Source organism: Bacillus sp. FSL L8-0199, assembly GCF_038005705.1.
Lineage (GTDB): Bacteria > Bacillota > Bacilli > Bacillales > Bacillaceae_G > Bacillus_A > Bacillus_A cereus.
Genome location: NZ_JBBOTS010000001.1, coordinates 2,100,613 through 2,158,283 on the forward strand (window position 1 = coordinate 2,100,613; position 57,671 = coordinate 2,158,283).

Genomic DNA, 57,671 nt, shown 5'->3' on the forward strand with positions numbered 1-57,671 from the left:
ACTTTTTAGCTTCTTTAAAAACAAAATGCTCTTTAAATTTTCTAGATTCAACTTTTTGACCATTTCGCATCGATCGGAATGGGTGTTCTTGCCATGTAATAATAACATCAACTTCATCCGCTTTTGTAGCAACAGGTAAATTAGCGTGTTCAAATCCAGTTTTTCCACTTGCCAAACGACTTTCCTTTAGGGAAAAGAGTTCATATTTCGTTTTCTTATTTGGTTCGTTGCGGAATACTTCTACGTTTACATTATATACTTCACTATTCCCGACATTCTTTACTGAAAAATGATATGTTTGAAATTCATCTTTTTTAGCTTGAAGCATATTCTTGTTTGTTTTTTTCGGTTTATCAATATTCACTTGCCATTGATCAGAGTTTTGAGAGATTGGTAAAGATTTTGGTGAATAGGCGTACGTTTCGTTTACTACAATTAAGCAAAACAAAAGGAGAAAGAAACTAATTGCTTTTTGCATATACACACCTCGCTTTAAAATTTTTATTAATATGCGTAAATGAATTAGTTTTTATGTAAAAATTGGAAAATATTAAAGGGGTAATTTCGGATGTAATACATAAGAATATGTATTACAAAATTAACTTTTCACACTTTAGAAGAAGTTAGGAGTTAGAAAACCAGAATGTTTCAAAAAAGCTTGCGTTTTATAAGGTAAGGAGTTAGAATACTCTGTAAATATAAAAAGTGATGATCAGGAAAAGTACATGGTGCAAAGGTCTACAGAGAGCAGCCGGTTGCTGGGAAGGTTGCGATACCGCATGATGGAAAGACACCTGTGAGTGTTGCTTTGAACGTGATTATTAGTAAAAGCAAACGGTACCTACCGTTATCAGGGCTAAGATGGTCAGTATGACAATTTGGGTGGTACCGCGGAAAAAATCCGTCCCTATTTATAGGGGCGGATTTTTGTATTCTTTGAAAGGGGGTGAGTGACCGTGGATGATGACGATGACAACAATAACGTAAATAAATATAAAATTACTGGAGGGAAAAATAATGGATTCAATAATGAAGCGTTCACTCACAAAAGAATGTACAAAGCAAAACGGAAAGGTTGTATTACTTCAAGGATGGGTAAAAAAAATTCGGCATCTTGGAAATGTTAGTTTTTTATTATTACGGGACAGAACAGGAGTAATTCAATGTGTATTAGAAAATGAATTGGCTGGATATAAAGTTGATGTAGAAAGTGTCGTCCACGTAATTGGTGAAATAGTCGAGACATCGAAAACAGAATTGGGTGTTGAAGTACTTGCTCATGAAGTGAACGTAATAAACGGTGCAGAGCCACTTCCATTTGAAATAAATAAAAAGAAATTACAAGTTGGCTTAGATCAATTATTGAATGAGCGGGTACTCTCATTAAGACATGAGCGAACTGCAGCGATTTTTAAAGTGAAATCTACACTCGTTCAGAGCTTTAGTGAAGTTCTAATAGAGAACGATTTCACACGAATATTTACGCCGAAAATTGTTTCGCAAGGGGCAGAAGGAGGAGCAAATGTTTTTAAGCTTCCATACTTCCAAAAAGAAGCTTATTTAGCACAATCACCACAGTTCTATAAGCAAATGATGGTGGCAGGTGGGTTAGAACGAGTTTTTGAAATTGCACCTGTATATAGAGCGGAACATCATAATTCTTCCCGTCATTTGAATGAATATATATCGTTAGACGTAGAGCTTGGTTTTATTCATGATTTTTATGAAGTGATGCAACTAGAAACGGATGTTTTACGATACATGTTTCAACAAGTAGCGAAAAAATGTGAAATAGAACTACAACTATTACAAATAGAAGTACCTATTATTACTGAAATACCTAAAATTACATTGTTAGAAGCACAAGAAATTTTGAAAAGTAAGTATCGTAAAGAATCTCCTGTAGGGGATTTAGATACAGAAGGTGAAAAGTTACTAGGGAAATATGTGAAGGAAATATATAATAGTGAATTTGTTTTCATTACGCATTATCCGAAAGAAGCGAGACCGATGTATACGATGCCGAATAAAGAGAATCCATCTATTACTGATTCATTCGACTTATTATATAAAGGATTAGAAATAACGTCAGGGGCACAGCGAATTCATAATTATGAAATGTTACTCGCTTCGTTTAAAGAAAAAGGGTTACACCCAGATAAATTTCAATCTTATTTAAATACATTTCGATATGGTTGTCCACCACATGGAGGTTTCGGAATTGGGTTAGAAAGGGTTGTATATAAACTTTTAGAATTAACAAATGTACGAGAGGCGAGTGCTTTTCCGAGAGATTGTACTCGTCTCATACCGTAAAAAGAATCTTCGCGATTATCGCGAAGATTCTTTTTTTATAGTTCGTTTAAAAAGGTGAAAATATAGACTCTTTCTTTTTCTAATAAGCTTAGTAAAAGTCAGTTGAAATATGAACCATTTCGACAAAAAAATCAATATACCCTTGACAGTTACAAATATAACAGATATACTTCATATTAATTTCAAAAGAAAATATATTCTAAATATTAAAATGTGTTGAATAGGAGTAGTAAGGTCATGTATTTGTACAGAGAGCTATGGGTTGGTGTGACATAGTCAAATGACATCCTGAACTCGCCTAGGAGCAGTAAGGTGGAACGGAATTACATTCTTAGTAAATCTTAACGGTTAACCTTCGATATTAGGTTTGTAATCAAACGATTACTACTAAGGTGGATTCATAATGGAATCAATAAGGGTGGTACCGCGTTAAGTAAATGGCTTAGCGTCTCTTTATATAGAGATGCTAGGCCATTTTTTTATTATATGGAAGAAGAAATGGAGGGTTTATTTGAATAGGTTTATAAAATTTATTTATTTGTATAAAAAGATTTAATTAGGAGGAAAATGAGATGAAACAGACGGAGCAATGGACTTCGAAATTAGGTTTTATAATGGCGGCAGCCGGATCAGCAATTGGACTTGGTGCGATATGGAAGTTCCCTTATATCGCTGGGAAGAGTGGGGGAGGAGCGTTCTTTTTAATATTTATATTATTTACTGTTTTAATTGGACTACCGCTACTTATAGCTGAATTTATGATTGGACGCAGTACGCAGAAACAAGCAGTTGGAGCATTTAAAAGCATCGCACCAAATACAGGATGGCATTGGATTGGACGCCTTGGCGTTGGAACGTGTTTTATACTACTTTCGTTTTATAGTGTTGTAGGTGGATGGGTATTAATTTATTTATTCAGAGGAATAACTGGACAACTGATTACTCCAGGACAAAATTACGGTACATTATTTACTGAAACAATTGGGAATCCTGCTTGGGCTATTATGGGACATTTCGCTTTTATGTTCATTACGATATGGGTTGTATCAAAGGGTGTACAAAACGGAATTGAAAAAGCAAGTAAATATATGTTGCCAGCATTGTTCGTTTTATTTGTCGCTCTTATTATTCGTTCGTTAACACTTGATGATGCAATGAAAGGTGTGAAGTTTTTCTTACAACCAGATTTCTCAAAGATTACTTCGGAAAGTATTTTGTTCGCAATGGGGCAATCATTCTTTGCAATTAGTATCGGGATTTCAATTATGGTTACGTATAGTTCCTATTTAAATAAAAAAGAAAGTTTACCAAAATCAGCAATAACAATTGTTGGATTAAATTTATTTGTTTCATTATTTGCAGGTCTTGCTATTTTTCCAGCCGTATTTTCATTAGGAATGGAGCCAACAGAAGGACCTGGATTACTATTTATCGTATTACCATCTGTATTTAGTCAAATCCCATTCGGTGGATTTTTCTTAACAGTATTTCTTGCACTATTTACATTTGCGACATTAACATCAGCATTTTCTCTACTAGAAACTGTTGTTTCAGCATTAGCAAATGGTGAACAAGAAAGAAGAACGAAATTATCATGGATGATCGGCTTCTGCATTTTCTTAGTAGGTATACCATCTGCGTTATCATTTGGAGTATGGAGTGAAATTACGATTTTTGGAAAGAATATTTTTGATGCAGTAGACTTTTTATCTAGTAATATATTAATGCCACTTGGAGCACTATTTATTAGTATTTTCGTTTCATTCAAAATGGAGAAGAAGGTACTAGAAGCAGAGTTTTTTGTAGGTGGAAATTATGGAAAGAAAGTATTTACTTGTTGGGTATTTTTACTTCGATTTGTAGCACCACTTGCAATAATTATCGTCTTCTTAAATGTAATAGGGATTATTTAATATTAAATGTTATAATATTCAGTAAAAAAGGGGGCGATGATCATAAAGGAAAATTTGATAGAAGCAGGGAAATATATGAATATTAGAGGGAAAAAGCTATACGTTGAAACACATGGAAATCCTAAAAATAAGCCAGTCTTATACTTGCATGGTGGACCAGGAGAAAGTTGTTATGATTTTTCATTTCATCAAGCGGAACGTTTAAAAGATTCTCTATATGTAATTATGATAGATCAAAGAGGTGTTTGTCGCTCAGAAGAAATTACTGAAGACGAAGCTTTTGGATTAAATGATTTGATTGAAGACTGTGAGGAATTAAAAAAAGTATTACAAATTGAGAAGTGGTCTATAATTGGACACTCTTTCGGTGGATATGTAGCATTGCTTTATGCGTCGATATATCCAAGTTCAATAGAGAAAATAATATTTGAAGGACCAACTTTTGATTTTGCATTAACAAGTAGGGCTTTGTTAAAAAAGACAGGGCATTTATTAAAAAAGTATGGAAAAGAAGAAGTAGCAGAAGAGTCTCTTGCTTATTCATCTAGCAATGCTAGTTCAAAAGAGTTGTTAGAAGCTTATATAAGACTAAGCAATGAATTAGAAGAAAAAAGAATGGAGATTTACAATAATATGGAAGATAGGACAGATGAGAGTTTATACAGTGATGAAGAGTGGGAAAAATTTTCAAATCGCTCTCAAATTCATTTTGATAGATTAAAATTAGAGGGCTCATGTCATACGTCATTATTATATAAAATAAAAGAAGTACAAAATCCAATGTTATTAATTGTAGGAAAACATGATGTAGTAACGTGTGAAGAACAAATTAAAACATTTAATAAAGATGCCCGAAACGGCAAGTATATCGTATTTGAAGAGAGCGGTCATTCACCTCATTATGAGGAAGCGGATAGATTTGCAGAAACAGTCATACATTTTTTGAAATGAAGAAAAGGGTGCTTCTATAAATGAGAGGCACCCTTTCTAAATTTCTGGATATGTGATTGTGATGTTAGGCCACTTACTTTGCCAATTCTTTTTTATAACTCTGTTTTTGTACATATGTAATCGTTCTTTCGATTTAAGAAAATGAGCTGTTGGTTTCACTTGTAAGGAAAGGACATCTTCAATACCACATGGGGCTGTTAAGATAACGTTGTTTAGTTCATCAAGTGTAACTCCTAAAGCCGTTGCTGTTTCAGGGAATTTAGAAATAGCATTAACAGAAGAAGAATATGGTGGCATATTATTCACTACATGCATACGAGCTTGATTTTTTACAGACCAAGGGATAGTAGCATCAATATTCATTAATTTCGTTTCTAATGATTGTTCGTATATCTCATCTTGATGTAGACTATCATAATAAATCACATCAACATCAGGCATAGCCGTTTTCGCTTCATAGTCATGTAAAGTATCCCAAATTTTAGAACGAACAAATCCGGCACAAATCCACCAATCAGGTAGCTCTAGTGATTTTGCCATTTGTAATACATTCATCATCCATTCGTCGTTTTCTATTAAGCGAATTATATCTTTCTCTGTTTTGATCTTCATTGATAAATTCACCTTTCTAGTAAATTAATGCATCAGTTCAATAATCCATAAAATCCAGTAAGCACCTGGTACAAATAGCAGTTGTGCTAATAATGTGCCGAGAAGTCTAGAAATCATTAGCCAACCATACATTTTACTCATAGATTCAGCACCGCTTTCTGATTGTAGAGCACGTTCTGTTAAAAGAGCAATGCGTGGATCGAGTAATACAGTTAATAAAATAGTGGCGAAACCATTTACAAGGCCAGAAGCTGTACTTGCATTTGTTGCATAATCTGGATTTAAAAAAGAAGCGTAAAGGGCTGAAAGTACCCCTGCTGTATAAATAGCAGTAGCAAACATGTTAATAAGCATAATACGCTTTGGAATACCACCGATACGCAGTCTATGAATCATTTCTAACTTTGGAAAACGGACATATTTTTTTGTGTACTTTAATTTTTGAATGTTATTCGTTTTCATCATTCGAATGAAAGAACCGTCTGTTTCAAAGTTTTGAATGACATATCCAAATAATTTTGTCAAAGTTGGATAAAGAATGATCGCGATTAATGTACCGATAGAAGCCGATAATAGTACGAGTCGTATAATATGCTCTAAATTAATAGAAGAATCTAGTTTTGCTTCATCGACAATACCACCGATTAAAAAGGCTTGTAGTAAGTTTGATGTTCTTGAAATAAGTAACACCATTCCTACAACAGACAAGGCAACCGCAATCTTCTTTAAACGTACTCCAGCTAATCGAATACTATAAGAGCTTGTTTCAACTGCGTGGATCACAATTGTGAAAGCCATTATAAAAATTAACGTAATTGACATTTGTTTCACCAGTTTCTATTAAAATAATTGTAACTTTTTTACTGTATCATATCTATCGTATTTTGTAACTGAAAGTATGTGACATATGGAAATTGATTTTTCGAAAAAATAGATAATAATAGTATAATAAGGAGAAGTGGAAGAGATGTTAGCACTTATTTATACAGCAAATTAAGTGGAGGAATGAAGCATGTATAAAACATTTCTATTTGATTTAGATGGAACTTTAACGGATCCGAAAGAAGGGATTGTAAACTCGGTTTTATATGCATTAAAAAAAGTAGGAATTGAAGAAGTACATATAAGTGAGTTAGATTCATTTATAGGTCCTCCTATTCAGCAATCATTCATAGAGAGATATAATATGAGTGAAGGAGAGGTTGAACGTGCTGTTTTTTACTTCCGTGAGTATTTAAAGCAGCGTGGATTGTTTGAAAATAATGTATACGAGGGGATTCTGAAGCTCTTGCAACAATTAAAAAGTTCAGGGAATCGCATATTCGTAGCAACTTCAAAGCCCACTGTATTTGCGAAACAAGTTATAGAGCATTTTCAATTAACGAATTATTTCGAAGACATCATTGGAAGTAATTTAGATGGTACGAGAATAAAAAAAGAAGAAATAATTGCTCATATTTTACAAACACATGAAGAACTAAATAAAGAAGAAATGATAATGATTGGTGATAGAAAGCACGATATAATAGGTGCAAATCAGAATGGAATTGCTTCAATTGGTGTTTTATATGGCTATGGCTGTGAAAAAGAACTGACTGAAGTTAGTGCGACCTACATAGTGAAAGATGTTGAAGAACTGTATCATTTTTGTGTAGAGAAAAATTTAATACAGCAGTAAATATAGATTCTAGCAATCCCTTTATAACGTATGACGATGAATTCGTTTCTGTTTAAAGGGATTTTTCATATGTAATCGAATAATTATAATTAGACATTTTTAGCATAAAAATTTGTATGAATAAGAGGAGGGATGTCAGAATTAAAAGGTTAGTAGAAATTTATCAATAAAATTTAGAATATTCTGTTTAATGGAGGGGTAAAATTGGAGTTAGTTATTATATTATTAGCACTAAGTTTACTTATGTTCGTAGCATACAGAGGTTTTTCTGTTATTTTATTCGCGCCGATATTTGCATTATTTGCAGTATTTTTGACAGAACCTAGTTATGTATTACCTTTCTTTTCTAATATCTTTATGGAGAAAATGGTTGGATTTATAAAATTATATTTTCCTGTGTTTTTATTAGGAGCAATATTTGGAAAAGTAGTGGAAATGTCAGGAATTGCAGATTCTATCGCAAAAACAATTATTGAGTTAGTTGGTGAAAAACGTACTATATTAGCGATTGTATTAATGGGGGCTATTTTAACGTATAGTGGTGTTAGTGTGTATGTAGTAGTGTTTGCTGTTTATCCGTTCGCAGCTAAGTTGTTTCGACAAGCTAATATTCCAAAGCGTTTAATCCCTGGAACGATTGTTCTTGGAGCAGTAACGTTTACAATGGATGCGCTACCTGGATCACCACAAATTCAAAATGTAATACCTACAACATTTTTTAAAACGGATATTTATGCTGCACCGATACTTGGGATTGTAGGAGCAATTTTTGTTCTTACATTAGGTTTACTATATTTAGAGAGTAGACGTAAGAAGGCAAAAGCAGCAGGTGAAGGATATTTTGGTTTTAATGATGGAAATACTGAAATGGCAGCATCTTTGCAAGTAGAACAAAAAAATATGCCATTAATTAATAACATTGAAATCACAAGAGCGCAACAACTTATTGCATTTATACCACTTATTTTAGTAGGTGTAATGAATAAAGTGTTTACTATTATGATACCGAAGTGGTATCCAAGCGGTTTTGATTTTTCTGCAATTGGTATGAAAGCATTTGGAAAAGTAGAATTAAGTGCAGTAGTAGGAATTTGGTCTGTAGAATTGGCACTTATTATAGGAATCTTAACAACGTTATTATTATATTGGAAGCGAGTAGTAACAGGTTTCCAAGCTGGATTGAATACAAGTATTGGTGGAGCGCTACTTGCAACGATGAATACAGGAGCTGAGTTTGGATTCGGTGGTGTCATTGCAGCACTTCCAGGCTTCGCAATTATGAGAGATGGCATCTCTGCTACTTTCACAAATCCGTTAGTGAATGGTGCAGTAACGACGAATATTTTAGCTGGAATTACAGGCTCTGCATCAGGAGGAATGGGAATAGTATTAAGCGCAATGGGAGATAAATTCATTGCAGCGGCCAATCAATTTGATATTCCATTAGAAGTTATGCACCGTATCGTATCAATGGCATCAGGAGGAATGGATACACTACCCCATAACGGGGCTATTATTACTATTCTTACAGTAACAGGATTAACACATAAACAGTCATATAAAGATATATTTGCTATTACTATTTTGAAAACGGTTGCTGTATTTTTAGTTATCGCATTCTATACTTTAACAGGACTCTATTAAAAATTTGAAGCGTAAAGATTCATCAAATCGATAATTTATGTCATAAAATATTAATTAGGATAAGAAGGGGTGGGGGACTTGCAAGAGGTTTCTGAGTTTCGGATGCCAAAGTCGGTATTATATGGAAGGAATTCGCTTGAAAAACTGGGAGAACAATCAAAAAAGTTAGGGAAAAGAGCTTTTATAGTTACTGATACAATTATGGAGAAATTAGGATATATTGAAAAGTGTATACAACAACTAAATAAGAAAGGTATTACTGTTAGCACATATAATAAAGTGGATGCTGAGCCTACAAATGTACACGTATTAGAAGCGTTATCTCTTTGTAAAGAGGAAAAGTGCGATTTTATTATTGGTATTGGTGGTGGAAGTTGTATTGATGCTGCGAAAGCAGTAGCGGTTTTATATACAAATGGTGGAGAAGTTGAGGATTATGTCCAAAAGGATATTGAAATAGAAAACAATCCACTACCACTTATTGCAATTCCAACAACTTCTGGTACTGGTTCGGAAGTTACAAGTGTAGCAGTAATTACGAATAAAAAAACAGATGTAAAAATGATGATGAAGCATCCTAGTTTTATACCGAAAGTAGCAATTATAGATCCAGTTTTGACAAGTTCGTTACCACCAGAAATTACGGCAGCAACAGGAATAGATGCGTTATGTCATGCGATTGAAGCTTATATTTCTAAATTTTCACAACCACTTACAGATGTACTTGCTCTTTCGGCTATTGAAAGTATTATGAAATATTTACGTATAGCATATGAAGATGGACGTAATATGGAGGCAAGAGAAGCGATGATGATTGCTTCCTTACAAGCTGGAATTGCATTTTCGAATGCATCAGTTACATTAGTTCATGGAATGTCAAGGCCAGTGGGAGCATTATTTCATGTACCGCATGGAATATCAAATGCCATACTATTACCTACAGTGTTAGAGTTTACAAAAACAAGTGCAGTGAAAAGGTTAGCAAAAATTGGGCGTAGTTTAAATAAGGATTTGTATTCGAATTCTGATGAGGAAGTAGCAAACTACACGCTTGGGGAAATAAAAAAACTTTGCTTTGATCTTCGTATTCCAAATTTAAAAAAATATGGAATCGATGAAATTGAATTTGAAAATGCTATTTCTAAAATGGCATTAGATGCAATTGAAAGTGGTAGCCCAGCTAATAACCCACGTGTTCCATCATATGATGAAATCAAAGAGTTGTATCGAGAGTGTTTTAATTATAAGTATAAAGAATTTATAAAAACATCAAATTTTTAATTTCAGAATATTCTATAAAAATTTCCTTGGAAATGAAAGTAGAATTATTCTTTATTATTCCGTTAAAACAAGACTTTATATTCCAAACTTAAAGTCTTGTTTTATTGTGTATAATATACATAATAAAACGTTGTTATTAGTTTTATAAAAATAGTTTAGGTAGGTGTTTTGTTTATATGAAAACGATAGGTCTTATAGGTGGTATGAGTTGGGAATCAACTTCAGAATATTATCGAATTATTAATGAAGAAATAAAAGAGAGATTAGGAGGGCTACATTCAGCAAAATGTTTGATTAATAGTGTGGATTTTGAAGAGATTGAACGATGTCAGTCTAGCGGAGATTGGGATGGTGCTGGAGAAATTCTAGGGAATGCGGCATATTCATTACAAAAGGGAGGAGCAGACTTTATAATTATTTGTACAAATACAATGCATAAGGTAGTTGGAAAAATAAAGGCGAAAATTGATATTCCAGTCTTACATATTGCTGATGCAACTGCAAAAGAAATTAAAAGAAAAGACATTCAAAAGGTTGGTCTGCTTGGAACTAAATATACAATGGAGCAAGATTTCTATAAGTCACGTATAGAAGAAAATAATATAAAAGTAATAGTACCATCAGAAAAAAATAGAAAAGAAATAAATAAAGTAATATATACAGAATTATGTTTAGGAAAAATAGTATCTCAATCTAGAGAATATTATAAAAGAGTCATCGAAGAGTTAGTGCAAAAAGGAGCACAGGGAATCATATTAGGTTGTACAGAAATAGGATTATTAATAAAGCAAGAAAACGTATCTGTCCCGATATTTGATACAACTCATATACATGCAATTGAAGCAGTCAAGGTAGCTCTAGATAGAGTATAATTATATTATGTAAACTTGATTCGTATATCTGGAAAACATTCAGAAAATATTTTATAATGTAAGTGGTTACATTTAAGGGGGAATGCGTATGTTTTCAGTTCAACCAATCGCATTTGTACATAATGAAAGAAAGGAAATAAAAGATGATGAGTGGGGGAAAGTAAGATCCCGTATAACTTTAACTGAAATGTATGCAGAAGAAAGTATACAAGGGATTGAAGATTTTTCTCATATTGAAGTTGTTTTTTATTTTCATAAAGTAACTGACGAGCAAATTCAGTATTTTGCTAGACATCCTAGAAATAATAAGGATTATCCTGAAGTAGGTATTTTTGCACAGCGCGGGAAAAATCGTCCGAATCGCATAGGTGTAACAATTGTCAAGGTAATCAAAAGAGAAGGTAAATCAATTATTGTTGAGGGATTAGATGCTATTGATGGCACTCCTATATTGGATATAAAACCAATAATGAAAGGGTTTATGCCGACAGAAGAAATACACCAGCCTAAATGGGCAACGGATATAATGAGACAGTATTGGAAGGGGAATGGAGTAAAATGAGAATATATGAGGCAACAATTGCAGATTTAGATGGACTAGCATCAGTTTTTAATAACTATCGCATATTTTATAGACAAGATTCTGATTTAGAAGGGGCAAAAGTATTTTTACGAAATCGAATTGAGAGAAAAGAGTCCGTTATTTTCGTAGCAGTTGAAGACGGCGAATATATTGGGTTCACGCAACTATATCCATCATTTTCTTCCATTTCAATGAAAGAATTATGGATTTTAAATGATTTATTTGTACAAGCGGCGAAGCGTGGAGCCGGAACAGGTAAAAAATTATTAGAAGCTGCTAAAGAATACGCATTAGAAAATGGAGCAAAAGGTGTAAAGCTGCAAACAGAGATTGATAATTTATCAGCACAACGATTATACGCTGAAAATGGTTATTTGAGAGATAATCGTTATTTCCATTACGAATTAACGTTTTAAAAAATTAAGTTGAAAGAGACATTTTCAAGAAAAAGAATTTCTTTGTAATGAGAAATTCTTTTTTATTTTTGCCTAAATTAAAAAACATGACAAAAATAAAACGATATTTATTTATTGTTAAACAATAAATGTTGTGATAAAATTATGTTGTCATTAAATAAGTGAGGAATTGTAAATGAATCTTAAACGAAGTTCAACAACGTTCTTAAAAGTAATTATTTTTCTTGCTGGAATTTCAGTGCTTGCTTTATGCATATTTTTAGTGCCGGAAATGGCGAATTTCGCAGCAAATTTGTATCCTAATATTGCTCCGATGAAATATCTTGTTTTCATTGTGATGTATGGAGCAGCTGTGCCTTTTTACGTTGCTCTTTATCAGGCTTTCAATCTTTTACAGTACATTGATGAGAACACAGCGTTCTCGGAATTATCAGTAAAGGCGTTAAAGAATATAAAGCGCTGTGCAATTACAATCAGTGGTTTGTATGTATTAAGTTTGCCACTTTTTCATTTTATAGCGAAAAAAATGGACCCTCCTATTGGGCTAGTGGGACTCATTATCGTTTTTGCTTCGCTCGTTATCGCCGTTTTTGCTGCTATCCTCCAACGACTTCTACAAGAGGCAATTAACATAAAATCAGAAAATGATTTGACGGTCTGAGGTGGCGGATATGACAATCATTATTAATATTGACGTCATGTTAGCAAAACGAAAAATGAGTGTAACGGAGCTTTCGGAGAAGGTTGGAATTACGATGGCGAATCTTTCTATTTTGAAAAATGGGAAAGCAAAAGCGGTTCGTTTTTCAACATTAGAAGCGATATGTAAAGCTTTAGAGTGTCAGCCAGGGGATATTTTGGAGTATAAAAACGATGAGAATACTCAATAAAAACAGATAACAAATGTAAATAATAGAAGTCAATAAAGAAGGGATAGCCACTAAGCTATTCCTTCTTTACGTTAATTGCTGTTACTAATAAAAAATATAATTTGAATTGCAATGTTTGCGTATCAAAAGGGAACTTGCTACCTTTTGAGGTGATCCGTTTTGTGGAAGACAATTATTTGCCAAAAAGGCTATTTAAACTATGTTTTAAATTATTTCGAGTGAATCAAAATCTTCATTTGTATTATAGTTGATTTAAAACCCAGTTTGTTGCATCTTCAAAGTTATCTGCAATGTAGTTTGGTTCAATATGTGCCCATTTGTCTCGGTACGTATGCAAAGCATCATACCCAGCGCCTGTTCGGACTAGAATCGTAGTCGCATTTACTTTTGCCTCTGCAACAATATCAGTCCAGCGATCACCAACTACAGCACATTGTGTTAAATCAAGCCCATGTTTTTTTGCTGCTTTAAGCAGCATGCCTGTACTTGGTTTACGGCATTCACAACCATCACCGTGTTTATGAGGACATACATAAACATCATCAAAACCGAAGCCTTCTAATTCTTGTACAAAATCGGCTACAGTTGCTATTCCATCTGCGATACCAGGTTGATTTGTGAAAGAGAAAATTTTTATATTTTTAGCTTTTAGTTTTTGCAAAGATGTTTTTGTGAATGGAAATAATGTAAAAGATCCTGGATAATGTATTGTAGTGTCACCACCAATTGTACCGTCACGATCAATGAAAATTGCTTTAATGTTTGTCATAGTTATAGTCCCTTCAATTTATTCCGTATTAACGGGGAGTAAGACCCCCACTGATTAAAGTTTCACTTTATAAGTAGTTTAAAAATGTTTTACAAATCGGTAGCCATTTACTTCATAGCCTAATTTTTTGTAAAAAGGATGAGCTTCTACTCTTTTTGTTCCACTAACTAGCCATGTGCCAATGCAATTATGTTTCTTTGCTAATTGCTCGGCATAATCCATCAACACTTGTCCAATGCCTTTCCGTCGTATGTTAGAATCAACGCTAATAATTGAAATCTCTCCATAACGTGTTACATCTTCTAAATTTTCACGTATACGAAATCCAAGTAATCCAAATATGGCTTCTTCTGCCTCGTAAACATATAAAAAATCAAACGGACTCATTTGTACGAATTGTAATCGGTTGTTCATATCTTCATAGGAAATAGAGGAACCTTTTAATTCTTTCGTTAAAGAACAAAGTGCGTCTATATCATCTATCGTTGCTTCACGCATTTGAAAAGACATATTATCCACTCCAATAAAATGTAATCAAACATTTAATATTCTGTTAAAAAATGTTTTTTCCTGCTATGAAATAAATATTTTATAATGATATATAGATAGTTATATGTTATTCTTTTCCTTGATTGTATTAGAAATGGAAAGAAGGGGAATGCATGTTAAAAGTAAATATCCGCTCAGCTGGATATGAAATAGGCGAAAAAATAATTCATGATATAGCTTTTTCTATCGAAAAAGGTGAACTAGTTGCTCTTATTGGAGCAAATGGTGCTGGGAAGAGTACGACGATTAAAACGATACTCGGATTACTTGTAAATATGGACGGTGAAATATCATTCGGTGAAAAGAAAAATCCGTATGCATACGTACCAGAACATCCAACATACTATGATTACTTGACGCTCTGGGAACATATTGAATTATTAATGGCAGCTCGTGGAAGTGAAATGGGAAGTTGGGAAGAACGAGTGGAACAATTATTACATACTTTTCGAATGAATAAGCATAAACATGAGTATTTATCAAAGTTTTCAAAAGGCATGAAACAAAAATCGATGCTAATATTGGCATTTTTAACTGAGCCAGATTTTTATATCATTGACGAACCTTTTATCGGTTTAGATCCAGTAGCTACGAAAGAGTTTTTAAATTATTTATATAAAGAAAAAGAGCGCGGGGCAGGAATTTTACTTTGTACGCACGTATTAGATACTGCTGAAAAAATTTGTGAAAGATTTTTACTCATTTCACAAGGTACATTAGTCGCAGATGGACATTTAGAATCTATTCAAATATTAGCGGAAATGCCGGGTAGTTCATTATTAGACTGCTTTGATGTAATTGTAAGGCGTGAACAACATGATTAAACAACAATTTTATAAGAGATTACGCCATGAACTTGAGCGGAAATGGAAGTCTATCCGTTCGGTAACAGATTGGACAGTCGCATTATATATTATTATTCCAGCACTTATATTTATGGGAATCTATTATCGATCGCTATGGATAAATGAATTATCAACGGAAGAGACGATTTATTTCGGATTAGGATTACTCGCATTTTATTTAGTAACATATCCAAGAGGAGTTCGTTCATTTTTTGAGCAAGCGGATAGTTTATTTTTAATTTCGTATGCAACACATATGCGAAAATTAGTCCAGTATGGCATGATGTACACATTTGTTCGAATAGCGATAACGAATATAATAGTAGTCGTTATTATGTTACCGGTGTTGATGAAAAGTATCGAAGTAACAGAGATACAAGTCCTATTATTTTGGGTATTCTTTACTATATTTCGATTTATGTTGTCGTTGTTAACGAGATTTGTTCATGTACATGTGGGGAAACGATGGGTTTTATGGATTGTAAAAAATGTAGTATTTTCTATGAGCGTGTCCTTTTTTGGAATTAGTTTATTTTTTATTTATAAAAATCCGTTGTATTCAATTTTATTTATCGGTCTAGTAATTTTCTTAAGTAGTGTATTAGTAAAAGAGAAAATGAATTATAAAAAGTTCTTTTTTAAAGAAATCGAGAAAGAAAAGGAGGAAAGCATGCGCTGGACGAGCGGAATTATGCAAGTTGGTGGTCATGCGGCTAAACCGAGTAGTTCGAATAAAAAACCGTGGATGTTTCCGCGCTCTAAAAGACTTTTAGGGAAAAAAGCTGATTCTCGTATTGTCGAATCTTTTTTGAAAGAATTTTTCCGTACAAGTACTGCACGAATATTTTATATTCAAATTGTATGTATCAGTACTGCAAGTATAATTATGACTCCAAGGTGGATTGCAGCTATTGTTCTCGTATTTGCTGTAGTTGCAATTTCTCGCTATGCACGTGATTATTGGAATGAATTTACGAATAAGATGTTTCTTCGTTTATATTGTGATGAAGGGAAATTACTATTGTTAAGATGGAAGGCAGATCGTTATTTACTACTACCAGCAATACTTTTATATGGAATAGTTATACTTTCACAGTTTTATTTATTGCCAGCTGTGGTAGGCAGCGTTGTTTTTATTTTATTAATTGTATGGATTGTATTTCTACCATTAAAAAAGAGCCATTGATGGCTCTTTTTCTAGTCTGTAACACATTGATAAATAAAATATACTAAAACGAGTATGCTTGCGGCGGAATACATGACGTCTAAAGTCATTCAAGTGCCTCCTCAATATCGTGGTATTAATATTGTATGAAATCTTACAATTTCATATTCAAGTGAAAAATATGTGAACGTTAACAAAATTGTAAAGTGCAAAAATTATAATCATTTTGTATAATAGAAGAAACCACCGTTATATAAAAAATAATGAGTGAAAGGGGAGGGAACATAAATGCCAAATTGGTTTAGAAAAACCTTAGTCGCATTAATTACCGTATTTACATTTGGTTTAGTGACGCCTCCTTCCATATTGCTTGATAATGCCAAAGCTGCGGACAAGCCTACGAGCACAGCTGGGCAACAAAGTTTGGAGAGTACGTCCTATACATATGAAGAAACGAATGACAGGTTAACCACCGATACTTTTATTACTTATGCGATGCAAGAAGCAGAGAAGCAGTCGATGCAAAAGTTTGGTACTAAAATTGGTCCAGTAATTGAAGATGAATTTAAAGATGTAATATTACCAAAGATTGAAGAGGCAATTGCTGAGCTTGCTAGTGATGTACCAGAAGATTCACTACAATCATTAGCGATTTCTCAAAAACCAGCTGGTGGGAATAATGAAAAGATTTTTCATGTCTACGATACGAAATCAGGAAATGATTTATTGCGTTTCCATGTAAGAAGAGATCATCCACCGCAAGATGGTTATTATTTTAATTTCCATTATCATCGTTTTGATGATGGATACTCAGGACATCATGAGTTAGGAAATATTTATTGGAATACGAATGTACCGCCGAAATGGCTTTCTTAAAAAGAACAAGAGAAAATCTTGTTCTTTTTTATTTTTATAGAAGGGACAGACAACCATGTTGTTGAATAACATAGGTTTAGAAAAAAGAAGCAAAGGGAGTATGGGAATGCAAAAATATATTGTTTTTGACTTTGATGGCACATTAGTAGATTCACAAAATATATTTGTACCAATTTATAATCAAATTGCTGAAAAGCACGGATATAAAACGGTAAGAGAAGAAGAAATTGAGTATTTACGCAAGTTAACGATGGCGGAGAGATGTAAACAACTCGATGTACCACTGTATAAACTACCGATATTAGCGCTGGAGTTTTATAAATTGTATCAACCTGCTATAAAAGATCTTATTTTGTTCCATGGGATGAAGGAAGTATTAGATGAACTACATAAAAAAGGCTACGGAATTGCAGTCATATCATCGAACTCAGAAGAGCATATTCGGGCGTTTTTACAAAAGAATGATATAGAAAATATACAAGAAGTGTATTGTTCTAAAAATTTGTTCGGTAAAGACAAGATGATAAAAAGATTTTTAAAATCGAAAAAGATAACAGAGAAAGATATGTTATATGTCGGTGATGAACAGCGAGACGTAGCAGCGTGTAAAAAGGCTGGAGTGAACGTAATTTGGGTATCTTGGGGATATGATGTTATTGAAACAGTGAAAAAAGATGCACCAGATTACATGGTTCATAAGCCGATGGAAATTGTGCAAGTAGTACAAGGAGCGTATTCTTAATATGAATACACTGCGAGCAGGCATTCATCATATTGAATTTTGGGTAGCAAATTTAGAGGAGTCCATTTCTTTTTATAATAAGTTGTTTTCCATAATTGGGTGGAGAAAGTTAAATGAAGTAGCATATAGCACAGGAGAAAGTGAAATATACTTTAAAGAAGTAGATGAGGAAATTGTAAGGACGTTAGGGCCTAGACATATTTGTTATCAAGCTATTCATAGAGAAGTAGTTGATGAAGTAGCAGATTTTCTTTCTAGTACGAAAGTGAAGGTAATACGTGGTCCAATTGAAATGAATCATTATTCGGAAGGTTACTATACGATTGATTTTTACGATCCGAATGGATTTATTGTAGAAGTTGCCTATACACCAAATGCAGAAATGTAAGGGGAATAGATATGAAGATAATTACAGCACGGCAAAGCAATATACAAATAGTAAAAGATGCAGCGAATATTGAAGAAATTTCTAAAGGTTTTTCGCCTGATAAGAAATATATAATTACGAATGCAAATAATGAAAAATATTTATTTCGGACAGGCGATATAAAAGAGTATGAAAGAAAGAAAATAGAGTTTCAAATTTTAAATGAAATGGTAAAACGTAACGTACAGGCACAAAGGCCAATTGAAATAGGTATATTGGAAGAAGAAGGTGTATGCTATAGTATTTTTTCATATTTAGAAGGGGAAGATGCGAAGAAGCTATTGCCTACGTATTCACCAAAAGAACAATATGATATTGGTATAGAGGCAGGAAAAGATTTAGCAAAAATGCATACATTTGAAGCTCCTAAGGATATACTTCCATGGTATGAAAGAGCTATGAAAAAACATAGTAAATATGTAGAGGTATACAAAACATGCGGAATAAAAATAAAAAATGATGATAAAATCATAAAGTTTATAGAGGAAAATGAAATATATTTAAAGAGCCGCCCGAATCGATTTCAACACGATGATTTTCATTTAGAAAATATAATTGTACGGGATGGAAAATATGTAGGTGTTGTTGATTTTAATGGCTATGACTGGGGCGACCCAATTCATGATTTCGTAAAAATTGCACTGTTTGCAAGGGATATTAGTATTCCGTATTCAATTGGACAAATAGAAGGATACTTTAATAGGAAAATACCAGAGGAGTTCTGGAAATTATACACGGTGTATGTTGGCATGACAGTTTTCTCCTCAGTTGTCTGGACATTACGAGCAGCGCCGCATATGTTAGATGATATGTTAGAGCGTCTTACTATAGTTTTAGAGGATCATAATAACTTTGAGTTATCGAAGCCAATTTGGTTTCAACCAGATAAGATTGATATGAAATAGAAAAGGTAGGTGTGATTCGCACCTACCTTTATTTTTTACCATCAAGATACTTATTTAATTTTCTTAAATGTAAGCGGCTGAGTACTTAATGTAGCTGGTACATGTAACTGAAGGGATGGGAATTCACCACTTACATTCATTTCATAAGCGAATAATAAGCTCATTTTCATTTGGAATAAGTCAACTTTTGTGGAGAAGATGTCGTAATGATGATGCCCTAATTGAATATCCATTTCCATAAATTGTACATATAACGAATCATCTCGTTTGTATACTTGTAATGTTCCGTATGCAGGATGTTCAAAAGTACCAGTATAATCCTCTAACTTGTGCGAAGGTGTAGTCCCTTTAATTTGTTCAGGGAGGGATTCAGTTGCTTCTTTCATCATTTCCTTCATTTTTTTAGTATCTTCTACAGCACGTTTATGCCAATCAATGGATTCTAATTCAAGTAGTTCGTCATAAATTTGATTAGCGAGATAAGTAGGAAGTAATGTTCCTCCAGCATTCGTTAAAATGACAAGGCCTATGTTTTCTGTTGGTATGAATGAAACAAGCGCTGAAAATCCATCGATATTACCGCCATGATGAATCACTTTTTTACCACGATAAGCGCTAATAAACCAACCAAGACCGTAACTATTTAATGGAGATTCAGGGAGTGATAAAACCGGTTGGTCTGGAATTGAATTGTGTGGTGTATACATTTGTTGTAATAATTCAGAGGAGATTAATTCATGATCTCCAAATTTTCCTTCATTTAAGTGGAGAAGTACCCAATTTGCCATATCTTCAATTGTGGAATTAATACACCCAGCAGCGCCAACTGTATCGATGTTACGGAATGGAACTGCTTTTATTTCACCGTCATTTTCAATGTAAGGTAAAGCGTAATCATCTGTAGTTTGTGAATCGTTAACAGAGAAGTTTGTATGTCTCATATTTAAAGGTTCTAAAATATGTTCTGTAGTGTATTGCTCCCACGTTTGATTTGTAATGTTTTCAACAATGTAGCTAATTGTTGCATACATTAAGTTGTTATATAGAAATGCAGTCCGGAACGGTGCATCAAGTGGTAAATGTTTTATTTTTTCAACGAGATCTTTTCGAGATAAGGAAGAACTGTACCAAAGAGCCTCATGACGACTCACTCCAGTTCGATGAGAAGCTAAATCCCGTCCTGTAACTTGTGAGCTAGCAAGTAGTTCAGATAAAGTAAAGTTAGGTATATAAGACGGGACAGGAGCATCCCAATTAAACTTTTTTTGCTGTGCTAACAAGCTTAATGAAAGTGTACCAAACGCTTTCGTTGAGGAACCGATTGCGAATCGAGTATTCGGTGTAACAGCCTCTTTTGTTTCTATATTACGATAGCCGAAACCTTCTGAAAGAATAACTTCACCGTCTTTTATAACAGCGACAGCAACACCAGGAACATTTAAATCCTTCATCATTTTTTCAACCGTGGTTTGTAAAGAAGTCATAACAGGTGTTTCAATTTTAGACATATTTCTAACCTCCAAATATAAATTTTGATCTACCGCACTATACTTTCGGTAATAGAAAATGAAAACCTTTTAAAATATGGAAAGTTAATAATTTTGTAAGAATTAGCGCAAGAAATTTTATTAATTAAGATTATTAAATTTACCATTTTTCATGTTATGATAAATTCCATATACGATTGAAAGAAGGTTTTCCTACATATGAAACATGCTGAAAATGAATACTTAAATTTATGCCGCCATGTAATGGAACATGGTACGAAGAAAGAAGATCGTACAGGGACAGGAACTGTATCTGTATTTGGATATCAAATGCGTTTTGATTTGAGCAAAGGATTTCCTTTATTAACGACAAAAAGAGTACCATTTCGCCTTGTAGCAAGTGAACTACTTTGGTTTATGAAAGGTGATACAAATATTCGCTATTTATTGCAGCATAATAATAACATTTGGAATGAATGGGCGTTTAAGAGCTGGGTAGAAAGTGATGAGTATACTGGTCCTGACATGACTGATTTTGGTCTTCGTTCACAACAAGATGAAGAATTTAAAGTACAGTACGATGAGCAAATGGAATTGTTTAAAAAGAACGTTTTAGAAGATGATGAGTTCTCAAATAAATATGGTTATTTAGGAGACGTTTACGGTAAACAATGGCGTGCTTGGAAAACGACAGCTGGTGAGACACTTGATCAATTAAAAGATGTAATTGAAATGATTAAAAAAACACCAGACTCGCGTCGTTTAATCGTTTCTGCTTGGAATCCTGAAGACGTACCGAGTATGGCATTACCGCCTTGTCATACATTATTCCAATTTTATGTAGCGGACGGAAAACTTTCTTGTCAGCTATATCAAAGAAGTGGTGACATATTCCTTGGAATTCCATTTAACATCGCAAGTTATTCACTACTAACACATTTAATTGCACATGAATGTGGTCTTGAAGTAGGAGAATTTGTTCATACAATTGGAGATGCACACATTTATACAAATCATTTTGAACAAGTAGAAAAGCAATTGGCACGTGAACCACGTCCATTCCCGAAACTTACATTAAATCCAGATGTGAAATCTGTGTTTGATTTTGAAATGGAAGATTTAACGATTGAAGGATACGATCCGCATCCAGCAATTAAAGCACCGGTTGCAGTATAATTGTAGAGGAGATGAAAAAATGATTGTTTCATTTATGGTCGCGATGGACGAAAATAGAGTAATTGGTAAAGATAATAATTTACCTTGGCGTTTACCGAGTGAATTACAATACGTGAAGAAAACAACGATGGGCCACCCGCTTATTATGGGAAGAAAGAACTATGAAGCGATTGGTAGACCACTGCCTGGAAGACGTAATATTATTGTAACTCGTAATGAAGGGTATCATGTTGAAGGCTGTGAAGTTGTTCATTCTGTAGAAGAAGTATTTGAACTATGTAAAAATGAAGAAGAGATTTTTATTTTTGGCGGAGCGCAAATTTATGATCTCTTTTTACCTTATGTAGACAAGTTATATATAACAAAAATCCATTATGCATTTGAAGGAGATACATTCTTCCCAGAAATGGATATGACAAATTGGAAAGAGATTTTTGTAGAAAAAGGTTTAACGGATGAAAAAAACCCGTATACGTATTATTACCATGTATATGAGAAGCAACAATAATAAAAAAGATTGATGTGAATTCTCACATCAATCTTTTTATTTGTATTCACCAATATAAGTTTATAGATGAGATTCGATAGTGCTATAATGATAGGTAGCATGTAAAAATGCTAAAATTTTCAAAAGTACTAATATAGAAAGAGGAGGAGAATCGATTGAGAAAGATATGGGGGATTCTTTTTCTTTGCTTAACATTCATGTTAGTTGGATGTGGTAAAGAAGAAAAACCACAAGAAGCGTTTGATACATATGTAAAAGCGTGGAATAAACAAAAATTTGCAGATATGTATGATCAACTATCAAAAAATGCAAAAAAAGATATTTCAAAGAAAGAGTTTACTGAGAAATATGAAAAAATTTATTCTGGTATCGAAGTGAAAGACTTAAAGGTAGAAACAGGGGAAGTAAAAGAAGATAAAAAAGATGAAGGTCCTGTTCCTTTTAAAGTAAGCATGGATACAGTTGGTGGTAAAATCACATTTGGTCATGAAGCAAAAATGGTGAAAGAAAAAGATGGAGATAAAGAATCTTGGAAAATAGATTGGACTCCTGATTTTATTTTCCCTGGCATGACGAAAGATAGTAAAGTGCGTATGCAGACAACACAGCCAAAACGTGGTGAAATATACGATCGTAATGGAAAAGGTCTTGCAACGAATGGGAAAGCTTCTGAAATCGGATTGATTCCTGAAAAGTTAGGGGATACTGCTCCGCAGACGAAAGAAACAGTAGCGAAGTTATTAAATATGTCTGTAGAAGAAATTGATCAAAAATTAGCTGCTAAATGGGTAAAACCAGGGTATCTCGTACCAATTGGAATTTTGCCTGAAGGGGCAACACAAAATACGTACATTGATTTACCAGGTGTTTCAACAAAACCTGTAAATGTTCGTACATATCCGTTAGGGGAAGCGGCAGCTCATCTGACTGGTTATATTGGAAAGGTAAATGCTGAAGATTTAAAAACGCTACAAAAGAAAGGCTATCAAGCTGATGACCCAGTTGGTAAAGCTGGCTTAGAGCAAGTATTAGAGGAAAAGCTACGCGGTAAAAAAGGTGGCCGTGTCTTTGTAGAAGATGCGCAAGGAAAAGAAATTAAAAATTTAGCAAAAACAGATGCTGTTGATGGAGAAAATGTAACTTTAACTATTGATAGTGTTGTTCAAGAAAAAACGTATAATGAAATGAAGGGCGAAGCTGGTTCAAGTGCAGCAATTAATCCGAAAAGTGGAGAAACAATTGCACTAGTAAGTAGTCCAGCATATGATCCTAATATAATTGCACGAGGGACATCAAAGGCACAACGCGAAGCGTGGAATAATGATCCGAAAAAACCAATGACAAATCGCTTTACACAATTGTCGGTACCAGGTTCTGTATTTAAACCAATTACAGCTGCAATTGGTCTTGAAACGAAAACGATTGATCCAAAAGAAGAGTTGAAAATTGAAGGATTAAAATGGACAAAAGATTCTTCTTGGGGTAATTACTATGTAACACGTGTGAAAGATGCAAATCCGATTGATTTTGATAAGGCGATGAAATACTCGGATAATATTTACTTCGCACAAGAAGCTTTAAAAATCGGAAAAGACAAGTTTATGAGTGAAGCGAAAAAATTCGGATTCGATGAGAAACTACCAATTGAATATGGATTCCCTGCTTCTAAAATTGCAAATGACGGCATTAAAAATGATATTCAAATGGCAGATACAGGATATGGACAAGGACAAGTATTAATGACTCCTCTTCATTTAGCTTTAACGTATGCGCCAATTGTAAATGATGGAACGATTCCATCACCGTATATTATTAAAACAGATAAACAACCAAAAGCTTGGAAAGAAAATGTAATTTCTAAAGGAAATCAGGATATATTAAAAACTGCTATGACAAAAGTAATTAATGATCCAGATGGTACAGGGAAAATTGCTAAAATTGATGGCATGACTCTTGCTGGAAAAACAGGTACAGCGGAATTAAAAGTATCAAAAGAGGCCGAAGGAAAAGAACTAGGTTGGTTCGCTGCATTTGATTTAAATTCGCCAGATATGGTCATTACAATGATGATTGAAGATGTAAAAGGTAGAGGCGGAAGTAATATTCCAGCTGAAAAAGTAAAACATGTATTTCAAAAATAATATGTAATAGTAGGCTATCTCTATAAGTTGTAGAGGTAGCCTTTTTATATGAAAGAGTTCTTAATATCTGTATACTAAATTTTAAGGAAACAAAGTAAATCATTAACTTACGAAAAAAAAGTAGCTATTTTTTATTGACATTGATTGAAACTTTTTGTATTATACTTACATAAGGTAAGTTATTAACTTTTAAAAAACAAATCTTGAATTAAAGATAAAGAGAGAAAAGGGAGAGAATACAATGACAAAAGTACTATTTATCACAGCAAATCCAAATTCAGCAGAAGGTTCTTTCGGAATGGCAGTAGGGGAAGCTTTCATCGAAGCTTATAAAAATGAACATCCACAAGACGAAGTTGTAACAATTGATTTATTCAATACTACAGTACCAGCAATTGATGCAGATGTATTTGCTGCTTGGGGTAAATTTGCAGCAGGTGAAGGCTTTGAAGCTTTAACTGAAGTTCAACAACAAAAAGTAGCAGCAATGAACACAAACTTAGAAACATTTATGAATGCAGATCGTTATGTATTCGTAACTCCAATGTGGAACTTTAGCTATCCACCAGTAGTAAAAGCATACTTAGATAACGTAGCAATCGCAGGTAAAACATTCAAATATACTGAAAATGGTCCAGTCGGCTTATTAGAAGGTAAAAAAGCACTTCACATTCAGGCAACAGGTGGCGTATATTCTGAAGGAGCATACGCAGCTGTAGACTTCGGTCGCAATCACTTAAAGACTGTATTAGGATTTGTCGGTGTAAATGATACTGAATATATCGCAGTTGAAGGTATGAATGCAAACCCTGAAAAAGCACAAGAAATTAAAGAAGCAGCAATTGCTAATGCTCGTGAATTAGCAAAACGTTTCTAATATAGAATGCTTAAAAAGTCCAAACACTTGCTGTTTGGACTTTTTTTCTTCTTTTTCCTTCGTTTGTCTAGTATAATGAAGGTCGGAATGATAATAGGTGGGGGTTCTGTATGATTCAAACGTTTTTTAAAATCTTTTATTTAATTTTAATCGTAATTGCGATTACACCGAGAATGTGGCGTCTTAAAAGACAAGTAAATACGATGGCGCCAAAAGAAAAAGATAATGCTGTGTATAAAACGACAAATTGGTTTGGTAAGAAAATGGTACGTGTAGCTGGAGGGGCAGTAGAAGTGAAAGGACTTGAAAATGTTCCGAAAGACAAGCCAGTACTAGTTGTAAGTAATCACCAAAGTAATATGGATATCCCTGTTTTACTAGGTTACTTAAATAAACCAATTGGATTCGTTTCAAAAGCAGAGATTAAAAAGTTCCCAGTTGTACCAACTTGGATGGAACTTATGAATTGTGTATTTATGGATCGTAGCGATCGTCGTCAATCTCTTCAAGCGATTAAAGATGGAATTGAACTATTAAAGAATGGACATTCTATCGTAATTTTCCCTGAAGGAACGAGAAGTAAGGGTGGCGAAGTTGGAGAGTTTAAGGCTGGTAGTTTTCATCTTGCAGTAAAGTCAGGTGTAGCAATTTTACCTGTAACGTTAGATGGTACATATAAGATGTTTGAAGCGAATGGAAATCGTATGAAGCCAGCTCATGCAACAGTAACAATTTCTAAGCCGATTACACCTGAAGATTATGCGAATATGGATATTAAAGAATTAACGAAGCATACACAGGAAGTTATCGCATCACAATTACATAAGTAATAAAAAAGGATTCAGCTTATAGTAAGCTGAATCCTTTTTTATTATGCTGTAGGTAAGACATAAAAGAGTACACAGAAGAACATCATCGCACTACCACCTAAAACGAACAGGTGCCATATGGCATGGTTGAAAGGTAGCTTTTCCCAAAGGAAGAATATAGCTCCGACAGAATATAAAATTCCACCTGCTAAAAGTAGTGAAAAACCATGTCCAGTTAGATTTTCATAAAGTGGTTTAATGGCAACGATTATGAGCCAACCCATAATGATGTAACATAAAGTTGAAGCCTTTATAAAGCGACGTACAAAGAAAATTTTGAAGACGATACCTCCGATTGCTAGTGTCCATATTATAGCAAGCAACGTCCATCCTAATGGGCCACGAAGTGTAATAAGTAGAAAAGGAGTATACGTGCCAGCAATCAATAAGTAAATGGCTGAATGATCTAAAATAGTAAATATTTTTTCTACTTTAGGATGATGAATGCTATGTAGCAATGTTGAAAACAAGTACAGTAAGAACATGCTTACACCATAAACAGTAAATGCAACTACAGCTGATGCGGTACCGTGCTTAGAAGCATGAATAATCAATATGATTAAGGCAGGGATGCTTAAAATGGCACCGATACCATGTGTAATTGCATTTGCAATTTCTTCTTTTACAAATTGGGTCATTCGTGTCATTTTTTCAGTCATAATGCAAATCCTTTCTACTATCATAAAATAATATGTCATTTCCCTTACCATATCATACACAAGAGCAATAGAAAATGAAATTTGTATAATTGATTATATTTTTGAATTTTTTTGATAAAAGACAATGGATTTGTTGACGTTTTCAAACTTTTTTGACAAAATAAAATTATGTAATAGTAGGACAAGGAAACTACTAATAAAGGGGATGGGGAAATGTTTTCAAATATTGGCTTTCCAGGGTTAATTTTAATTTTAGTAGCAGTACTCATTTTATTTGGACCTAAAAAATTGCCGGAAATCGGGAAGGCTTTAGGGGAAACGTTAAAAGAGTTTAAAAAATCAACGAAAGAATTGACAGATGACGCATTTCAAGAAAAGGAAAAGAAAGAAAAAATGTAGTGTATTTTCCTTGTAATGGATAAATAAAGTGTGGTGAACGAGATGGAAGATCGGGAAATGAGCGTAGTAGAACATATTGTTGAGCTTCGAAAAAGAGTAATATATACGGTGTTATCCTTTGTACTATTTTTAATTATTGGATTTACTTTTACAAAGGATATTTATTTTTGGCTTGTAAAAGATTTACCAATGAAATTAACTGTTCTCGGTCCAAGTGATGTATTGTGGATTTTTTTCTCGATTGCTACAGTATTTGCTATCGTTTGTACAATTCCTTTTGCTGCTATACAAATTTGGTTATTTGTAAAACCGGGTTTACATCCAAATGAACAAAAGATGACAATAATGTATATACCGGTATTGTCTATATTATTTCTCGCAGGTTTATGTTTTGGATATTTCATTGTAATGCCGTTTCTATTTCACTTTTTAACTACGATAGGTAATGAAATGTTTAATACGATGTTTACGACAGAAAAGTATTTTCATTTTGTACTTAATTTAACAGTTCCATTTGCTGTGATTTTTGAATTGCCAGTCGTTGTAATGTTTTTAACTAGTATTGGAATACTTACGGCGGAATTTTTAATAAAAATAAGAAGGTATGCTTACGTAGCATTAATTATCATTGCATCTTGTATATCACCGCCAGACTTTTTATCTCATAGTTTAGTTGCAGTGCCGCTTATTTGTATTTATGAAGTAAGTATTGCGTTATCAAAGGTTGTTAGTAAGAGGAAAAAGAAAAGAGAAGAAATGCAGTCGAAAAGTGCCTCGTTATAAAGGCACTTTTTTATTTATTTGTTATACTATAGCTATAAACGTATACAATATATAGAAGAAAAAAATTATAGAATCTCCAAAATTTAGACAAACTTTGCGCTTTTATAAGCTTATACTAAATGTATTAAACAATTGATGGATAATGAGATTCCCGTCTCAGAGATATTTAGGACGGGAAGGTGAATTAGGTGGAGATGAATAGAGTATAAATCTTCTAGCCATAAGGACTACAGAAATCATATAAGTCTGATTTTACTCCACTTTAAACAACGTGTTACAGCGCAAAGTAGAGGAAGTTCAAAAATCCAATGAAAAAGAGGATTGATATTGTGATTACGAAAAGTTTTTATTTCACTCATTCAACAGGGGATTGCATTAAAATATTCGAAATCCCTGTCCTACAGGCACAGCATCCATTATCGTTTCTAATTCAGTCTCGTCTTCAATTATTTATTGCAAAAATTCAAAGACAAAAACACCCAAGATTTTCGTATTCTTTCCGTGAATATTTACAAAATTGTTTGAAGTGGAATGATTATTTAAATGTATATAAAACAAATACCCTTGAAAAAAATGCATGATACGAAGTACGGACAGGGTTAGTAAACTCTGTCTTTTTCATTTTAGATATGAAAATATAATTAATTTGATGAAATTTCGTTCCAAATTGTTGAAAGCAATGGGAATACTAGTATAATAACAAGGAGAGCGTATTGGAAAGGGAAGAAGTATAGTATGCAAAAAATTAAAATTGTAACAGATTCAACGGCAGATTTATCACAAGACGTAATCGAAAAGTATGACATTCATGTTTTACCATTATCAATCTCTGTAAATGGACAAACATATTTAGATCGCGTTGATTTACAACCTGACGAATTTATTGAAGAAATGATTAAATCAGAGGAATTACCAAAAACATCACAACCAGCTATGGGTACATTTGTAGAAATGTATGACAAGCTAGGGGAAGATGGAAGCGAAGTCCTTTCTATCCATATGACAAGTGGAATGAGCGGTACTGTAGCAACTGCAAATAGCGCTGCATCAATGACTGATACAAAAGTAACAGTTGTTGATTCTCAATTTATTACACATGCTTTAGCATATCAAGTAATTGAAGCTGCAAAAATGGCAAATGACGGACGCTCACTAGAAGAAATTTTAAAACGTGTAGATGAAGTAAGAAAGAATACTCGTTTATATGTAGTAGTGGATACATTAGAAAACTTAGTGAAGGGTGGACGTATCGGTAAAGGAAAAGCGTTTATCGGTTCGCTACTTAATATAAAGCCAATTGCTAGTCTTGAAGACGGTGTTTATAATCCTGTAACGAAAGTTCGTAGCCAAGGCCAAATTGTAAAAACATTAGCTAAGTTATTTGAGCAAGATACGGCTGGAAAAGTCGTAAAAGCTGTTGCAATTCCGCATGCGAAAGCAATTCCTTTAGCTGAAAGTATGAAAGCGGCGGTTGAAAAAGTGAGTGGATTTGCTCAATCAGAAATTTTTTATACAACGCCTATTATTAGTACTCATACAGGTCCGGGTGCAATCGGATTTATGTATTTAGCAGAGTAATAAAAAAGCTACTTGAAAATATATTTCAAGTAGCTTTTTTATGTAAATAGAAAGTAAGAAATAAGAAGAGCTACACAGGCACTACCGCTAATGATATAGCGAGTCTGTAAATATTCATTCATAGAAAACACCCTTTATCCCGCTATTTGCGGACAGTAAAACTCTCTACCTCAAATTTAGCTGGAGCAAAGAGGTTAGGTAGCGGGCTGCCCGTAAAAGCTTGATTGGTGAAGGCAAATAATCAGTGGGGATGAAGAAATCCCACTAATTAAAGTTTCACTATAGGATTTTCTATATTATATGTTGGATATAGAAAATCAGTCATTACGTTACACATGTAAAGTTTCAATTTTTTCGTTTATTTGCTTATCATTTGTTGCGTTACTATAAATAAAAGTTTGACCTAAAAAGAGTACATGCAGTTGTTCCCACGGTAACATGCGCAAATTCCAATTATTTCGAAGTCTAGTTATTGCTTCACGAGGTGTTTCATCGGCGAGTGCAAAAGCTCCGTAATGCATTGGTATAAAATGTGTAGCGTTTAAATCTAAATAAGCTTGCACGGCCTCTTCAGGTGAAACATGAGATACTTTCATAAACCATTCTGGTTCATAAGCGCCAATGGGCATAAGAGCAATATCAATTAAAAAGCGTTCACCAATTTCTTTGAAACCTTGGAAATAGCCACTGTCGCCACAAAAATATATGGTTTCCATAGTCGTTTCATTATCAATAATCCATCCGCCCCAGTGAGACGTATTCATATCAAATAAGAATCTTCTCGTCCAGTGCTGAGCAGGTACGAAGTGAAAAGAAACTTCGTTAATTATCGTACTTTCCCACCATTTATACTCTTCTACATGTTTAAATCTCTTACGAGTAAATAATTTTTTTAATCCAATAGGTACAAGATATAGAACATCATCATTCAACTGACGAAGAGTTGAAAAATCTAAATGATCATAATGACCATGTGAAATAAGGACAATATCAATTTTAGGTAGTGCTTCTATAGAGAGTCCAGGTTCTGTAAGTCTTGGAACTAGCTTTAATTTATTAGCCCATACTGGATCTGTTAATATATTAAGTCCATTCGTTTGGATAAGAAAAGTGGAATGCCCAATCCATGTGATAGTCGTTTTTTCAACATTACTTTGCAAAAATGCACTTTGTTTAACGGGTGATTGTTCTACTAAGAAAGAAAAATCTTTTTTGTTTTGCTTTCGTTCTTTACGCCAGCGTAAAAAAGAGCGAATTGATTTTTTTGTACTAACATTATCCATATTTTCATAGCGCTTTGCCATGAACATCACCTCATTTAAAATCGTTGTATTTGTATTGTACCGAAATGTTGTTAAGGAATACAGTGTAAAACATGGATTAATGTTTAAGGAATTGTTAAAAAATAGGGAGAGGTATTTACAAAAGTAACAATGAAATTAGTTTTATCACTTTTATTTAGAGAAATAATAGTAAAAAAATATATTTTGTCTAGTAATTCGCTTGAAATAAAGAAGTAACATACGTAAATTCGTACGATTTCGTGAACAAATGTAGTAAACAATTTTCTCGTAGTGTTAACTTTTGTTATTATAAACATAACCTATTTAAATTTAGGATAGAGAAAAGAGGTTTATAAATGAAGCGTTATCAAAAAATAATTGGTCTTATGGTTGTATTTTGTCTCTTTGTACTTGCTGGATGTAGTGAATCAGGTTCAAAGCTTCGTAAACCATTAAATTGGGATTTAGAAACCTTCCAATTTACAAATCAAGATGGAAAGAAATTTGGTACAAAAGATTTAAAAGGGAAAGTTTGGGTTGCAGATTTTATGTTCACAAATTGTCAGACAGTTTGTCCGCCAATGACTGCAAATATGGCCAAGCTTCAAAAGATGGCAAAAGAAGAGAAATTAGACGTTCAGTTTGTTTCATTTAGTGTAGATCCAGACCTTGATAAGCCAGAAAATCTGAAAGCTTTTATTCAAAAGTTTACAGAGGATACTAGTAACTGGAATTTATTAACGGGGTATTCGTTAGAAGATATTACAAAGTTTTCAAAAGATAATTTCCAATCACTTGTTGATAAGCCGGAGAACGGTCAGGTCATGCATGGGACATCATTTTATTTAATTGATCAAAACGGAAAAGTAATGAAAAAGTATAGTGGCATTAGTAATACGCCATACGAAGACATTATACGTGATATGAAGCGATTAGTGGGTTAAAAATAAGGGTGCATAGCACCCTTATTTTTTTTGTATTAGTCTATCGATAAAATGTCATGTTGCTGGGGAAGTTTCGGTGCACGAATTTCTAATACGCCGTTTTGATAAGAAGCTTTTGCCGCTTTTTTATTAATTGAATACGGCAATTTAATCAATCTTGATGCTTCTGAAATGGAACGTTCTCGGCGATAATAGTTATGGGATGTTTGTTCTTCTTCCTCTTCAAGTATCTCTTCTTTTACAGAGACTTTTAAGTATTCACTTTGTATTTCAATTTGGATTTGTTCTTTTTGTATACCTGGTAGTTCAGCTGTAACAACGAGTTCTTCACCAACTTCATATAAATCTACAGGGAATGTTAATAAACGGTTTCCTTTTTGGAAAAAATGATTTAAATCAGCGATTACATTGCGAAGAGGTGTTTGCTCGAAGAAATCATCAATTTGCTTTAAGTAATTACGAACCGGTGGGCGAGAAGAATCTTTTTTTTCTTCACTCATGGTATTCCCTCCTAGAAATCAATTTGCAATATCATATGACAAAAGCGGAGAAAGGTGAGTGCCTAGTTTTCATGTTTTCATAAAAAATTGTTAAAAATGTGAAATGGAGTGATTTTTTTATAGTTTTTGGTCGCCATATTCAGTTGATTATGCTAGTATAAATAGGGTTGATATAGTAGTATAGAGACAGAATGAAAACTGAAAGAGGGTAAGAAGTATGTGTGGTTTTGTAGGATGTTTATGTGAAAACCCTAGAGAGTTTTCAGAAACAGAAAAACATCAATTTGAAAATATGAACACGATGATTTTCCACCGTGGTCCAGATGACGAAGGATATTTTCGTGATGAACATGTACAATTTGGCTTCCGCCGTTTAAGCATCATTGACTTAGAGGCAGGACATCAGCCGCTAACTTATGAAAATGATCGATATGTAATTATTTTTAATGGTGAAATTTACAACTATGTAGAATTACGTGAAATGTTACTTGAAAAAGGTGCAACGTTTGCAACGCAATCTGATACAGAAGTTATCATTGCATTGTATGCACATATGAAAGAAAAATGTGTAGACTACCTTCGTGGTATGTTTGCATTTATGATTTGGGATCGTGAGGAAAAGAAACTTTTCGGTGCACGTGACCACTTCGGTATTAAACCTTTATACATCGCACAACAAGGTGATACTACATTCTTCGCATCTGAGAAGAAAAGTATTATGCATGTGATGGAAGATAAAGGCGTTAATCCAACGTCACTACAACATTACTTTACGTACCAATATGGTCCAGAGCCAGAAACGTTAACAATTGATGTTAATAAAATCGAGCCTGGTCATTATTTCGTAAAAGAAATCGGTAAAGAGATGGAAATCCATCGCTACTGGAAACCTTATTTCAACGCTTCAAGTGCAACGAAAGAGGAGCATATCCAAGCAATTCGTGATGTGTTATATGATTCAGTAAAAGTGCATATGCGTAGTGATGTACCAGTAGGTTCATTCTTATCTGGTGGTATCGATTCATCTATCATCGCTTCTATCGCAAGAGAAATGAATCCAAATCTTTTAACATTCTCTGTTGGTTTTGAGCAACGTGGTTTCAGTGAAGTTGATGTTGCGAAAGAAACTGCTGAGAAATTAGGCGTTAAAAACCATAACGTATTCATTTCAGCGAAAGAATTTATGGATGAGTTCCCAAAAATCATTTGGCATATGGATGATCCTTTAGCTGATCCAGCAGCTGTACCATTGTACTTCGTTGCGAAAGAAGCACGTAAACATGTAACAGTTGTTCTTTCTGGTGAAGGCGCAGACGAGCTATTTGGTGGTTATAACATTTACCGTGAGCCAAACTCACTAAAAATGTTCTCTTACATTCCTAGCCCAGGTAAGAGCGTTCTAAAAGCATTAAGTGGTGCTCTTAAAGAAGGATTTAAAGGTAAGAGCTTCCTAGAGCGTGGATGTACACCAATTGAAGAGCGTTACTATGGAAATGCTAAAATCTTCCGTGAAGAAGAAAAAGCTGAATTAATGAAGTATTACAATGAAAGTGTTAACTATATGGATATCACGAAACCATTGTATAACGAGATTAAAGATTATGATGATGTAAGTAAAATGCAGTACATTGACATGTTCACATGGTTACGCGGTGACATTTTATTAAAAGCTGATAAAATGACAATGGCAAACTCATTAGAACTTCGTGTACCGTTCTTAGATAAAGAAGTATTCGATGTTGCATCTAAAATTCCAACTGAATTTAAGATTGCTAACGGAACTACGAAAGCTATTTTACGTGAAGCAGCACGCGGAATCGTTCCAGATCACGTATTAGATCGTAAAAAACTTGGATTCCCAGTACCAATTCGTCACTGGTTAAAAGACGAAATGCATGATTGGGCTATAAATATTATAAACGAAAGTAAGACAGAGCATTTAATCGACAAACAGTATGTATTAAACTTACTGGAAGCACATTGTGCAGATAAAGGCGATTATAGCCGTAAAATTTGGACTGTACTTGCGTTTATGGTATGGCACCAAATTTATGTTGAGCATAAATACGATACGAATAAGTTCCATGAAGAAACAAAACGTGCGTATAGCTTAGTTTAATTAGAAAAACCTTAAGATCGCATACGGTCTTAAGGTTTTTTTCATAAATAGGAAGTATTATTGATACAATAATAGTAAAAGGATGGACAACATATGATTACGTTTGAGAAAGTTACTGTAGAAAATGAAAGCGTTGTTAAAGAAATGTTTAAATCGCATAGTTTAGGTGAGAAAAAGGTACAGTACTGTGTGAAAGTTGATGATACATATATTGGTGTAATAGATTATAGTGTACAAGAGGAACGGGCTGTTTTATCACAGCTAATTATTCATTTTGATTACCAAGGTTACGGTTATGGTACAAATACGTATTTTACATTTGAAGAAATGATGAAACAAAGAAATGTGAAAGAAATAAAAGTGCTACAAGAGAAATTAACAGAAAAGGCGAAGTCTTTCATAGAGAGTTTTGGTTTTACTTCAGAAGATGAAGAGTATGTAAAGAAAATATAACGATGATTATTTATGCGATACAATAAATATAAGGCAGGTGGATGTATGACGATGACTTCTGGTCTTGTATTAATTGGAGGGTGCTTTATAGTAGCAGAATTATGTCATATAATCATTCGGAAAAGAATGAGTAAGAAAAAAAAGCCATATGAATTACAATACATCCCTGTCTTTTTCATTATGTTTTGTATGCTTAGTACATTACAAAATCTAATGAACTTTCCACCACTTGTAAATGTTTTTTTAAAGTTTGGTTTACTTTATAGTGGTGTTGGAATAGCACTTTTATTTATTTTATTTTGCATACGTTATGTTCACTATCAATCGTATATATTTATTTTAAATTGGTTAAAGCAAGATGATAGAAACCGCCTTACATAAGGCGGTTTTTTTATTTGCAATTGTAACAGAACTTGTACATTTCACATAAAATAGGACGAGTAGAAATGCGAACATATTACAAGAAAGGGGCGGGGCAATAAAATGAAACTTGTTATAGACGCAGGGCACGGTGGATATGATTCTGGTGCTGTTGGTAATGGTTTAGTAGAAAAAAACTTAACACTTCAAATTGCTAGACGCGTTCGAGACATTTTAACGGTAAATTACCCAATTACAATTAAAATGACACGTGATAGTGATGTGTTTATTTCTTTATCGGAACGTGCTAATATTGCTAATGCTTTCAGTGCGGATTATTTTATTTCATTTCATATTAATAGCGGCGGGGGTACAGGTTTTGAAAGTTATATTTATAATGCGTTATCCAATAGCAGCACTGCATATGCAAAGCAACAAAAAATGCATACAGCTGTCAATCCTGTATTAACAAAATATGGTCTTCGTGATCGAGGAGCAAAAAAAGAAAATTATGCGGTATTAAGAGAAACCGCAATGGATGCAATTTTAACTGAGACTGCTTTTATTGATACAGCGTTTGATGCGAATTTATTAAAAAATCCACAATTTATTGAAGATCTAAGTCAAGCGTATGCAAATGGAATAGCAGCTATTTTGGGAGTAGCTCCAAATCCACAACCCCCTAACCCACAACCGACACCTCAAACGAAGGGAATCGCTTATGTTCTTGGGAAAAATGTAAATTTAAGAAATGGTCCATCAACTTCTTCCTCAGTTATTCGTCAATTAAATTCTCCAGAATCTTACGTTGTATATCAGGAAAGTAACGGATGGCTAGATTTGGGGAATGGACAATGGGTGTATAATGATCCTTCGTACATTAATTTTGTAAAGACAAGCAATAGTGATGGAAGCCCGATTGGGGTTGCATATATACAAGGGATGAATGTAAATTTAAGAAGTGGTCCATCAACTACATCTGCAGTTATCCGCCAATTAAATTCTCCAGAATCTTATTCAGTATATATAAATGAAAATGGTTGGTTAAACCTTGGGGGAAATCAGTGGGTATATAATGACTCAGCATATATTAAGTATACTCAATATTAGGAATTGAAATGATAGTGCAATATGGATGCGTATCCTTGTTATGTATAACAAGGATACGCATTTTAATAACAACATTATTTTTCATACTTATGCACTATGTTTTAAAAAGAAACATTAGAAAAGCGGATAGAATCTAAATAGTATATATTAAAAAAGTTTTCTGATATACATTGACAATGTATGTAAGATACATTAATCTTTAAATGTTAATGATAATCGATTTCATCTAGGGAGGACATATGATACATACTAAAAAACTAATTATGTTCTGCATTATGATACTCATGGTTGTAATTGCAGGATGTAGTAAAGAAGAGAAAAAAGAAAATAATATATCAGCGAAAGCAAAAGGTTCATATACGGTAAAGCATGCAATGGGTGAAACGACAGTAAATGGTACACCTAAAAAAGTTGTTGTTTTAACAAATGAAGGCGCAGAGGCTCTCCTAGCTGTGGGCGTAACGCCAGTGGGGACTACGAAACCACGTGCTGGTGATGAATGGTATCCTCATTTAGCGAAAGAGTTAAAAAACACAGAAGTTGTAGGAACTGAACGTGATATTAATTTAGAGGCTGTAATGAAGCTTAAGCCAGATTTAATTATCGGAAATAAAATGCGTCATGAAAAAATATATGATCAGCTAAAAGAAATCGCACCAACTGTTTATGCAGAAACATTACGCGGTGATTGGAAAGAAAACTTTATACTTTATACAAAAGCTGTAAATAAAGAAGAAGAAGGGCAAAAAGCTCTTGATGATTATAAAAAACGCATTGAAGGAATGAAAGAGAAGTTAGGCGATAAATTAAATTCTAAAGTTTCTATTATTCGTTTCGTGCCAGGTGATGTTCGTATTTATCAAAAAAACTCATTCTCGGGCGTCGTTTTAAATGATATTGGATTTAAACGACCACCATTACAAGATAAAGATGATTTTGCGATAAAAGGAATTACAAAAGAGCAGATTCCAAATATGGACGGAGACTACTTATTCTATTTCACGTCTGATAAAGATGCAGATAAGAATAATGAAGGAAATTCGTTAGCAAAGGAATGGACAGAAGATCCACTCTTTAAGCAACTACAGGCTTCTAAAAATAACAAAGTATTCCAAGTAGATGAGGTAATCTGGAATACAGCAGGCGGTATTAAAGCTGCGAACCTTATGTTAGATGATATTGAAAAATATTTCCTTAAATAAATGATAAAATACATCACTTTTACGAAGTGATGTATTTTTTGTTTGTGAAAATACAGAAAATTCCTTCTTTCAGGGTGTCATAAGTTGTACAATAAAATCAATCATGTGATAAAGGAGTGGGGAAGAATGAAAGCTACTCATAAAGATTGGATCTTGTTTAATGGGAGAATGATTAATACGAAGGAAGAACAGCCGATGGTCGCATTAGAAGAGCGAGGCTTCCAATTTGGTGATGGGATTTATGAAGTATTTAGACTATACGATGGCAAGCCTCATTTATTAGATTTACATTTGGAACGATTCTTTAACTCTATGGCGGAAATAAAACTAATTCCACCATTTACGAAGGAAGAATTAGTAGAAGAGTTATATCAAATGATTAAAAAAAATCAATTTCAAGAAGATGGGAATGTATATTTACAAATATCAAGAGGTGCACAACCGCGCAATCATGTATATGAATCAGATTTACAACCGACATATTTTGCAAATCTTGTTTCGTTCCCAAGACCAGTTGCTTCAATGGAGGCAGGGATTAAGGTGACAGTAGAAGAGGACATCAGGTGGAAGTTTTGCCATATAAAATCTTTAAATTTGCTTCCTAATATCATGATCAAAAACAAAATAAATGAACAAGGGTATCAAGAAGCAATATTAGTACGAGATGGCATTGTGACTGAAGGGTGTCATTCCAATTTCTTTATCGTGAAGAATAATAAGTTGATTACACATCCAGCGGATCATTTCATTTTACATGGTATTACACGTCACTACGTAATTACATTAGCGAAAGAGTTACATATCGATGTAGAGGAACGAGAGTTTTCATTACAAGAAGTATATGACGCTGAGGAGTGCTTCTTTACAGCGACGCCGCTTGAAATATTCCCAGTCGTTCAAATTGGTGATGAACAGTTCGGGGCTGGTGAAAGAGGACCAATTACGAAAAAACTACAAGCTGCATACGAAGAGAGTATTCGTTTATTTAAAGTGACAAATTAATTATGAAGAAAAAAGCTGGTATTCTTCCGGCTTTTTTTCATGATATAATTCAAGCATAGGACAAGTTTTGAAAACGCTGTAAAAAGGGGATTTAATATATGAATTATGAAGATTTTAAAGAAGTAATTCACGGAAGACGAAGTGTTAGAAAGTTTACAGATCAAGAAGTATCTACTAATGATATAAAAGAAATAATTGATTGTGCTCGTTACGCACCAAGTGATACGAATTCACAAACGTGGGAATTCTTAGTTATCATGAATCGAGAGAAGATTAAAGAAATTGAACAAATGACATGGGATGCATTACATAAACTTGCGACAAAAGCAGCAGAAAATGGAGAAGAGAAAGCAGGGAAATTACTTACACGTTCTTTCGGACCATATGCAACAGCTTTCTCGGAGGCACCAGTATTAATCGTATGTTTGGCAACACCATATGAATCAAAGTTCCGTGAAAAGATATTTGATCCAATTGCTTTTGTTCCAGATTCAGTTTGGGAAGAAGAAGGCATTAAGAGTAGCTGTTTAGCGGCACAAAACTTAATGTTAGCTGCACATGCAAAGGGACTTGGTACTTGTCCAATGACAGGGCCAGTATTGCTAGCTCAAGATGAACTGCGCCAATATTTACAAATTGAGCCTGAAAAACAAATAAATATGGTTATTTCACTCGGATTTCCGAAAGATAAACCGAAGAAACTTCCAAGAAAAGAAGTAGATGAGATTACAACGTTTGTTTTTTAATTGCTGTATAGAAAAGACATTGAACTAACAATGTCTTTTTATTTTTGAGGGTATGTAATTCATATGTTGGGCTAAAATGATAGATAAGAGGGAATTACTATTTATTTCATAAAAAAAATTAATGTTCTATTAAGGAAAGTATGATACATTAATCGTGAGCAAGATTCTATTTGTTCATGAAAGTGTTGAAAGTAGTCTCAAAATTTAAAAGTTATTTTTGTATAATAAATTATAATGAAGTTACAGGGGGGATGAATTTTGAAAAAATTCATAATCACTGGATTGTCTGTATTGTTATTAGTTGGTTGCGGTGCTCCACAGGAAAAAGAGGACGCGCAATCAAAACAGGAAGAACAAGTTGTAAACGCAAGTGATGAGAATATGGTTGTATTTCCTGAAGGAGCAATGTCAATTGGAGAAGGGAAAGTAAAAGTTATTACTCCAGATGGTACTTCTGAAAACGGCAATATACCGACTGTATTCATCAAAAAGGATACGTTAATTCAGCAAGTTGAATTAGAACTTTCTAATTTTCAAAGTGATAAAGAAACATTCGTATTTGTAGATCAAATGTATACGGATAAACATCAAGTAACTAGTACAACGCAGACAACAGTGCAGTTAAAAGAAAAAACGCTGGAAACAGGTAGTCATACAATTACTGCAGTTCAGTATGAAAACAATGACCCGAAAGGAAAGGTTATTAGTTTTAATCAAGCAACATTTGAGACAAAACCAGCGTCTTAATATGAATAAAAAGTACATTACTCAAAAAGTAGTGTGCTTTTTTGTTTGGACTAGAGTGTGCAAGAGTGAATAACTTATTTCATTTTCTAATACGATTAAATAGGAAGTAATCACTTGTTACTTATGACAGAGAAAGAGGCTGAATACGTGAATCGGTGTATTCGTATCATTTTGATTAGCCTAATGATGGCAGTAATTTGGTTTACGATATAAGAGTTTATGCAAATAACGCTCAATTATCAAATTCATGACTTGTTAATAGGAGCTATTTGTTTTACCATTGTTTATCTATTATATCCCGCACTAACGGGCAGTAAGACCTTACCTTAAAACTCGGTATAGGTGAGGAGATTAGGTGGGAGATCAACTGCCTGTAAATGCACGATTGATGAGGGCTGATAATCATTGGAGATGAACAACCTCTCCAATGATTAAAGTTTCACTTTATGATAAACTCGGATTAAGGTGAGTTTTGCAAGAAAAATGTAGGTATTTCATTTGAAATGTCGAATAGTACATACGATGTCGTAATAACAAATTTTCTATTGTTTACTGTGAAACAGAAGAAGGAGAGATAGTAATGAAACGAGCTCTTATTAATATTGATTATACATATGATTTTGTAGCGGAAAAAGGTGCTTTAACTTGCGGAAAACCAGGACAAGAAATTGAGAATGAAATTGTACATATAACGAAGCAATATATTGAAAATGGGGATTACGTAGTGTTTGCAATTGATAAACATGAAGAAAATGATGAATATCATCCCGAAGCGAAATTATTTCCTCCTCATAATATAGCAGGTACAAATGGTAGAGACTTATTCGGTGAGTTACAAGAAGTATACGAAACATATAAAAATGCTGAGAATGTATATTATATGGATAAAACGCGATACAGTGCGTTTGCTGGAACGGATTTAGAGATGAAGCTAAGAGAAAGAGGAATAGCAGAAGTTCATCTTGTAGGTGTTTGTACTGATATTTGTGTTCTTCATACAGCAGTAGATGCTTATAATAAAGGGTTTAAAATTGTTGTTTATGAAAAGGCGGTTGCATCTTTTAATGCACAAGGGCATGAATTTGCACTTGGACATTTTAAGTCATGCTTACATGCAGAAGTGAAGTGAAAAAAGAGGCCTTTAAAAAAGGTCTCTTTTATTTGTCATTGTTCATTGAAAACAGCTACCGCAACGCCTAATAAATTGAGTGGTCTTGATCCGACAACTTTTCTAAGTTCTTCAATATATCCCATTGTATGTAACCTCCGTAAGAAAAAATAAGAGCAAATAAACTATTCGTTATTATGTAAATATATTCCTCTTTATAAGGGGAGAGAAGACATATAACTTATTTGTGTTATTTGGTAAAATATACATCAAAAAAGGTCAAACAAAATCTTTGACCTTTTTTGACCAAATGTTATAATAAAGGCAGAAAGAGATAATCTTTCATTCATAAATAATAAGGAGGAAAAAATATGCGTAATTTATTTCCAGAGATAACAAAACGTCAAAATGGTATTTTTGATTTTGGGCCTTCTTTATTAGAAGGGATGACAGATGCTTTCTTTAAGCCACTGAACATGGATACTTTTAAAGTAGATGTTCATGAGCAATCTGATAAATATACTGTGAAAGCAGATTTACCAGGTTTTCAAAAAGAAAACATTCAAGTTGATTTTGAACAAGATGTATTAACGATTCAAGCAACTAACCATAATGAAGTAGAAGAAAAAAATGAGAATGGCACATATATTCGTAAAGAACGTTCTATAGGTTCTGTAACTCGACGCTTTAGTTTTAAACAAGTTGAGGAAGAAAATGTTAGAGCAAATTATAAAGATGGCGTACTGACAATAGAATTACCAAAACTGAAAGAAGAAAAAAACAGTAAGACAACAATTAACATCGAATAAAAGAGCTGATAAATTCAGCTCTTTTTTTACGTAGTTAATGAATAAATGAGTTGAAATCGTAATGAGCTGAATAAAGTTGTAACGTTGAAAAAATTTCACGATTTGCTCCCCCTTAGGTTATTAAAAAGGGTATATTTAAAGGGAAAGGAAAAGAACATCTAGACATACTGTATAAACTGAATTAGTAATAAAGTCAAAATACATAGTAAGGGTAGTGGCATTTTAGATTAGGATAATAGATTTTCCTAGAAAAAACTGAGACGATTATGAATTTCTTAATTAGTAAGGAAGTGGATGGATGAGTTTATTAACGTATACTGAAGAATTTTTTAATTATGTAAGGGAGTTTTTACTTTTAAGATTTTTACTATTTGCTTTAGTTTTAATCATTATTTCTTTTGTAATAAACCGTATTATTGATTGGTTTTTTAGGAAATCAAGCTTTTTTGATGAAGAGGTAGAGCAGACGATTCAAAGTGTAATTCGATCTATTTTTAGATATATCATTATCATCAGTCTTATCATATATTTAATTAGCCAATTTGTAGATATAAAAAGTATTATTGCAGGTGCAGGGATAGCTGGAGTTGTCATCGGTTTTGCTGCACAACAGATGCTAAAAGATGTTATATTAGGTTTTGCAAGATTAGCGGACAAAGAGTTTCGAGTTGGTGATTTTGTAACTTTTAACGGAACAAATTCAGGAACTATTGAAGAGATTAGTATTCGTTTTATGCAAATTCGTGAATGGTCAGGAAAACTACTTACCATCCCGCACGGAGAGATTAGAACGATACAAAATTTTAATAAAGGATGGATGCGTGTAATTGAACGCATCACGGTAAGTTATCAGGAAGATCCAACAAGAGTGAAGGAATTGTTAGAAGAAGTCTGTGTTATATGCAATGAAAAATTGAATCAAACTCTTTATAGAGTAGAGGATGAGGCTGTTGAACCATTTAAATACGTCGGTGTTACAGACTTAAATCCTAACTTGAAATATGTTGGCTATGAATTTTGTATTACAGGTTTAATAAAGCCAGAAGATTATTTTGAAACTTCTAGACAAGTAAGATTTGAATTAATGTCTATGTTCCATAAGAATCAAGTGCAAATGCCAGCAGCGAATATGGTTGTTACTACTGAAGGTTTACAGCATATCCATGGTGGACAATCTTTATCGGACAGCTAAAGTAGAATCGTTTGTTAACAAAAATTCTGCTTCCAAAATTGGATAGAATAACAATAATAAAATGATTGATATAAAGAAAGGGCTGAAGGAATTCGGTTCTTTTTTTATTTATAGAATTTAGAAATTTCTTAATGTTATAATTGTAGTTGGTGATGAGAATGAACTTTGAAGAAAAAGAGATGCGTCGTTTAGAAGCATTAAAAGAAATTGCTGAATTATTAAATGAAGCAACAAACTTACAGGATATGTTAGAAAAAGTGTTGCATACATTGTTACAAGTAATGAATTTACAAACAGGGTGGATATTCTTTATTGATGAAAGTGGAAAGCACAGCATGCTTGTAGACGAAAATTTACCAGAGGCTCTTACGTGGCAAAAGAAGAAGCCGATGTGTGAAGGAAACTGTTGGTGTGTAGAACGTTTTGTAAATGGGAGATTGGAAAAAGCGACTAATATTATTGAATGTAAGCGAATAGAAGATGCAATTGAATGTAATTGGGGAGAGACAGAAGATGTTACACATCATGCGACTATTCCGCTTAGGTCTGGATTAGAAAAATTTGGTCTACTAAATGTGGCTGCACCTCATAAAACTTATTTTTCAGAGGAAGAGTTAGCGTTATTAGAATCAATTGCATTTCAAATTGGAACGACAATACAACGTATTCAATTAGTTGAGAAAGAACGTAAATATGTAGTGGTAGCGGAAAGAAATCGACTTGCACGTGATTTACATGATTCAGTAAAACAATTGTTATTTTCTATTATGCTAACAGCGAAAGGTACTCTGAATATGACGCAAGATAGAGAATTGCAAGAGATGTTAAGTTATATTGGAGAATTATCACAAGAAGCATTACAAGAGATGACGCTATTAATTTGGCAATTAAGACCTGAAGGATTAGAGAAAGGATTAGCGGAAGCAATTCAAAATTACGGGAAGTTATTAGGAGTTCAAGTGGAAGTTCGAATTGATGGGATGGTTTCAATTGGGGATGAAATAGAAGAAGTTTTATGGCGTATTAGCCAAGAGGCGCTACATAATTGTAAAAAGCATGCTTCGTGTGAAAAGGTACATGTTCTTTTAAAAATAGAAAATAACCAGTTACATTTTTACATAGAAGATAATGGAATAGGATTTATACAAGAACAAGTAAGGGAATCAGCACTTGGTCTGAAAAGTATGAAGGAACGTATTCAGTTAATGAAGGGATCGTTTCAAATTATAACGGAGCTGAAAAAGGGTACAAAAATAGAAATTCAATTGCCGATTTGAAGGGGAGAATAAGATTGAAGATTAAATTGCTACTAGTTGAGGATCATCATATCGTTCGAAGAGGACTTGTATTCTTTTTGAAAACGAGAGAAGAATTTGAAATTATTGGGGAAGCGGAAAATGGCGAAGAGGCATTACATTTCGTGCAAAAAGAAAGACCGGATGTTGTACTAATGGATGTATCGATGCCGAAAATGGATGGAATTGAGGCAACAAAACGTCTAAAGCAATACGATGAGACGATAAAGGTACTTATATTAAGTAGTTTTTCAGAGCAAGATTATGTTATACCAGCACTTGAAGCTGGAGCAGATGGTTATCAATTAAAAGAAGTACAACCTGAGCAACTTGTCGCTTCTATTATTGCAGTACAGCAAGGAAATGCGAATTTTCACCCGAAAGTAACACCTGCATTAATGGGGCGTTCCGCAGTAAAGAAGGAAATAGAAAATCCTTTTTCAATGTTAACGAAAAGAGAACAAGAGGTACTTCGCGAAATTGCAAAAGGAAGAAGCAATAAGGAGATTGCAGCAGAACTTCATATTACAGAACAAACTGTGAAAACACACGTTTCAAACGTTTTAGCTAAATTGGAAGTGGATGATCGTACGCAAGCCGCATTATACGCAGTGAAACATGGGGAGAATTACTCATAAGTATGAATAATTCTGTTATATCGTATGACAGAATACATAGGAGCAATTAAAAATTATAGTAATCCCTAATATAGGTTTTTCTTCTTTCGATAATTAGGTACAATAAAGTGAAACTCTAATCAGTGGAGGACCATCCCCACTGATGATTAGTTTAACTAATCGGTTTTTACAGGATAAAGCTACGATGGAAGGGGAGGATATGCTATGCCTGGTACAAGAAGTGGGATTGGAAAGATTCAGGCTTCGTTAAATGGTTTATCACCGAAATTGCGAAGTATTGCCGAACATATTTTGAAACATCCACAAGATGTTGTACATAAATCTATTACAGAATTAGCTGAAGTTACGAATAGTTCCGAAGCTACGATATTCCGCTTATGTAAAAACCTTGGTTTGCAAGGTTTTCAAGATTTAAAGATTACATTAGCTCGTGAAATTGTACATACACCGATGCAAAATATCCATGAAGAGGTATCAGCAGAAGATAGTATGGTAACTGTTGCTAAAAAAGTTTTTCATTCGCATATTACAGGACTGCAAGATACTTTACATTTGCTTAATGAAACGGCACTTGAGCAGGCTGTACGAGCCTTACAAGAAGCAAGTCGAATTGAGTTTTATGGAAATGGTGGCTCTGGTATTATTGCAATGGATGCGTATCATAAGTTTATGAGAACGGGTATTTCTTGTATCGCTCATACTGATTCGCATTTTCAAATTATGGGAGCAGGTTTACTCTCGGAAAATTCAGTTGTTATTGGTATTTCTCATTCTGGTAGCAATAAAGGATTACTTGAAGCATTAGAAGTAGCGAAAGCAAGAGGGGCCAAAATTATTGCGATTACGAGCTATAAGAAATCAGCATTAAGTCAACTTGCTGATATAACGTTATATACATCAACACGTGAGACTGAATTCCGCACAGAAGCAAGTTCATCAAGATTAGCACAGTTAAGCTTATTAGATACTTTGTATGTAGGGTTGTCGTTGCAACGACAAGAGGAAACTCTAAAAAATTTACAAAGTATACGTGAAACGATTTCGATGAAGCGAATATAAAAAAAGCTCTTCAAATGAAGAGCTTTCAGACTGTAGACAAACTATTTTTGGAGAGTTCAAATGCTAAAAATAGTTTGTTTCTTATTTTAGGGATAATTTATCCAATGGAATTTATATGTAGTGCTTTCTATACTATAATTTACTATAAGTGAGGAAGGTGTCTTATGAAAATATCTGTTTATGTTGCAAGTGCATTTAGTAAGGATCATAAAGGCGGAAATAAAGCAGGAGTGGTATTTATTGAGAATACATTGACCACTACTCAAAAAATGGAAATAGCCAAACAACTGGGCTATGCGGAAACCGCATTTATATCAGAATCTGAAATTGCTGATTATAAATTTGAGTATTTTACACCAAAAGAAGAAGTTGATTTATGTGGTCATGCCACAATTGGCTCTTTCGCGATACTGATGCATTTAAATAAACTTTTCAGGAATCGCTATACGATTGAAACGAACAGCGGTGTTCTTACTATTACTATAAAAGATGACATCATATTCATGGAACAAAATAAACCGATATTCTATGATGTTGTATCTCCAAACGAGTTCATCGACTGTTTTGATAGTAAAGATATAGAAAATAAATACCCAATTCAAATTGTCTCCACGGGCTTAAAAGATATTTTAATTCCTATAAAAAGTGAAACACAATTACATGCACTGCAACCTAATTTTGAAAAAATTAAAGAAATCAGCAAGTATTATAATGTTGTCGGGATGCATCTATATACTTTTAATGACAATCGAATTATATGCAGAAATTTTGCTCCGCTATACGACATCAATGAAGAAGCAGCGACTGGAACTTCAAACGGTGCATTAGCTTGCTACCTTTATGAACAGCACTACTTGCAAAAAGAAGTCTATGTATTTGAACAAGGCTATTCTTTACACTCGCCTTCTGAAATATTAGTTAAATTAGCAACCAATAGCAAAAATAAAATAGAAAAAGTTTATGTTGGTGGCAAAGGATATTACTGTGAAACTAAGTGTTTACATGTAGAAAATATTGAGTGAAGAGCTTTTTTATCGGTAAGAAGTTTGTTAATTTATTTTCTTTTAGAAATATGTGACTTACTTATAGTCAATGATAAACTCTCATTTTTAAAAATTTAAAATAAAGACCGATTTGTGTAATGATTCAAATATTGTTCATAATTTCACAAGTTGTTTATGAAGTGTCATGTTATGATGAAGATGTAATGATGATTGAACACTTAAATTTGGTACAATAACTAGCCAAAGTAGTGAAGAAAGTAGTTGTGAGATAAACTCATTAAAATGCTAAAACACTAAAGGGGAGATCACATATGAAAGCAGTAGTGGTTAATAAAAACAGCAAAGCAAACATCGAAGTGATTGAAAAAGAATTACGTCCGTTACACTCAGGTGAAGCGTTAGTAGATGTAGAATATTGTGGAGTTTGCCACACTGATTTACACGTTGCGAATCATGATTTTGGTAATACTGATGGCCGTATTCTTGGTCATGAGGGTGTAGGTATTGTTACGAAAATAGCTGATGATGTTACTTCACTAAAGATAGGTGACCGTGTAAGTATTGCATGGATGTTCCAATCTTGTGGACGTTGTGAATATTGCGTAACTGGTAGAGAAACATTTTGCCGTGAAGTTAAAAACGCTGGTTATTCAGTGGATGGTGGTATGGCTGAACAATGTATCGTTACAGCTGATTATGCGGTAAAAGTACCAGAAGGATTAGATCCTGCTCAAGCATCATCAATTACTTGTGCTGGTGTAACTACATATAAAGCTATTAAAGTATCAGATATTAAACCTAGTCAACCTATTGTAATCTATGGCTGCGGTGGATTAGGTAACTTAGCTATCCAATATGCTAAAAATGTATTTGGTGCAAAGGTAATCGCAGTAGACATTAATGATGACAAATTAGCCTTAGCAAAAGAAGTTGGTGCTGATATGACTATCAATCCAATTTCTCAAGGTCCTGCTGATAAAATTGTGCAAGAGGAGTTTGGTGGCGCTTATGCTGCGGTAGTAACAGCAGTCTCTAAAGTAGCCTTTAACTCAGCAGTTGATGCAGTACGTGCTTGCGGTAAAGTAGTTGCAGTAGGGCTACCAGTAGAAACAATGGACTTAAACATCCCACGACTTGTACTGGATGGAATTGAAGTAGTTGGTTCTCTAGTTGGTACTCGTAAGGATCTGGAGGAGGCATTTATGTTCGGGGCAGAAGGAAAAGTAGTGCCGGTTGTTCAAACTTGTTCTCTAGATAAAGTACAAAATGTATTCGAAGAAATGGAACAAGGTAGAATTCAAGGGCGTATGGTAATTGATTTTAAAAAACATAATTGTGCTTGCAAATAATTCACTTTAAATATAAAAAGCATGAGTCTAGCAAAGGACATGTAAAAAAGTTAGACAGTATAAGAAGATGATCCCTGTATTTAATAGGGATCATCTTCTTTATTTTCTACTAATATCAATGCCAATTAATACTTGATTAATGAGAAATGATTAAAGGTTTACTTTATTTGCAAACGAAAAGGAATCTTTATGTTTAACAAATTTTTTATGATCTGGAACGTTTTGAATTGCTACAATTTGCGAATCTCTTGCTTTCAGTGCATCTTGAATCCCGATGGTCATAAGCTTAATAAATAGAATCGTAATAAAGAATGAAGCGAGAGTATAAAAAATAATCCACCATGAAAGATTCATTTCATTACGATTTAATCCAATAAGACCTGCCCAATCATTAGATAGAGAAACAGGTTTAAGCACTCCGTCATAGAGTTCACGCATTTGTATCCCGCCAATTACAATGTTAAGCAACGCTAAATGGATAACGAGTATGAGTGTTTGGACGATATGTTCCATAAATAATACAAATAAGCGGTCAAGTAATAAGACTCGTAAGTGTTTTTTAATAATATGAAAACGGCTAGCACCCAGTAATTGTGAACTTAAGATGTAATCTCGTTTCATAAATTCATCAACCTCTGAGGATATGTATAAAGAAAGTGTAGGCAGAGCGACGAAAATAAGTACGAGTACTTGATAAAACATAAATGAAATATTTGGATCTACCCCATCAGCATTTGATGTGATTATAATATTAACGGGCGTGATGAGTATGAATGCGATAAATAGAGTTGGAATATAATAAAAAACTTCTGAGCATGACTGGAAAAATCTCTTGAGTTTTGGAGCAAATAAACTTAAGAGGATTCCTATACATGTTCCGCATAAAATTCGAAAGAAGCTAATTGCCACTGCTAATAAAATAGTGAATTTTGCTCCTTCTACAATTTGTAAGAAAACAGACTCTCCAAAACGATCAGATCCAAAAGGTGGAATTAACGATGGCGGAAAGGGGGCCTTTCCAAGTAATTCGTTATTGTCATTGTAAAGTAACTGAGGAGGTTTTGGGATGTTATCTTTAAAGAACCAACTATAAATAAAACTAGCTGAAATAAGTATGAATAGATAAGTAAAGCCGATTAAAAAGCGTTTTGATTTCCAAATAGATTTCATAATGATACTCCTTTCAATTGCTTTTTCCATCTATTCATCATGAATGAGACTATTTGGAAAATGGCATAAAACGGTAAAATAATCATAACAAGTATGATAAATGCAGCTGGAGGTGAAACAAACGCCTTATTAAATAAAAATTGAATAATGCCTTCCATATTAAAAACAAGTTCTAAAATGAATAAATTAGAAAGTAAGAAAACAAAAATCGTTTTTAAATGGTGGAAGAAGTGGATAGATATATTTTTGAATAAATGAATGCATAGTATATAACTTGATGAAAGGCCTTTTCCATATGCAACCTCTACGTAATGTTTTCCTTGTTCTTCTTTTATGTATAACACAATCATCCGAAACATTTGTAATGTAGGTAAGACAGCTAATGATAAAATAGGGAGTAAATAAGCTCGATTTTCATTAAAAGAAATAATAGTGACAGGAGATTCCCCAAATTTCTGAAGTACCCATATGAAAAATATTTGCAAACAAATCATCATCATCATATCAGGGACAGCTTCTAATATGAACACAATTCGGTTTATCCATTTTTTTATATAATCTTTTGCTAAAAAATAAAAAAATGCCATGCTGGATGATAAAAAGAGAGCAAGAAAAAAGGCTGAAAATAATATAGTAAATGAATATAGGTAAGGTTCTAAAACAGTTGGAAATAATGGTGTTTTTTTGAAATGGCCAAACTTCGGGTCTGATCCTATAATCACTAATGATTCAGGGGAGAAGACCTGTTTTAACATGGTAACGATCTGATTAAAAAAATAAATTGGTTGAAAGGTAAATCCTTGTTGAGTGATAAATAAATAAGGTAAATTTAATAATAGTAAGAGTGATAAAAGAATTGATGAAAGCTTAATTGTGAATTGAGATATTTTATTTAACATTAAATCCCTCCGACATCTTTTTACAACATTATACAATAAATTCTGTATTATTATTTTATTTTTCTGAAAAATAAAAATACACTTCGGTTTTATAGTATGCAAGATATATTTACAAGATAAAAAAGTGATAATAGGGGGCCACGCTCTATGTTTATCAAGATAAAAGACTAGTGAACTTAAAACAATAAATAAGAGCAAAATGCACAGAATTCTCATTCTGCGGTTAGTTACTTTTCTTGGTTTGATGGTGATGTTACGTGACCGCTAAAAATGAATATTGCTTTTCAACTCTTTCTTCAAGCAAATAAGTAGAACGTGTGGAGGACTATGTATGTGTTGTTAATGAGAGGAAAGAGTGTATTGCGTAACGAATATAACGTAATTTTACCGCATGGAAAAGCTAAATGTAGTATATAAGTGAAATGGAATGAGGGGATTTATTTTTTGGTATGAAAAAAATTTTCTTTTTATAACTTGATAAATGAAAAAATATTTTATATACTAATTCATGTAAACGGTTTACTAAATCGTATTTTTCTAGAAATGAAGGGAAGATTCGCATGGAAACAAGGGGGAGAGTAATCGGGATTGATATCGGTACCACAAGTACAAAAACGGTTGTGTTCACAGAAAAAGGAAAAGTCATTGCATCACATGCAATCGATTACCCAATTATTCAACCGAATGTAGGATGGGCTGAGCAAGATCCTGATGTAATATGTGCCGCTGTATACAAAAGTGTAAGCGTTGCCATTGGAAAAGGTAATGTATTACCAGAAGATATTTCTTCAATCGGTATTAGTACAGCTATGCACGCATTAATTGCAGTAGATGAAAATGGTGCGCCATTAACGCGTTCTATCATTTGGGCAGATAATCGAAGTACGAAGCAATCAGAAAAATTATTACAACAAATGAATGGGCATGAAATTTATAGACGTACAGGTACACCGATTCATCCGATGTCACCACTTTCTAAATTGTTATGGATGAAAGAAGAGGAACCAGAGTTATATACAAGTGCCTATAAATTCATTTCCATTAAAGAGTATGTGATTTACCAATTATTTTCACGCTACGTAGTTGATTATTCGATTGCTTCTGCTACGGGGTTATTTAATTTAGAAACATTAAACTGGGATGAAGATGTTTTAACTATGTTACATATGTCACCAGAACAATTATCAACCCCTGTACCAACTACATATATTTTATCAGGTATGAAGCCAGAATTAGCACAGAAGATGGGGATAAGTGCAGAAACACCAATTGTCATCGGAGCAAGTGATGGGGTTCTTGCAAATGTAGGAGTTGGTGCGATATCACCGGGTGCGGCTGCAATTACGATTGGAACGAGTGGTGCGGTTCGAACAATCTCATCAAATATAAATACAGATGAGAAAGGGAGAACGTTTTGTTACGCATTAACAGATGAGCACTGGGTAATCGGTGGTCCAACGAATAACGGCGGAATATTACTGAGATGGTTACGTGATGAATTTGGTAGTCCAGAGCAAGAAGTAGCAAGAAAGCTCGGCATTGATCCTTATGATTTATTAATTAAATATGCAGAAAGCGTACCAGCTGGAGCGGATGGACTATTGTTCTTACCTTTCTTATCTGGAGAACGCGCACCTTACTGGAATGCAAATGCTCGTGGTACATTCTTTGGAATCAATCTTCAACATAAGCGAGAACATTTTATACGTGCAGTGATGGAAGGTGTTTGTATGAGTGTATATTCAGTAGCACTAGCAATCAGGGATTGTACAGGGCCACTTACTGAAATACGAGTTTCAGGAGGGTTTGCAAAATCTGCATTTTGGAGACAAATGTTGTCCGATATGATGGGAAAAGAATTGCTTGTTCCGGAAAGCCATGAAGCATCTGCGCTTGGGGCAGCGGCAGTTGCTTTATATGCTGTAGGAAAAATCGATTCTCTTGAAGAGGTAAAGGATTGGATTGATATTGTCCATCACCATGTACCAAATAAAGAAAATACGGCTATATATTTAGAAATGTTTTATATGTATGAACGACTTTACAATCGCTTGAAAGAAGAATTTGATTGTATAGCTGCTTTCCAACGTAAACAATAGGGGGATTGGGAGAAATGGTAGTTGGGATCGTACTAGCGGCAGTTGTCATACTACTTTTACTTATTACGGTAGTAAAATGGCATCCATTTGTCGCATTAATTTTAACAGCAATTGGTGTAGGATTAGCAATGGGAATGCCTTTAATTGGAACTTCACCAAAAGATCCAGGGATTATTGATTCTATTAAACTAGGGCTTGGTAATACGTTAGGGTTTTTAGCGATAGTTTTAGCACTAGGAACGATGCTTGGAAAAATGATGGCCGAATCTGGTGGTGCTGAACGTATCGCTAACACATTAATTAATCGTTTTGGGAAGAAACGAGTTCACTGGGCGATGATGTTCGTTGCATTTTTAGTCGGGATTCCGGTATTTTTCCAAGTTGGATTTGTACTATTAATTCCGTTAGTATTTACAATTGCGTTAGAAACTGGGGTATCACTTATTACAATTGGTATTCCGCTAGTAGCAGGACTGTCAGTCGTACACGGACTTGTTCCACCGCATCCAGCGGCAATGGCGGCAGTTGGTATTTTTAAAGCAGATGTAGGGAAGACAATTTTATATGCGTTAATTGTCGGACTTCCAACTGCAATTATTTCAGGTCCACTTTACGGGAAATGGATTGGTGCTCGTATACATAAGGAAGTACCATTAGATATAGCGGAGCAATTTGTTGAAAAAGATAATAAAAAAGAGCTTCCTAGCTTTTGGAATACATTGTTTACAATTTTACTTCCAGTATTTCTTATGCTTGGTGCATCAATAGCAGAAGTTGCATTAAATAAAACAAGTCAACTAGCACAAGTATTACACTTTATTGGAGATCCGATTGTGGCTTTATTAATTGCAACCATTTACTCTTTCTTTAGTCTTGGATATGCAAAAGGTTTCTCAAAAGATAAAGTGTTAGAATTTACAAATGATTGCCTTGGACCTATTGCAAACATATTGTTAGTGATTGGTGCAGGCGGCGCATTTAATAAAGTATTATTAGATTCTGGAATTGGAACGACAATTGCAGATATGGCGAAAGAATCACATATTTCACCGATATTATTAGGGTGGGGAATTGCGGCACTTATTCGAATTGCAACTGGATCAGCTACTGTTTCTATGATGACAGCGGCTGGAATTGTTGCACCGATTGCAGCAAGTACACCAGGTGTAAATGTTGAACTACTAGCACTTGCAACTGGTGCAGGGTCATTAATTTTATCACATGTAAATGATTCAGGATTTTGGATGATTAAAGAGTATTTCGGAATGACTGTGAAAGAAACGTTATTAACATGGACTGCAATGGAGACTATATTATCTGTAGTAGCACTTGGGCTAATTTCGATATTAAATATATTTGTATAGAATAGGAGATTGATTAATATGAAACTAGGTTTAATTGGATTAGGAAAAATGGGATTCCCATTAGCTGAACACTTACATGAAGACAAGCATGAAGTAGTAGTATACGATGTAAATAAAGAGCTTGTTGAAAAGGCAGGAAAACTAGGAATTACTGCACGTCATACATTAAAAGAAATGATTGCTGAACTAGAAGCTCCTCGTACAATTTGGGTAATGGTGCCTGCAGGAGAAGTTGTAGAGTCAGTACTAAAAGATGTATATCCGTTATTAGATGAAGGTGATATCGTTATTGAAGGCGGAAATTCATTCTATAAAGATACGTTACGCCGTGCTGAAGAAGCAAAAAGCTTCGGATTACATTATGTAGATATCGGTACATCAGGCGGTGTAGAAGGAGCTAGATACGGTGCTTGCTTAATGGTTGGTGGAGAAAAAGAAATTTACGACCAATTAGAACCTTTATTTAAAGATTTAGCAGTAGAAAATGGCTATTCTTATGCTGGCCGTGTTGGTAGTGGTCATTTCTTAAAAATGGTTCATAACGGTATTGAGTACGGCATGATGCAAGCAATCGCTGAAGGATTTGAAGTACTAGATAAGAGTGACTTTGATTTCAATTATGAAGATGTTGCAAAAGTATGGGCGAATGGATCAGTTATCCGTGGTTGGTTAATGGACTTAACTGAAAAAGCATTTGCAGAAGATCCCAAACTAGATGGCATTAAAGGTGTAATGAACTCTTCAGGAGAAGGAAAATGGACTGTTGAAACTGCACTTGAACTTCAAGCTGCAGCACCAGTAATCGCTATGTCATTATTTATGCGCTATCGTTCTCAGGAAGATGATACATTCCATGGAAAAGTAGTTTCAGCACTACGTAATCAGTTCGGTGGACATGAAGTTGTGAAAAAATAAGGATGTTTTTGAAAAGAAACTTGTGCATAAGCGCAAGTTTCTTTTTTATAGTTTAAGAAATTACTAATTTAAAAATACCAATCAATCATCGTTTTTTTGTCACAAATGACACTAACCTCCTCTTAGACTTTGAAATGTACGGATTCCCGCATTATGTTTTTTTGTATTGATTGTATCAAATATAAAGCGCTACATGAAATATGTCCCAACATAAAAGTAAGAATAAATAAAATGAAGTTTTCATAAATAGTAAAAGGGTGCTTATGTCATCAGTATAGCTAAGAAATGTTGTTACATATGAGAAGAGCGTGTTAATAAAATATGAGGTGGTTAAATGGGAAATGAGCAAGTGAAGTCTGTAAAGGAAGAAAAAAAGTTATGTCTTTGTATGATCGTCAAAAATGAGTCTAGAATTATGGAAAGATGTTTAAATGCAACAAAATCAATTGTAGACTTTGTTTCTATTTGTGATACTGGATCGACGGATAATACGCCTGAAATTATTGAAAATTGGTGTAAGGAAAATGAGATACCTGGGACGGTTCATCATGAGCCGTTTAAAAACTTTGGTTATAACAGAAGCTTAGCTGTTTCGTTAGCGCAAAAAACATACCCAGAAGCAGATTATTTATTAATATTAGATGCAGATATGATTTTAGAGGTTGGTCCGAATTTCGATAAAACGAGCTTAACGGAAGATCATTATCTTACATTACAATATGATGTTCATATTAAATATTGGCTTACCCGTCTTTTAAAAGCTTCTTTACCATGGAAATCTGTCGGTGTTACTCATGAGTATTGGGATATAGATCGTTCAAAAGTTGGAGCGAATTACAATACGAGGGTAGCTCGGTTAGAGACTCTTGTCGTGAATGATCCCGGAGATGGCGGGAGCAAAGCTGATAAATTTGAAAGAGATGAGAGGTTGTTGTTACAAGGAATAAACGACCCAGAAACAACGCCAGATTTGCATATAAGATATTTATTTTATTTAGCTCAGACTTATTTTCATTTAAGTCAATTTGAGAATTCAATTAAATGGTATAAAAAACGAGTGGAAGCAGGAGGATGGGTTGAAGAGGTATTCTATTCGTTATTGCGAATAGGATTTTGTTATGAGCAGTTAGCAAATCGTTCAGCAAATAAACAAAATGAAGTGACAGATGCTGATGAAAAAGAAACTGTTAAAGGGCAAGAAGAGCAATATTTAGCATTAGCTGTTTTTTATTTTCAAAAAGCGTGGGAATATAGACCAACCCGGGCTGAACCATTATACCAACTTGCAAGGTTGTATCGATTACGATCTCAAAACAATATTGCTTTGATGTATGCTCTGCAAGGGAAGGAAATTCCTTTTCCAAAGGATGATCTACTATTTGTAGATTATCATGTGTATGATTACTTATTTGACTATGAAATTTCTATTAGTGCTTTCTATATACCTCATAAAAAACATTTAGGGGCGGTATCGCAAAAGTATTTGGAATCGATAAAGGAAAAGATTCCATTTCATATAGCAAATATAGTAGAGAATAATGCGAAATTTTATTAAATACATTTTCGATTAAAGGAGTAGTGGAGTAATCATGGAATTAATGCGATGGGCGATTGAACTAGGAGAATCGGTGCATGGAAATACGTATGAAGAATTGATGCCACTACTAGACTATTATTATGATCGTGATCATTTAAAAGCGTATTGTATCGCAAATCTTCTTTTAAACATGGATGTATTAGATGAGGACCGGGAAAGAATCGAATTAAGAAGATGCATCGCTGCTTATTATGCTGGATTATATAAAGTAGCAAGAAAACATGCAAATGAGTTGGTACTTAAACATCCAGATGTAGATTTATATAAAAATAATTTAAGATTAATGGAAGTTTATTTGAATAAAGAATATGATTATTGTCTTTTTATATGCCCAAAGACATACGGTAGTTTCATAGATGTTGCGCGAGCTTTAAAGTGGCGGTTGGAGCAGGAGGGAAATACAGTAATTATATCAGAAACAATACTGGGAAATGTAAAGAATACAGTTGTTTTTGGAGCACATACATACGCATATAACCCGAATCTTCTTCCGAAAGATGCAATTATTTATAATTTAGAACAGCTATACGAAGGAAGTCCATATGCGCATCCCCTTTATTTAATATTATTAAAAGATAGAGTGATTTGGGATTATAGTAAACAAAATATAGAATGGCTTCAACAAAAAGGGGTAGGAAAAGAAATAAAACATGTAGAAATGAACTATGCTCCAACTTTGGAAATAAAAAAAGATGCGTTTGAAGATGAGATTATTGAAGATATTGATATTCTGTTTATAGGTGCTCTTAATCCGAGGCGACAAGCTATTTTTGATCATCTAAAAGCGATTGCCCCG

Annotated in this window: 59 protein-coding genes, 2 pseudogenes and 2 other annotated features (2 of these 63 only partly in view); of the genes and pseudogenes, 49 read left to right on the forward strand and 12 right to left on the reverse strand. The window is 33.8% G+C overall.

Translation table 11 applies throughout. The features are described from left to right. A protein-coding gene (locus NST86_RS10965; protein ID WP_001167912.1) for a hypothetical protein crosses the window boundary here: on the reverse strand, window positions 1–478 show its 5' portion. Its footprint begins 2 nt before the window's first position; 478 of the gene's 480 nt are visible here — the first part of the coding sequence; the start codon lies at window positions 476–478; its stop codon straddles the left edge of the window (only 1 of its three bases is visible, at window position 1). 221 nt (window positions 479–699) lie between these two features. Beyond that, window positions 700–912, forward strand: a binding site (T-box leader). Between the two features lie 105 nt (window positions 913–1,017). On the opposite strand from NST86_RS10965, the gene aspS reads away from it, so the two are divergent. From aspS to NST86_RS10980, 3 genes are all read left to right on the forward strand, one after another. Next, entirely contained in the window at window positions 1,018–2,316 is a 1,299-nt protein-coding gene (gene aspS / locus NST86_RS10970; RefSeq protein WP_016117724.1) for an aspartate--tRNA(Asn) ligase, read from the forward strand. Between the two features lie 207 nt (window positions 2,317–2,523). Next, window positions 2,524–2,772, forward strand: a binding site (T-box leader). Between the two features lie 116 nt (window positions 2,773–2,888). Beyond that, window positions 2,889–4,229: a sodium-dependent transporter gene (locus NST86_RS10975; protein WP_000814541.1), complete on the forward strand. Its 1,341-nt coding sequence runs from the start codon at window positions 2,889–2,891 to the stop codon at window positions 4,227–4,229. A gap of 75 nt (window positions 4,230–4,304) precedes the next feature. After that, window positions 4,305–5,180 carry an alpha/beta fold hydrolase gene (locus NST86_RS10980; RefSeq protein WP_227593370.1) on the forward strand — a complete coding sequence of 292 codons (876 nt, stop codon included), beginning with the start codon at window positions 4,305–4,307 and terminating at the stop codon, window positions 5,178–5,180. Window positions 5,181–5,216: 36 nt separating this feature from the next. Here NST86_RS10980 and NST86_RS10985 read toward each other — a convergent pair whose 3' ends face one another. Together NST86_RS10985 and NST86_RS10990 are read right to left on the reverse strand one after the other, a co-directional pair. Beyond that, window positions 5,217–5,792: a nucleotidyltransferase family protein gene (locus NST86_RS10985; protein ID WP_016117726.1), complete on the reverse strand. Its 576-nt coding sequence runs from the start codon at window positions 5,790–5,792 to the stop codon at window positions 5,217–5,219. A 24-nt stretch (window positions 5,793–5,816) separates the two neighbouring features. After that, complete coding sequence (locus NST86_RS10990; RefSeq protein WP_000028915.1) at window positions 5,817–6,614, reverse strand: lipid II flippase Amj family protein; 798 nt, start codon at window positions 6,612–6,614, stop codon at window positions 5,817–5,819. Between the two features lie 190 nt (window positions 6,615–6,804). Between NST86_RS10990 and NST86_RS10995 the strand changes: the two genes are divergently transcribed. The 8 genes from NST86_RS10995 (at window position 6,805) to NST86_RS11030 (ending at window position 13,156) form a co-directional block, all read left to right on the forward strand. Next, entirely contained in the window at window positions 6,805–7,470 is a 666-nt protein-coding gene (locus NST86_RS10995) for an HAD family hydrolase (protein WP_000278478.1), read from the forward strand. A 204-nt stretch (window positions 7,471–7,674) separates the two neighbouring features. Next, on the forward strand, window positions 7,675–9,114 hold the full coding sequence (locus NST86_RS11000) for a GntP family permease (RefSeq protein WP_000424327.1): 1,440 nt from the start codon (window positions 7,675–7,677) through the stop codon (window positions 9,112–9,114). A 78-nt stretch (window positions 9,115–9,192) separates the two neighbouring features. After that, on the forward strand, window positions 9,193–10,395 hold the full coding sequence (locus NST86_RS11005) for an iron-containing alcohol dehydrogenase (protein ID WP_016117727.1): 1,203 nt from the start codon (window positions 9,193–9,195) through the stop codon (window positions 10,393–10,395). Between the two features lie 176 nt (window positions 10,396–10,571). Next, window positions 10,572–11,267, forward strand: a complete 696-nt coding sequence (locus NST86_RS11010) for an aspartate/glutamate racemase family protein (RefSeq protein WP_000848571.1) — start codon at window positions 10,572–10,574, stop codon at window positions 11,265–11,267. An 88-nt stretch (window positions 11,268–11,355) separates the two neighbouring features. Further along, window positions 11,356–11,829, forward strand: a complete 474-nt coding sequence (locus tag NST86_RS11015) for an SAM-dependent methyltransferase (RefSeq protein ID WP_016117728.1) — start codon at window positions 11,356–11,358, stop codon at window positions 11,827–11,829. Beyond that, the gene (locus NST86_RS11020; RefSeq protein WP_001223853.1) at window positions 11,826–12,266 is read left to right on the forward strand and encodes a GNAT family N-acetyltransferase; all 441 of its coding nucleotides are present in this window, start codon (window positions 11,826–11,828) and stop codon (window positions 12,264–12,266) included. The genes NST86_RS11015 and NST86_RS11020 overlap by 4 nt, the downstream gene beginning before the upstream one ends. A 175-nt stretch (window positions 12,267–12,441) precedes the next feature. Continuing rightward, complete coding sequence (locus tag NST86_RS11025) at window positions 12,442–12,927, forward strand: DUF2975 domain-containing protein (RefSeq protein ID WP_001050149.1); 486 nt, start codon at window positions 12,442–12,444, stop codon at window positions 12,925–12,927. Between the two features lie 10 nt (window positions 12,928–12,937). Further along, complete coding sequence (locus NST86_RS11030) at window positions 12,938–13,156, forward strand: helix-turn-helix domain-containing protein (RefSeq protein WP_000152534.1); 219 nt, start codon at window positions 12,938–12,940, stop codon at window positions 13,154–13,156. Between the two features lie 241 nt (window positions 13,157–13,397). Here NST86_RS11030 and NST86_RS11035 read toward each other — a convergent pair whose 3' ends face one another. Beyond that, entirely contained in the window at window positions 13,398–13,925 is a 528-nt protein-coding gene (locus NST86_RS11035; RefSeq protein WP_340933712.1) for an HAD-IIIA family hydrolase, read from the reverse strand. 78 nt (window positions 13,926–14,003) lie between these two features. Beyond that, window positions 14,004–14,435 (reverse strand): GNAT family N-acetyltransferase, encoded by a 432-nt coding sequence (locus tag NST86_RS11040; protein WP_340933714.1) that lies wholly within the window; start codon window positions 14,433–14,435, stop codon window positions 14,004–14,006. Between the two features lie 152 nt (window positions 14,436–14,587). Here NST86_RS11040 and NST86_RS11045 point away from each other — a divergent pair, with 152 nt between their 5' ends. From NST86_RS11045 to NST86_RS11070, 6 genes are all read left to right on the forward strand, one after another. After that, window positions 14,588–15,298 (forward strand): ABC transporter ATP-binding protein, encoded by a 711-nt coding sequence (locus NST86_RS11045; RefSeq protein WP_227593368.1) that lies wholly within the window; start codon window positions 14,588–14,590, stop codon window positions 15,296–15,298. Beyond that, window positions 15,291–16,505, forward strand: a complete 1,215-nt coding sequence (locus tag NST86_RS11050) for an ABC transporter permease (RefSeq protein ID WP_000595442.1) — start codon at window positions 15,291–15,293, stop codon at window positions 16,503–16,505. The genes NST86_RS11045 and NST86_RS11050 overlap by 8 nt, the downstream gene beginning before the upstream one ends. A 267-nt stretch (window positions 16,506–16,772) precedes the next feature. Further along, the gene (locus NST86_RS11055; protein ID WP_001134421.1) at window positions 16,773–17,360 is read left to right on the forward strand and encodes a YpjP family protein; all 588 of its coding nucleotides are present in this window, start codon (window positions 16,773–16,775) and stop codon (window positions 17,358–17,360) included. Window positions 17,361–17,466: 106 nt separating this feature from the next. Further along, a complete protein-coding gene (locus tag NST86_RS11060; RefSeq protein WP_001987851.1) occupies window positions 17,467–18,102 on the forward strand; it encodes an HAD family hydrolase in 636 nt (211 codons plus the stop codon). A gap of 1 nt (window position 18,103) precedes the next feature. Then, a complete protein-coding gene (locus NST86_RS11065) occupies window positions 18,104–18,490 on the forward strand; it encodes a VOC family protein (RefSeq protein ID WP_001094668.1) in 387 nt (128 codons plus the stop codon). Window positions 18,491–18,501: 11 nt separating this feature from the next. After that, complete coding sequence (locus tag NST86_RS11070; RefSeq protein ID WP_000692078.1) at window positions 18,502–19,434, forward strand: aminoglycoside phosphotransferase family protein; 933 nt, start codon at window positions 18,502–18,504, stop codon at window positions 19,432–19,434. Between the two features lie 50 nt (window positions 19,435–19,484). Here NST86_RS11070 and NST86_RS11075 read toward each other — a convergent pair whose 3' ends face one another. Continuing rightward, on the reverse strand, window positions 19,485–20,942 hold the full coding sequence (locus tag NST86_RS11075) for a serine hydrolase (RefSeq protein ID WP_000034348.1): 1,458 nt from the start codon (window positions 20,940–20,942) through the stop codon (window positions 19,485–19,487). A gap of 198 nt (window positions 20,943–21,140) precedes the next feature. On the opposite strand from NST86_RS11075, the gene NST86_RS11080 reads away from it, so the two are divergent. The 5 genes from NST86_RS11080 (at window position 21,141) to NST86_RS11100 (ending at window position 26,453) form a co-directional block, all read left to right on the forward strand. Next, window positions 21,141–22,097 carry a thymidylate synthase gene (locus NST86_RS11080; RefSeq protein WP_000679609.1) on the forward strand — a complete coding sequence of 319 codons (957 nt, stop codon included), beginning with the start codon at window positions 21,141–21,143 and terminating at the stop codon, window positions 22,095–22,097. A 19-nt stretch (window positions 22,098–22,116) separates the two neighbouring features. Continuing rightward, a complete protein-coding gene (locus tag NST86_RS11085; protein ID WP_000637207.1) occupies window positions 22,117–22,605 on the forward strand; it encodes a dihydrofolate reductase in 489 nt (162 codons plus the stop codon). Window positions 22,606–22,760: 155 nt separating this feature from the next. Then, window positions 22,761–24,746, forward strand: a complete 1,986-nt coding sequence (pbpC, locus tag NST86_RS11090) for a penicillin-binding protein 3 (RefSeq protein WP_016117734.1) — start codon at window positions 22,761–22,763, stop codon at window positions 24,744–24,746. 241 nt (window positions 24,747–24,987) lie between these two features. Next, on the forward strand, window positions 24,988–25,623 hold the full coding sequence (locus tag NST86_RS11095; RefSeq protein ID WP_000170025.1) for an FMN-dependent NADH-azoreductase: 636 nt from the start codon (window positions 24,988–24,990) through the stop codon (window positions 25,621–25,623). 110 nt (window positions 25,624–25,733) lie between these two features. After that, window positions 25,734–26,453 carry a lysophospholipid acyltransferase family protein gene (locus NST86_RS11100; protein ID WP_000616577.1) on the forward strand — a complete coding sequence of 240 codons (720 nt, stop codon included), beginning with the start codon at window positions 25,734–25,736 and terminating at the stop codon, window positions 26,451–26,453. A gap of 41 nt (window positions 26,454–26,494) precedes the next feature. Here the strand turns inward: NST86_RS11100 and trhA are convergent, their stop codons facing one another. Next, on the reverse strand, window positions 26,495–27,151 hold the full coding sequence (gene trhA / locus NST86_RS11105; RefSeq protein ID WP_000136889.1) for a PAQR family membrane homeostasis protein TrhA: 657 nt from the start codon (window positions 27,149–27,151) through the stop codon (window positions 26,495–26,497). 213 nt (window positions 27,152–27,364) lie between these two features. Between trhA and NST86_RS11110 the strand changes: the two genes are divergently transcribed. From NST86_RS11110 to NST86_RS11125, 4 genes are all read left to right on the forward strand, one after another. Then, window positions 27,365–27,550, forward strand: coding sequence for a twin-arginine translocase TatA/TatE family subunit (locus NST86_RS11110; protein ID WP_000492443.1), 186 nt, complete (start codon window positions 27,365–27,367; stop codon window positions 27,548–27,550). Between the two features lie 42 nt (window positions 27,551–27,592). Next, on the forward strand, window positions 27,593–28,333 hold the full coding sequence (gene tatC, locus NST86_RS11115; protein ID WP_000390120.1) for a twin-arginine translocase subunit TatC: 741 nt from the start codon (window positions 27,593–27,595) through the stop codon (window positions 28,331–28,333). 329 nt (window positions 28,334–28,662) lie between these two features. Beyond that, window positions 28,663–28,914 carry a DUF2535 family protein gene (locus NST86_RS11120; RefSeq protein WP_000629013.1) on the forward strand — a complete coding sequence of 84 codons (252 nt, stop codon included), beginning with the start codon at window positions 28,663–28,665 and terminating at the stop codon, window positions 28,912–28,914. A 154-nt stretch (window positions 28,915–29,068) separates the two neighbouring features. Further along, entirely contained in the window at window positions 29,069–29,911 is an 843-nt protein-coding gene (locus NST86_RS11125) for a DegV family protein (protein ID WP_001169470.1), read from the forward strand. A 329-nt stretch (window positions 29,912–30,240) separates the two neighbouring features. On the opposite strand, the gene NST86_RS11130 is transcribed toward NST86_RS11125, so the two are convergent. Further along, complete coding sequence (locus NST86_RS11130) at window positions 30,241–31,215, reverse strand: MBL fold metallo-hydrolase (RefSeq protein ID WP_016117735.1); 975 nt, start codon at window positions 31,213–31,215, stop codon at window positions 30,241–30,243. A gap of 335 nt (window positions 31,216–31,550) precedes the next feature. Between NST86_RS11130 and NST86_RS11135 the strand changes: the two genes are divergently transcribed. Then, window positions 31,551–32,138 carry an SCO family protein gene (locus tag NST86_RS11135; protein ID WP_000833331.1) on the forward strand — a complete coding sequence of 196 codons (588 nt, stop codon included), beginning with the start codon at window positions 31,551–31,553 and terminating at the stop codon, window positions 32,136–32,138. A 35-nt stretch (window positions 32,139–32,173) separates the two neighbouring features. Here NST86_RS11135 and NST86_RS11140 read toward each other — a convergent pair whose 3' ends face one another. Beyond that, window positions 32,174–32,638 (reverse strand): Hsp20/alpha crystallin family protein, encoded by a 465-nt coding sequence (locus tag NST86_RS11140; protein WP_001288085.1) that lies wholly within the window; start codon window positions 32,636–32,638, stop codon window positions 32,174–32,176. Window positions 32,639–32,855: 217 nt separating this feature from the next. On the opposite strand from NST86_RS11140, the gene asnB reads away from it, so the two are divergent. The 17 genes and pseudogenes from asnB to adhP all read left to right on the forward strand — a co-directional run bounded on the left by asnB (window position 32,856) and on the right by adhP (window position 48,831). Further along, a complete protein-coding gene (gene asnB, locus NST86_RS11145; RefSeq protein WP_000333816.1) occupies window positions 32,856–34,757 on the forward strand; it encodes an asparagine synthase (glutamine-hydrolyzing) in 1,902 nt (633 codons plus the stop codon). Window positions 34,758–34,850: 93 nt separating this feature from the next. Next, window positions 34,851–35,210 (forward strand): GNAT family N-acetyltransferase, encoded by a 360-nt coding sequence (locus NST86_RS11150; RefSeq protein WP_000627523.1) that lies wholly within the window; start codon window positions 34,851–34,853, stop codon window positions 35,208–35,210. 51 nt (window positions 35,211–35,261) lie between these two features. Beyond that, window positions 35,262–35,591 carry a hypothetical protein gene (locus NST86_RS11155; RefSeq protein ID WP_000200459.1) on the forward strand — a complete coding sequence of 110 codons (330 nt, stop codon included), beginning with the start codon at window positions 35,262–35,264 and terminating at the stop codon, window positions 35,589–35,591. Between the two features lie 102 nt (window positions 35,592–35,693). Next, entirely contained in the window at window positions 35,694–36,680 is a 987-nt protein-coding gene (locus NST86_RS11160) for an N-acetylmuramoyl-L-alanine amidase (protein WP_061663301.1), read from the forward strand. Between the two features lie 239 nt (window positions 36,681–36,919). After that, on the forward strand, window positions 36,920–37,882 hold the full coding sequence (locus tag NST86_RS11165; protein ID WP_000581994.1) for an ABC transporter substrate-binding protein: 963 nt from the start codon (window positions 36,920–36,922) through the stop codon (window positions 37,880–37,882). Window positions 37,883–38,008: 126 nt separating this feature from the next. Beyond that, window positions 38,009–38,884 (forward strand): D-amino-acid transaminase, encoded by an 876-nt coding sequence (gene dat / locus NST86_RS11170; protein WP_000648387.1) that lies wholly within the window; start codon window positions 38,009–38,011, stop codon window positions 38,882–38,884. Window positions 38,885–38,982: 98 nt separating this feature from the next. Continuing rightward, window positions 38,983–39,630 carry a nitroreductase family protein gene (locus NST86_RS11175; RefSeq protein WP_001105290.1) on the forward strand — a complete coding sequence of 216 codons (648 nt, stop codon included), beginning with the start codon at window positions 38,983–38,985 and terminating at the stop codon, window positions 39,628–39,630. A 258-nt stretch (window positions 39,631–39,888) separates the two neighbouring features. After that, window positions 39,889–40,377, forward strand: a complete 489-nt coding sequence (locus NST86_RS11180) for a hypothetical protein (protein WP_000713496.1) — start codon at window positions 39,889–39,891, stop codon at window positions 40,375–40,377. 123 nt (window positions 40,378–40,500) lie between these two features. Then, window positions 40,501–40,707: pseudogene (locus NST86_RS11185) on the forward strand (hypothetical protein). Between the two features lie 250 nt (window positions 40,708–40,957). Further along, complete coding sequence (locus NST86_RS11190; protein ID WP_016117736.1) at window positions 40,958–41,506, forward strand: cysteine hydrolase family protein; 549 nt, start codon at window positions 40,958–40,960, stop codon at window positions 41,504–41,506. A 350-nt stretch (window positions 41,507–41,856) separates the two neighbouring features. Continuing rightward, on the forward strand, window positions 41,857–42,294 hold the full coding sequence (locus tag NST86_RS11195) for an Hsp20/alpha crystallin family protein (protein WP_001245052.1): 438 nt from the start codon (window positions 41,857–41,859) through the stop codon (window positions 42,292–42,294). Between the two features lie 298 nt (window positions 42,295–42,592). Beyond that, window positions 42,593–43,486 (forward strand): mechanosensitive ion channel family protein, encoded by an 894-nt coding sequence (locus tag NST86_RS11200; RefSeq protein ID WP_000055434.1) that lies wholly within the window; start codon window positions 42,593–42,595, stop codon window positions 43,484–43,486. Window positions 43,487–43,665: 179 nt separating this feature from the next. Beyond that, a complete protein-coding gene (casK, locus tag NST86_RS11205; RefSeq protein WP_170962673.1) occupies window positions 43,666–44,763 on the forward strand; it encodes a two-component system sensor histidine kinase CasK in 1,098 nt (365 codons plus the stop codon). A 14-nt stretch (window positions 44,764–44,777) separates the two neighbouring features. Continuing rightward, window positions 44,778–45,419 carry a two-component system response regulator CasR gene (gene casR, locus NST86_RS11210; protein WP_000694631.1) on the forward strand — a complete coding sequence of 214 codons (642 nt, stop codon included), beginning with the start codon at window positions 44,778–44,780 and terminating at the stop codon, window positions 45,417–45,419. Window positions 45,420–45,623: 204 nt separating this feature from the next. Then, the gene (locus NST86_RS11215) at window positions 45,624–46,478 is read left to right on the forward strand and encodes a MurR/RpiR family transcriptional regulator (RefSeq protein WP_001119646.1); all 855 of its coding nucleotides are present in this window, start codon (window positions 45,624–45,626) and stop codon (window positions 46,476–46,478) included. Window positions 46,479–46,642: 164 nt separating this feature from the next. Next, the gene (locus NST86_RS11220) at window positions 46,643–47,500 is read left to right on the forward strand and encodes a PhzF family phenazine biosynthesis protein (RefSeq protein WP_000704317.1); all 858 of its coding nucleotides are present in this window, start codon (window positions 46,643–46,645) and stop codon (window positions 47,498–47,500) included. A 293-nt stretch (window positions 47,501–47,793) separates the two neighbouring features. Beyond that, complete coding sequence (adhP, locus tag NST86_RS11225) at window positions 47,794–48,831, forward strand: alcohol dehydrogenase AdhP (protein ID WP_016117739.1); 1,038 nt, start codon at window positions 47,794–47,796, stop codon at window positions 48,829–48,831. Between the two features lie 150 nt (window positions 48,832–48,981). Here the strand turns inward: adhP and NST86_RS11230 are convergent, their stop codons facing one another. Beyond that, window positions 48,982–50,001 (reverse strand): ABC transporter permease, encoded by a 1,020-nt coding sequence (locus NST86_RS11230; protein WP_016117740.1) that lies wholly within the window; start codon window positions 49,999–50,001, stop codon window positions 48,982–48,984. Next, window positions 49,998–50,900, reverse strand: a complete 903-nt coding sequence (locus NST86_RS11235) for an ABC transporter permease subunit (RefSeq protein ID WP_016117741.1) — start codon at window positions 50,898–50,900, stop codon at window positions 49,998–50,000. The genes NST86_RS11230 and NST86_RS11235 overlap by 4 nt, the downstream gene beginning before the upstream one ends. Before the next feature lie 560 nt (window positions 50,901–51,460). On the opposite strand from NST86_RS11235, the gene gntK reads away from it, so the two are divergent. From gntK to gnd, 3 genes are read left to right on the forward strand one after another with little or no spacing between them, the layout of a single operon-like run. Beyond that, window positions 51,461–52,999, forward strand: coding sequence for a gluconokinase (gntK, locus tag NST86_RS11240; protein ID WP_016117742.1), 1,539 nt, complete (start codon window positions 51,461–51,463; stop codon window positions 52,997–52,999). Window positions 53,000–53,013: 14 nt separating this feature from the next. Next, complete coding sequence (locus NST86_RS11245) at window positions 53,014–54,363, forward strand: GntP family permease (RefSeq protein ID WP_016117743.1); 1,350 nt, start codon at window positions 53,014–53,016, stop codon at window positions 54,361–54,363. 18 nt (window positions 54,364–54,381) lie between these two features. After that, complete coding sequence (gene gnd / locus NST86_RS11250; protein ID WP_000765982.1) at window positions 54,382–55,278, forward strand: phosphogluconate dehydrogenase (NAD(+)-dependent, decarboxylating); 897 nt, start codon at window positions 54,382–54,384, stop codon at window positions 55,276–55,278. Between the two features lie 114 nt (window positions 55,279–55,392). Here gnd and NST86_RS11255 read toward each other — a convergent pair. After that, window positions 55,393–55,461: pseudogene (locus NST86_RS11255) on the reverse strand (DUF2711 family protein); the annotation flags it as partial. Window positions 55,462–55,612: 151 nt separating this feature from the next. Here NST86_RS11255 and NST86_RS11260 point away from each other — a divergent pair. Together NST86_RS11260 and NST86_RS11265 are read left to right on the forward strand one after the other, a co-directional pair. Then, window positions 55,613–56,833 (forward strand): glycosyltransferase family 2 protein, encoded by a 1,221-nt coding sequence (locus tag NST86_RS11260; RefSeq protein ID WP_000526227.1) that lies wholly within the window; start codon window positions 55,613–55,615, stop codon window positions 56,831–56,833. A gap of 34 nt (window positions 56,834–56,867) precedes the next feature. Further along, window positions 56,868–57,671, forward strand: partial view of a hypothetical protein gene (locus tag NST86_RS11265; protein ID WP_016117744.1) — the 5' portion only. 351 nt of this gene lie beyond the right edge of the window; the window shows 804 of its 1,155 coding nt (coding positions 1–804); its start codon is at window positions 56,868–56,870; the stop codon falls past the right edge of the window.

What these genes read in the sequence shown, in the direction of transcription:
- NST86_RS11260 (WP_000526227.1), top strand. Translation starts at nt 55,613, where the DNA reads ATGGGAAATGAGCAAGTGAAGTCTGTAAAGGAAGAAAAAAAGTTATGT.
- NST86_RS11140 (WP_001288085.1), bottom strand. Translation starts at nt 32,638, where the DNA reads ATGAGTGAAGAAAAAAAAGATTCTTCTCGCCCACCGGTTCGTAATTAC.
- dat (WP_000648387.1), top strand. Translation starts at nt 38,009, where the DNA reads ATGAAAGCTACTCATAAAGATTGGATCTTGTTTAATGGGAGAATGATT.
- NST86_RS11175 (WP_001105290.1), top strand. Translation starts at nt 38,983, where the DNA reads ATGAATTATGAAGATTTTAAAGAAGTAATTCACGGAAGACGAAGTGTT.
- NST86_RS11045 (WP_227593368.1), top strand. Translation starts at nt 14,588, where the DNA reads ATGTTAAAAGTAAATATCCGCTCAGCTGGATATGAAATAGGCGAAAAA.
- NST86_RS11235 (WP_016117741.1), bottom strand. Translation starts at nt 50,900, where the DNA reads ATGTTAAATAAAATATCTCAATTCACAATTAAGCTTTCATCAATTCTT.
- NST86_RS11065 (WP_001094668.1), top strand. Translation starts at nt 18,104, where the DNA reads ATGAATACACTGCGAGCAGGCATTCATCATATTGAATTTTGGGTAGCA.
- aspS (WP_016117724.1), top strand. Translation starts at nt 1,018, where the DNA reads ATGGATTCAATAATGAAGCGTTCACTCACAAAAGAATGTACAAAGCAA.
- NST86_RS11160 (WP_061663301.1), top strand. Translation starts at nt 35,694, where the DNA reads ATGAAACTTGTTATAGACGCAGGGCACGGTGGATATGATTCTGGTGCT.
- NST86_RS11190 (WP_016117736.1), top strand. Translation starts at nt 40,958, where the DNA reads ATGAAACGAGCTCTTATTAATATTGATTATACATATGATTTTGTAGCG.
- NST86_RS11110 (WP_000492443.1), top strand. Translation starts at nt 27,365, where the DNA reads ATGTTTTCAAATATTGGCTTTCCAGGGTTAATTTTAATTTTAGTAGCA.
- NST86_RS11195 (WP_001245052.1), top strand. Translation starts at nt 41,857, where the DNA reads ATGCGTAATTTATTTCCAGAGATAACAAAACGTCAAAATGGTATTTTT.
- NST86_RS11020 (WP_001223853.1), top strand. Translation starts at nt 11,826, where the DNA reads ATGAGAATATATGAGGCAACAATTGCAGATTTAGATGGACTAGCATCA.
- NST86_RS11030 (WP_000152534.1), top strand. Translation starts at nt 12,938, where the DNA reads ATGACAATCATTATTAATATTGACGTCATGTTAGCAAAACGAAAAATG.
- NST86_RS11130 (WP_016117735.1), bottom strand. Translation starts at nt 31,215, where the DNA reads ATGGCAAAGCGCTATGAAAATATGGATAATGTTAGTACAAAAAAATCA.
- NST86_RS11060 (WP_001987851.1), top strand. Translation starts at nt 17,467, where the DNA reads ATGCAAAAATATATTGTTTTTGACTTTGATGGCACATTAGTAGATTCA.
- NST86_RS10990 (WP_000028915.1), bottom strand. Translation starts at nt 6,614, where the DNA reads ATGTCAATTACGTTAATTTTTATAATGGCTTTCACAATTGTGATCCAC.
- NST86_RS11135 (WP_000833331.1), top strand. Translation starts at nt 31,551, where the DNA reads ATGAAGCGTTATCAAAAAATAATTGGTCTTATGGTTGTATTTTGTCTC.
- NST86_RS11080 (WP_000679609.1), top strand. Translation starts at nt 21,141, where the DNA reads ATGAAACATGCTGAAAATGAATACTTAAATTTATGCCGCCATGTAATG.
- NST86_RS11220 (WP_000704317.1), top strand. Translation starts at nt 46,643, where the DNA reads ATGAAAATATCTGTTTATGTTGCAAGTGCATTTAGTAAGGATCATAAA.
- NST86_RS11150 (WP_000627523.1), top strand. Translation starts at nt 34,851, where the DNA reads ATGATTACGTTTGAGAAAGTTACTGTAGAAAATGAAAGCGTTGTTAAA.
- NST86_RS10985 (WP_016117726.1), bottom strand. Translation starts at nt 5,792, where the DNA reads ATGAAGATCAAAACAGAGAAAGATATAATTCGCTTAATAGAAAACGAC.
- NST86_RS11230 (WP_016117740.1), bottom strand. Translation starts at nt 50,001, where the DNA reads ATGAAATCTATTTGGAAATCAAAACGCTTTTTAATCGGCTTTACTTAT.
- NST86_RS11165 (WP_000581994.1), top strand. Translation starts at nt 36,920, where the DNA reads ATGATACATACTAAAAAACTAATTATGTTCTGCATTATGATACTCATG.
- NST86_RS11050 (WP_000595442.1), top strand. Translation starts at nt 15,291, where the DNA reads ATGATTAAACAACAATTTTATAAGAGATTACGCCATGAACTTGAGCGG.
- casK (WP_170962673.1), top strand. Translation starts at nt 43,666, where the DNA reads ATGCGTCGTTTAGAAGCATTAAAAGAAATTGCTGAATTATTAAATGAA.
- NST86_RS11075 (WP_000034348.1), bottom strand. Translation starts at nt 20,942, where the DNA reads ATGTCTAAAATTGAAACACCTGTTATGACTTCTTTACAAACCACGGTT.
- NST86_RS11015 (WP_016117728.1), top strand. Translation starts at nt 11,356, where the DNA reads ATGTTTTCAGTTCAACCAATCGCATTTGTACATAATGAAAGAAAGGAA.
- NST86_RS11095 (WP_000170025.1), top strand. Translation starts at nt 24,988, where the DNA reads ATGACAAAAGTACTATTTATCACAGCAAATCCAAATTCAGCAGAAGGT.
- gnd (WP_000765982.1), top strand. Translation starts at nt 54,382, where the DNA reads ATGAAACTAGGTTTAATTGGATTAGGAAAAATGGGATTCCCATTAGCT.
- NST86_RS11200 (WP_000055434.1), top strand. Translation starts at nt 42,593, where the DNA reads ATGAGTTTATTAACGTATACTGAAGAATTTTTTAATTATGTAAGGGAG.
- NST86_RS11010 (WP_000848571.1), top strand. Translation starts at nt 10,572, where the DNA reads ATGAAAACGATAGGTCTTATAGGTGGTATGAGTTGGGAATCAACTTCA.
- adhP (WP_016117739.1), top strand. Translation starts at nt 47,794, where the DNA reads ATGAAAGCAGTAGTGGTTAATAAAAACAGCAAAGCAAACATCGAAGTG.
- asnB (WP_000333816.1), top strand. Translation starts at nt 32,856, where the DNA reads ATGTGTGGTTTTGTAGGATGTTTATGTGAAAACCCTAGAGAGTTTTCA.
- tatC (WP_000390120.1), top strand. Translation starts at nt 27,593, where the DNA reads ATGGAAGATCGGGAAATGAGCGTAGTAGAACATATTGTTGAGCTTCGA.
- NST86_RS11070 (WP_000692078.1), top strand. Translation starts at nt 18,502, where the DNA reads ATGAAGATAATTACAGCACGGCAAAGCAATATACAAATAGTAAAAGAT.
- trhA (WP_000136889.1), bottom strand. Translation starts at nt 27,151, where the DNA reads ATGACTGAAAAAATGACACGAATGACCCAATTTGTAAAAGAAGAAATT.
- gntK (WP_016117742.1), top strand. Translation starts at nt 51,461, where the DNA reads ATGGAAACAAGGGGGAGAGTAATCGGGATTGATATCGGTACCACAAGT.
- NST86_RS11215 (WP_001119646.1), top strand. Translation starts at nt 45,624, where the DNA reads ATGCCTGGTACAAGAAGTGGGATTGGAAAGATTCAGGCTTCGTTAAAT.
- NST86_RS11100 (WP_000616577.1), top strand. Translation starts at nt 25,734, where the DNA reads ATGATTCAAACGTTTTTTAAAATCTTTTATTTAATTTTAATCGTAATT.
- NST86_RS11040 (WP_340933714.1), bottom strand. Translation starts at nt 14,435, where the DNA reads ATGTCTTTTCAAATGCGTGAAGCAACGATAGATGATATAGACGCACTT.
- NST86_RS11155 (WP_000200459.1), top strand. Translation starts at nt 35,262, where the DNA reads ATGACTTCTGGTCTTGTATTAATTGGAGGGTGCTTTATAGTAGCAGAA.
- NST86_RS11035 (WP_340933712.1), bottom strand. Translation starts at nt 13,925, where the DNA reads ATGACAAACATTAAAGCAATTTTCATTGATCGTGACGGTACAATTGGT.
- NST86_RS10980 (WP_227593370.1), top strand. Translation starts at nt 4,305, where the DNA reads ATGAATATTAGAGGGAAAAAGCTATACGTTGAAACACATGGAAATCCT.
- NST86_RS11025 (WP_001050149.1), top strand. Translation starts at nt 12,442, where the DNA reads ATGAATCTTAAACGAAGTTCAACAACGTTCTTAAAAGTAATTATTTTT.
- NST86_RS11125 (WP_001169470.1), top strand. Translation starts at nt 29,069, where the DNA reads ATGCAAAAAATTAAAATTGTAACAGATTCAACGGCAGATTTATCACAA.
- NST86_RS11055 (WP_001134421.1), top strand. Translation starts at nt 16,773, where the DNA reads ATGCCAAATTGGTTTAGAAAAACCTTAGTCGCATTAATTACCGTATTT.
- NST86_RS10995 (WP_000278478.1), top strand. Translation starts at nt 6,805, where the DNA reads ATGTATAAAACATTTCTATTTGATTTAGATGGAACTTTAACGGATCCG.
- NST86_RS11085 (WP_000637207.1), top strand. Translation starts at nt 22,117, where the DNA reads ATGATTGTTTCATTTATGGTCGCGATGGACGAAAATAGAGTAATTGGT.
- NST86_RS11245 (WP_016117743.1), top strand. Translation starts at nt 53,014, where the DNA reads ATGGTAGTTGGGATCGTACTAGCGGCAGTTGTCATACTACTTTTACTT.
- NST86_RS10975 (WP_000814541.1), top strand. Translation starts at nt 2,889, where the DNA reads ATGAAACAGACGGAGCAATGGACTTCGAAATTAGGTTTTATAATGGCG.